Origin of the sequence: Nocardiopsis endophytica (assembly GCF_027706725.1) — a bacterium.
In the GTDB taxonomy this organism is placed as follows: Bacteria; Actinomycetota; Actinomycetes; order Streptosporangiales; family Streptosporangiaceae; genus Nocardiopsis_A; species Nocardiopsis_A endophytica.
This window is the reverse complement of sequence record NZ_JAQFWQ010000002.1, coordinates 114,901-159,792: the sequence shown is the minus strand read 5'-3', so window position 1 is coordinate 159,792 and position 44,892 is coordinate 114,901. Positions and strand designations below refer to the sequence as shown.

Sequence of the window (44,892 nt, the reverse complement as noted above, 5' to 3'; positions counted from 1 at the left end):
GGGCCCGCGGCGGGGGGGGGGGGCGGCCCCCCACGACCGTCACCCCGCCGAGCGCTCCCGGAACACCCTCCGGTAGGCCGCCGGGGACGTCCCCACCCCGCGCCGGAAATGCTGCCGCAGCCCCGCGCCCGTCCCCAGGCCGGTGCGGGCCGCGACCGCCTCGACCGGCAGGTCCGTCGTCTCCAGCAGCTCCCGTGCCCGTGCCAGGCGCTGCCCGTTCAGCCACTTCAGCGGCGTCGTCCCGACCTGCTCGGCGACGCGGCGCCCGAAGGTGCGCGTGCTCATCCCCGCCCGCGCCGCCAGGTCCGCGACGGTGAGCGGCTCCTCCAGGCGTCCGGCCGCCCACTCCAGCACCCCGGACAGGGGGTCGGCCGCCGACGGCGCCTCCGTCCGGGCCGGAACGAACTGCGACTGGCCGCCCTCCCGGTGCGGGGCCACGACCATCCGGCGCCCGACGTCGGCGGCGGCCGACGCCCCGAAGTCCGTGCGCACGATGTGCAGGCACAGGTCGATGGCGGCGGCCGTCCCCGCGCTGGTGAGCACCGACCCCTCGTCGACGTAGATCGACCCCTCGTCCACCCGCACGCGCGGGTGGCGCCGCCGCAGCTCATCGGCGTACATCCAGTGAGTGGTCGCCTCGCGGCCGTCGAGGAGCCCCGCCTCGGCCAGGACGAACGCGCCCGTGCACAGCCCCGCGACGCGCGCCCCGCGCCCGTGGGCGGCGCGGAGCGCCTCCAGCAGCGCGCGCGGCGGCCGGTAGGAGGGCATCACGCACGCCGGGACCACGACCAGGTCGGCGGACTCCATCGCCTCCAGCCCGTGGTCGGCCGAGAGCCGCAGCCCGCCCGAAGCGCGGTGCGGACCCGTCCCGGTGCCGCACAGCACCAGCTCGTACCACCGGGGGTCCAGGTCACGCCGGTCGGGGCCGAACACGCCGCTGGGCACGGCCAGCTCGAACAGCGGGCAGTCCTCCAGGACGGGGACGACCACTCGGATCCGCTCTTCGCTCATGGCGCGAATCTATCGAACCGTGACGTTTTCGCCAATGGCGCACCACCGCCCCGACGAGCAGGCTGACCAGGCGTGATTGCGAAGAACGCACGGACACGGCCGCGGACGGCGGCGGGAACGGGGGGACCGATGGCGGAGTGGAAGGTGGCGCTGGCCGGAGTGGCGACCATCGGCGTGGGGTTCGGGTTCGCCCGGTACGGCTACGGCCTGTTCCTCCCCGAGATCCGCGCCGAGTTCGGGCTGTCCGTCGCGGAGGTCGGCCTGGTCGGCAGCGCCACCTACGTCGGCTACCTCGCCGCCCTCGTCCTGGTCGGCCTGCTCGCCGGGGTGGTCGGCCCGCGGGTGCCCATCGTCGCCGCGGGCGCCTCGGCCGCCGTCGGCATGGGGGCGGTCGCGGTCGCCGAGCACCCCGCCGTCGCCGTGGCGGGCCTGGTCCTGGCGGGCACCAGCTCCGGGTGGGCGTGGGCGCCGTACTCCGACGCCGTGCAGCTCCTCGCCCCGGAGGAGCGCCGCGCCGGCCTGCTGGCGCTGCTGCCCACCGGGACCGCCTTCGGCACCGCCGTCGCGGGCGTGCTCGCCCTGGCCGCGCGCGGGTCGGACTGGCGCCATGCGTGGCTCGCGTTCGCCGCGGTGGCGGTGGCGGTGACGCTGTACAACGCCCGCCTGATCCCCGGTACCCCGGTGCGTCCCGCCGACGGTGAGCGGAGTGCGCGCTCGGGCCCACGCGCCTTCCTCCGCCCGGATGCGGTGCCGCTGATGGCCACGGCCCTGTCCTACGGGCTGATCGGGTCGGTGTACTGGACCTTTGCGGTCGAGGCGGTCACCGCATCGGGGACGGGGGCCGACGCGGCACCGCTCTTCTGGACGCTGATGGGCGTCGCCGGGATCGGCGGCCTGGCCTCCGGGCGCCTGTTCGGCCGGCTCGGCCTGCGCCGCTCGCACACCGTGCTGTTCGCTGCCCTGGCGGCGGCCGTCGGCCTGCTGGCGGCCGTGCCCGGACCGCTCCCGGCGGCGGTCCCGGCGGCGGTCTCGGCCGTGCTCTACGGACCGGCGTTCATGGCGGTGTCCGGCCTGCTCGCGGTGGCGAGCCTGCGCCTGTTCCCCGAGCGCCCCGCCGCCGGGTTCAGCGGCGTCGTCTTCTTCCTCGGGGTGGGCACCGTCGTCGGACCGGCGGCGCTGGGCGCGGTGGCCGACGCCTACGGCCTCCGGGCGGCGTTCCTCGCCACCGCCGGGACCGCCCTGCTCACCCTGCCGATGCGCGGGGCGCGCCGTCCTGCCCGGCCCGCTTGCTCTCCTCGTAGTAACGCGCCATCTGTGCCCAATAGACCATGGTCAGGCCCATCATGACCGCGGTCCCCGCAGCCGCCGGGACCGCCTTGCGGCGCCACGCCGAGACCGCCGCGACCGTGTTGGCCGCCGACGCGACGGCCTGCACCGCGAGCGCGGCGTCCTTGGGGCGCTCGGTGATCCACAATTCCTCGCCGAGCATGGCCCTGGTCGCCCAGTCGGAGTCGTCCTCGGGCTCGGGGAACAGCACCGGGTTCACCGCGAACCAGGCCCCTACGGCGACGGCGTGCTTCCAGTTCCGCGTCCACAACGGGACGAGGATGAGCGGTGTGGTGGCCCAGCGGGTCCAGGCGCTCCAGGGGTTGCAGTGCCGCGCGAACACCGCCCGTCGGGCGCGCGCGATGACTCCCGTGCCTTCGCGGTCCTCGTCGGGGGAGGAGTGGTCCGCCATGGTGGGCCTCCGATCTTCCGGCCTCGGGCGGGTGGCGCGGGGACGGCCGTCCCCGCGCCACGCACCATCAGCCCTTGGTGACGCTGTAGACGTTGGTCTGCATCGATCCGGAGCCGCGGAAGACCTCCAGGCCCGACTGGACGCTGGACAGGTGCTGGTTCCAGCCGAGCTCGCCCCGGTTGGCCAGGTGGTCCGTGAACGCGGTCAGGTCCCCACTGTAGGAGTCGGTCCCGCTCGTGTGCACGAACGAGTGGACGTCCCAGAGGAGGTTCCCGTTCTCGTCCCTGATCTCGCCGCGGTACAGGTCCCACTGCTGGCCGCCGACGTTCACCGTGTCGACCTTCTGGCCCAGCGGTCCCGCGCCGTGGTGCGCGGACAGCCAGACCATCACCTCGTCGCTGGGGTCGTCCTGCCAGGTCGGGTCGGAGACGTCGTGGACCCACATGTCGTAGGCGACCGACACGGGGCCGTCGGTATTGATGTCGTAGTCCCACGTGGTGTTCAGGGACTCGTCGGTCCACAGCGGGACCGGGAGCCCCGTGTTGTCCGCGTTCCAGCCCCAGTGCCATCCGAGCACCGAACTGACGTAGGACTTCACCTCGTAGGGCTCGCCCTCCCACTGCCACTCGGTGCGCCACCCGATGGTGTCGCCGCTCTGGTACAGGTCCTCGACGCACTGGGAGCCGGATCCGGCGTCCTGCCCCCATACGTTGTTGTTGAGCCAGTACTTGCCCATGGGGATCGTGCCGAACGGTTCGCAGACGGTGGCGGCGGCGCTCGCGTCGTCGGCGGCCGCGGCGCTCGCGCCGGAGGTGAGCGCGGCGGTGGTCAGGAGCAGGGCCGCCGCCGCTCCGCCGAGGCGGGCAGGGGTGCGGGGGGTCGTGGCCATGGCGGGACTCTCCTTGTTCCTAGAGCGGGGGGAGATAGGGAGGGAGAGGCGGGACGCCTGAGGGGAAGCGTTTTCCCCCGCCAGGGGGCGCCCCGGGAAGGCCGACCTTAAGGTGTGACACCGCGTTCGGCAATCGCCTCAGGGGGCCCTATTTCACCCGGCGGAACGGGTGGGGCGGCGGGCGCGCCGGGGACGTTTCATCACTTGGAGTAAAGGAGCGATGATTCTCGGTTAGAGTCACCGTTCGGGTGGCCGTCCCGCCGGTCCGCCCGCCCCCGACGTCCTCCCGACCGCGCCAGGAGACCGATGCGCTCCCGACTCCTTCCCCTCTTCCCGATCGCCGCCATGGCCGTTCTCCTCGGCCCCGTGGCCCCGTCCGCGGACGCCGCCGACGGCTTGGGCCCCGTACGCCCGGCGTTCCCCGACAGCACCGACGACGTGTTCCTGAGCGAGGCGGTCGAAGCCGCCAACGCCCACCGCGCGCGGCACGGTGCGCCCCCGCTCGAACTCGACGGAGAGCTCAACGCCCACGCGCTGAAGCGCGCCCGCGAGTTCTCCGAATACGAGGGGCTGGAGGAGGGGAGCCGGGGGCGGGAGCCGGGGCGCGGTGAGACCGTCTACCGGTCCGCATCGACCGACCCCGGCGCCGTGCCGGGCGGCGGGGACGCCGTCGACCACTGGTACGCCGGGAGCGGGGGGTACGACTACGGCGACCCCGGTTTCTCCCCGGGGACCGGGGCCTTCACCCAGCTCGTGTGGAAGGCGACGACCAAGGTCGGCGCGGCGCGCGTCAGCGAGCCGGCGTCGCCGCAGGACACCTGGCGCGAGCACTACGTCGTCCTCGTCTACACGCCGCCCGGCAACATGCAGGGCGAGTACGGGGAGAACGTGCTGCCGCCGGAGGGGTGAGCGGGAGGGGGATCACTCCAGGGCGGCGACGGCGCGCTCGGCGACCGCGACCAGCGTCTCCTCGTCCTCGGAGAACCCGGCCTCGCCGGACCCGCCCCGCGCGTCACCGGCCTCGTTGGCGGTGACCCGCACCAGCACCTCGTCCACGCGCACCAGGACCTCGCTCGACGCCTTCAGGTCGTCGGAGTCGCCCCAACGGTAGTGGACCACCAGCGCCTCGTCGCCGAGGTCGGGCTCGTGCGAGTCGATGACCTCGGAGGTCCAGTACTCGTCGTCGGACTCTTCGAGGAGGTCCTCCGACTTCGACGCGAAATCCTCCTCGGCCGCGCGCGTCCCGCGGTCGAGCTCGCCATCGTCGTCGGTCGGCAGGCCGTAGGAGACGCGCAGCCACCCCAGGGTCCCGTCGGAGAACTCGCTGTACCAGGAGCAGTCCGAGCTGTTCTCGTCGACCGACGCGTTCGGCAACTGGGCGCCGACCTCGTCGAGCTGGGCGCGGGTCGGGACGCCGCACGGGGGCTCGGGCAGGTCCTCGTTGCGGGGCGAGGCCCCCTCCGGTGCGGACGGCCCGCCGAGGGCGAGCACGGCCCCGGTGGTCCCGGCGACCACGGCGTAGGCCCCGAGGGTGACCGCCGCCGTGATCGCCACGGTGCGCCCGGTCCGGCCGCGCCGCGGCGGCGGGGGCTGAGGCGGGGCCTGGGGGACGTTCGGTGGGCCTGTGTACACGCCCGTACTCCTTCCGGTTCCGGGTCAGCCGCCGAACGCCGCCGCGGCGGCGTCGCCGAGGAGGTCCTCGGCTTCGTCGATGTCCACCGGCTCGGCGTCGTCGGGGAAGGCGAGGACGAGCGTGCCCACCACGTCCCCGTCGCGGACGATGACGGTCGCGCGCTGCTCCGAGCCGTCGGTGTAGTCGAAGCCGTCGTCGATGTCGGCGAGGATGAGCACGCTCTCCTCGCCCAGGCCGAGGTCCCGTTCCTCGGTCTCGGCCTCCGCCTCCTCCGGCGCGTACGGGTCGGGCTCCGAGGCCTGCTCGATCCGCTGCTCGTAGGCGGCGTCGGCGTCCCGGGGCGCCTCTTCGTCCCCGTACCGCTCCGTGAGCTCGGAGTCGGACTCGGTGTAGGGGACGAGCCAGCGGGCGGTCAGGTCGGCCTCTCGCCCGTCGACCTCGGCCTTCCACGAGCACAGGGTCTCGTAGCGCATCGTGCTCTGGGACTCCGGCTCGGCGTCGAGGCCGCGGAGGACGTCCTCCCCGATGGCCCCGCAGGGGTCGGCCGGGAGGCCGGGGGCGGTCCGCGGCCCGGAGGTGGAGAGGCGGTCGTAGGCGTAGACGCCCGCCGCGGTGAGCGAGCCGGCGACGACCAGTGTCACGGCGACGGTGATGCCGACGACCACCCCGGTGCGGGCGGGCGGGGGCATCGGCGGCGCCGGGGGACCGGGTGGGCCGGGTGGGCCGTACGGGGGCGGGGGAGGCGGATGCGTCATGGGGATGGTCCTAGCCGGGGAGAGGGGGCGGGACTCCCCCCAATCGTTGCATACGGTGATCGGGTGATTCGTGCGGGGTAGCCGGGACCCCTGTGTGTGAGCGTTCACAATGCGTAACGGTTAGGAAACTATCCAGTTCTCCCGGATTGCCCCCGTCGGCGCCCCGTCCGACACTCGGGTCTCGTGCCTCCCATGTGGGAGCGCTCCCAAGAAACCGAGGAAAGGCCGACCATGGCACGTACCCGCGAAAGACGGCGTGTCCTCCGCGTCCCCCGCCTCAGGCCCGTCCCCGCGGCCGCCGCCGCGCTCGTGATCGGCGCCGCCGGCCTCGTGGCGGCCGACGCGCTGCGGGACCCCTCCGGGGCCGCCCCGGCGTCCGCCGACTCCGCCGTCGTCCCCGTGGGCGCCGGGAGCTACACCGACGTGCGCCCCGAAGGCGAGCCGGGGCCGAGCGACCAGAACGGCGACGCCGTCGAACCCAAGGTGACGGACGGCTTCACCGGCCCCGCACCGACCAACGAGTGGTGGTCGTCGCTCATCTACCAGCGCTATCCCGACAACCCCTACGGCGAGAACCTCTTCGCCCACCCGTTCAGCTTCCGCCCGCACTCGGGCGGGCTGGAGGTGGGCTACCCGCAGGAGCACCAGCTGGTCGGCGACGGGCTGAAGTACGAGTACCCCCACACCGCCGACCTCACCATGGGCGCCACCGGGCTGGACGCCCCGCGCACCGAGGTCGCCGACAGCGGGGACTGGACCGTCACCGCCCAGTGGGAGGGCGGCGGCACCCTGCGCACCACCATCGGCCAGGGCCTGCCCTTCGCCTACGCCGAGACCGAGGGGGCCGACCCCGAGGTCGCCTTCGAAGGCGCGCCAGAGGTGTGGCAGTCCGAGGGCGGCGTGGTCGGTGCCAGCGTCGGCGGGCGGCACTACGCGCTGTTCGCCCCCTCCGGGGCCGAGTGGGCCCGCTCCGGCGACACCTTCACCGCGGCCGGCGCCGACCACTACTCGGTCGCCGTGCTGCCCGACCCCGGCGACCTGGACGCGTTCGCGCCCTACGCCCACTCCTTCGTGACCGATTCGCGCGTGGAGTACTCCTACGACGAGGCGGCAGCCGAGCTCACCACCACCTACCGGCTCACCACCGAGCCGAAGGAGGGCACCGAGGACGGCACGCTCATGGCGCTCTACCCGCACCAGTGGGAGAACGCCGACGACCCGCTCACCGACCTGGCCTACGCCTCGCCGCGCGGGGAGATGCGCGTCGTCGACGGGCCGGAGTTCACCACCTCGCTCACCACGCAGGGCCTGATGCCGAGCCTGCCCACGGCCGAGGGCGCCGACGAGGAGCGCATGCGGGCCCTCATCGACGAGGAGCTGAACCACGAGGACCCGTTCCGCGGAGGCGACGACACCTACTGGAACGGCAAGGCGCTGGGACGGCTGGCCCAGCTCGTGCCCATCGCCGACTCCATCGGCTACACCGAGGGCCGGGACGGGCTGCTGGAGCTGGTCAAGGGCCGCCTGGAGGACTGGCTGACCGCCGGAGAGGGCGGGCGGCAGTTCCACTACGACTCCACCTGGGGCACCGTGCTCGGCTACCCGGACTCGTTCGGGGCGGCCGACCAGATCAACGACCACGACTTCCACTACGGCTACTTCGTGCAGGCCGCAGCCGTCGTCGCCCGCTACGACCGCGACTGGGCCGCCGAGGACGCCTGGGGAGGCATGGTCCGCATGCTCATCCGGGACGTCGCCGAGACCGACCCGGAGTCGGACATGTTCCCGCGGCTGCGCTCCTTCTCGCCCTACGCCGGGCACGGCTGGGCGTCCGGGCACGCCGGCTTCGCCGCGGGCAACAACCAGGAGTCGTCGTCGGAGGGCATGCACTTCGCCGCCGCCACGGCCCACTTCGGCGCGGCCACCGGCGACGAGGAGCTGCGCGACCTGGGGGTCTTCCTGCACACGACGCAGGCCTCGACGGTGACCCGGTACTGGCAGGACGCCGGGGGCGGGACGTTCCCCGACGACTTCGGGCACGACGTCGTCGGCATGGTGTGGGGCGACGGCGGCGACTACCGGATCTGGTGGGACGGCGGCGACGAGGAGCACTACGGCATCAACTACCTGCCGATCACCGCGTCCTCGCTGTACCTGGGGTACGACCCCGAGCACGCCGCCGCCATGCACGCCTCCCTGGAGGAGAGGCTGGGCGGGCAGCCGGAGATCTGGCGGGACGTCCACTGGGAGCACCAGGCGCTCTCCGACGGGCCGGGAGCGCTGGCCAGGTTCGAGGAGCAGTGGTCCTCCTACGAGCCCGAGGCGGGCGAGTCCAAGGCGCACACCTACCAGTGGGTGTCGACGCTGGCCGGCGCCGGAACGGTGGACACCTCGGTGACCGCGGACACCGCGCACTACGCCGTGTTCGACGACGGCGGGACGAAGACCTACACGGCCTTCAACCCCGGCACGGCGCCGCTGGAGGTCGCCTTCTCCGACGGGACCACCATGGGCCTGGAGCCGGGCGAACTGGGGACCACCACCTCCTGAGCGCCGCCGGAACCGGCCGTCTTCACCCCGGTTTAATGTCCCCGACATAGGGTGGACGGGTGACATGTCCCAAGTGCCAAGGCCGCATGCAGACCTTCGACCGGCAGGGGATCCACATCGAGCAGTGCCAGGGCTGCCGTGGGATCTTCCTCGACCGCGGTGAGCTGGAGCAGATCATCCGGGCGGAGGAGAGCCACTACGGCGCTCCCCCGCCCTACCCCGGCCAGCAGCCGCACCACGGCGGACCGGCCTACCCGGTTCCGCCGGACTCGCCGCGGGGGTACCGCGGCCGTCCCGACTCGCCGCGCCCTTACGGGCACGGGGGATACGGCTACAAGGACTCCCCGAAGCCGTACGGGGGCGGGTACGGGTACAAGGACTCGCCGCGCCCCTACGGGCGGAGGAAGAACAAGAGCTTCCTGGAACAGCTCTTCGATTGAACCCGCTCATCTGCCCCGAGTGCGGGGAGCTCGACGAGGCGCCCGCCGCCGGACCGTCGGGGGAGGGGCTGCGCTGCCGCTTCTGCGGACACGCGCGGCCCCTCCTTCGCATGCCCCTGTTCTGTGTGACCGGACCGAGCGGGACCGGCAAGTCGACCGTCGGGCGGCTGCTGGTCGAGGCGCTGTCGGACCGGTACGTCGTCCTCGAACAGGACGTGCTGTGGGTCGAAGGGCTGCGCGACGACTCCTACGACCACCGGCCGTTCCGCTCGACCTGGCTGCGCACGGCCGCGATGATCCAGCAGAGCGGGAGGCCGGTGGTGCTCTTCGGGACGGTGGTGCCGCCCGAGTTCGAGCCGCTGCCCGAGCGCGTCCTGTTCTCGCGCATCCACTACCTCGCGCTGACGTGCGACCCGGAGGTGCTCGCCGCCCGGCTGCGCGCGCGGCCGTCCTGGCGGGAGTGGGACGAGGAGCGGATCGCGGAGATGCTGGAGTACGCGCGGTGGGTGGAGGACACCGCCGCGGAGATGGACCCGCCCGTCGACCTTCTGGACACGACCACCTCGCCCCCTGAGGAGACGGCCAAGGCCGTCCAGAGGTGGGTGGAACGGGTGTCCCAGGGCGCCTGAATCCCCGGCCGTCGGGGCGGAACCGGCCGAGCCCCGGTCTCGTCGTAGTGGTCCCCATCCGCCGGGCTCTCCGGCGCCGTGATTCCTCACCGCTAGGAAAACAACACCGCTATGACCGACTTCCCGGGCCTGGACGACGTCGACTGGGGTTCGATGGGGCACGCCTACGGCACCGCCGAGGACGTGCCGGACATGCTGCGACGGATGGCCTCCGGCGACCCCGGCGAGCGCGGCAAGGCGTTCTCCGAGTTCTACGGGGCCGTCCACCACCAGGGCGACGTGTACGAGAGCACCGTCGCCGCGGTGCCGTTCCTGATCCATGCCCTGCGCGATCCTGCGGCGCGGGACAAGGACGATCTGATGGCGCTGCTGGCGAGCGTCGGCGGGGTCGATATCGAAGACCTCCACATGGTGCACGACAACGTCGGCTACTACGAGCAGGTCCTTGAAGGCTCGGACCCGCTGACCGGCGGTGGCGACGTCGCCCGCGTCGTTCCTCCCGCGGAGGTCCTCGCAGGTGAGGACGGCGACCGCCCCGGGTTCGCGGAGATCATCGAGCGGAACCTCCAGAACGGCAACACCTACGCGCGCGCCGCGATCGCAGTGGCCGAGGGGCGGCCGGAGTACGTGCGCCTGCTCGCTGACCCCGACCCCGCCATCCGGGAGACCGCCTGCATGGCGGCGGTGGCGGGCGTCCCGGACGCGGAGACCACCGCCGCCCTGCTGGAGCGCCTCCACGAGGACGAGCATCCCGTGGTCGCGGAGTCCGCGGCCACGCTCCTGGGGATCGTCGCCGTCCGCTCCCGGCCGGAGGAGACCGCCCCCATCGCGGACGGGCTGGCGGAGGCCGCCGTGCGCAACGCGAGCCCGTCGGTGCGGATGCGCGCTTTCACCGAGCTGATGCGGCGCTTCCCCGGCCGCCCGTCCCCGCTCGACACGGACGCGATCCTGGACCTGGTGGCCGGGGTCCGGGCCGAGGAGGTGCCGCCCCTCCAGGGCGACGGGGACCGGTCGTACTACCACCGGGTGCTGCTCACCCTGGTCGACTACGCGCTGGACGGCCGGATCGATGAGCGGTGGGCCCTTCTGGAGCGGCTCTTGGAGCGGCCCGACCTGGAGAGCGCCGTCAGGACGCTCACCATGGTGCGGGAACTGGTCGAGGGCTGGCGCGGCGACCACTGTGCGCTGATCGCACGCGCCCTCGACTTCCTCGGGGCCGAGGACGACGACGAGGAGGCCGTGAAGGTCGCCGTCGAGGCGGCGCGGGTCGTGATCACGGCGGGCCCGGTGGCCGCCCCGCTCGCCGACGCCATCGGGGACGTGCTGGAGTCCTCCGACGGAGGCGCGGTGCTCGAAGCCGCCACCGACCTGTGGGCCGAGATCGGCGACCCGCGGGCGCCGGAGATCATCGAGGAGATGCTCGACGTCGAGCACTGGGCCGAGTTCGCGCTGATGAAGGCGCAGAGCATGGGGGCCGCCGGTGTGGACCTGGGCCCCGCCCTGCAGGAGTTCCTCGCCGCCCGGCTGGCCGAGGAGGAGCCGGAGTACGAGGCCGTCAAGGACGCCGTCCGGGCGGTGACGGCGGTCGGCGCCGACGCGAGTGCCGCGGTGCCCTTCCTGCTGGCCCAGGAGCCCGGCCGGGAGGTCTTCGAGCTCTTCGGGCTCATCGGGGCGGGTGCGCGGGAGGCGGCCCCCGTCCTCGCGGGCCACATGGCCGACGGTGAGCTGCCCGCGTGGGGGCCGCCGCTGGCGGCGAACGCGTACTGGCTGATCACCGGGGACCCCGAGCCGGTGCTGCAGGTCCTGGCGAGGGTCATCGCGGAGCGCGGCGCCTGCCTGGACGACGCTCTGGAGACGGCGCAGCTCATGGGAGCCGCGGCCGCCCCCTTGGCGGACCTCGTCCGTGCGTGCGTCGAGAACCCGGCGGAGGTCCGGTGGCGCAGCTGGGCGGTCGAGAACCGGAGCCGTGCGGCGCAGGCCCTGTGGGCGGTGACGGGCGATACGGAGGCCGGGCTCGCCGCGCTCCTGGCCGCGTGGAACGAGCAGCCGTCGGCGGACATCGCGGAGGCGTTCGAGCAGATGGGGACCGCCGCGGCCCCCGCCGCTCCGCTGCTGCGCCGGGAGCTCGCCCAGTGGCGCCGCGCCAATCTGCGCCGCGGCGTCGCGATCCGGGTGGGCGACCGCCACCCCGACTTCCGGGCGGCCCGCACGGACGAGGAGCTGCGCGAGGCCTGCACCCGCGCGCTGGCGGCGATCGAGGGCTGACCGGTACGGGCGGCCCGGCCCTCAATCCTCGTCAGGGCGTGACCGGCGGACGGCCATGGCGGCGAGGACCGCCAGGCCGCCGATGCACGTCCAGGCGAAGGCGTCTCCGATGCGGGAGTACACCGTGGCCACCCCATCGGTCGGGACCTCTGCGATCAACGTGTGCCGCTCGGTCGTGTAGTAGTCGGCACCGGCGATCGGGCGGCCCAGTGGGTCCGCCGCGTTGGAGATGCCCCGGCTCGCCTGGCGGACGAGGGAGTATCCGTTCTCCACGGATCGCATCACCGAGGCCCGCGCGTGCAGCCTCTTGATCCCCGGCCAGGTGTTGGCGCTGTTGAGCATGATGTCGACCGACGCCGCCCCCGCCTGGCGCTGCAGTGCCGGGAAGTCGCCGTCGTAGCAGACGGCCCCGGACAGGCGGCCGAACGGGGTGTCGGCGGTCGGCAGCACACCGGGCCCCGGCTCGTACGGCTCCAGGACCGGGACGGGGCGGCTCTTGGCGTACTCCCACACCTGCTCCCCGTCCGGGCCGATGAGGATCTGCAGGTTGTCGATGTGCGGGGCCTCCTCGGTGTAGACGGACACCGCGGCGGCGACATGGACGCCCTGCTCCTCGGCGACCTCGGCGACGTCGCCGAGCAGCCGCTCCTTGTCCTCTTCGAGGGTGAACGCGGCGGACTCGGCCCACACCACGACCTCCGCGCCCGCGCGTGCCTCCCGTTCCGTGCTCTCCAGCAGGTCCTCGTTGGCGATGGCGAACCGCTCCCGCATCCACTCGGGGTCCGCGTCGAGGATGGCCTCCAGGGAGTCCAGCTCCCTGAACGTCGGGGCGAGCCCGTCCCAGGCCGCCTTGGAGGTGCTGATCCCCGCGACGCGGACGGTCTCCTGTGCGGGCGGGGTGAAGGCCAGGCGCGCGCCGCCGAGGAGCAGGACCGCCGTCAGCACGGTGCCGAAGACGACCGCGCCCCGGAGCGCGGGACGCGCCGCCGGCCCCCGCTCCCACAGGCCCACGGCCACCGGTGCCGCCCAGGCGACGAGGAAGCTCACCCCGTACACCCCCGTCACGGACGCGACCTGGACCAGCGGCAGGTTCGCCGCCTGCGTGGTCCCGAGCACGCCGTACAGCGTCCCGACCGGTGTGACGAGCGTGCCGGCCAGCTCGGCGCCGACCTTGGCGGCGGGGAAGACGAGCGTGGCCAGGACCGGGCTCCGGGTGCCCAGGCGGCGCGCCAGGTACCGGTCGGCGATGTAGGGGAGCGCCAGGAGGGGCGCGAGGGGAAGGGCGACGAGCAGGAGCGGGGGAGAGAACACCTCGGCGGAGACGAGCCAGGCCGCGGTCGTCGCGGCCGAGGAGAGGACGATCCCGGCGGCCGAGGACACTCCGCCCCCGGTCCGCGTGAACCGGAGCAGGAGGACGGGGTAGGCCCAGGCGAGCAGGGCGATGTCGAACCTGGCCTGCATGGCGAGGAACGACAGGCCCGTCCCCCCGGCGAGCCAGGCCCAGCGGTGCCATGAGGGGTGTTGCGTTCGGGGTCTCATGGGCCGGAACGCTACGGACGGGCCGGGGCCCGCGTCTGTAGAGCCGCCCGCACGATCGGGTGCGGGTTTCCGCACCTCACACGGCGGGGCCGCCGTGCCTGGTCGCGGCGGCGATGGCCGCGGCCAGGGCGGGCATGTCGCCCTCCTCCAGGGCCGACACCGTCACCCGCAGCGCCGGGCGCGCGCCGTTGCGGAACCGGGACCCCGGGGACACCGCCCACCCGCGTGCCAGCAGGCCCGCCACCGCGGCCCCCTCGTCCGGCACCGGGACCCACACGTTCACGCCCGACCGCCCGCGCGCCTCCAGGCCGTGCCCGGCCAGGTGGTCGATCAGGGCGGTCCTGCGCCCGGTGTAAGAGCGCCCCACCTCCTCGGCGGAGACCGCGCCCGCGCGCCACATCTCCACGAACGCCTCCTGGAGGGCGTGGCTCACCCACCCGGGCCCCGTCTGGATCAGGGCGCGCACCCGGTCGACGGTCACCATGTCCCCCGCGAGCATCGCCAGCCGCAGGTCCGGGCCGTACCCCTTGGCGACCGACCGGACGACCGCCCAGCGGTCCGTGGCGCCGAACACCCCGTGGCAGGGCAGCTCCACCCAGCCGAACCCGTGGTCGTCCTCGACGGTCAGCACCGCGGGGTGCTCGGACAGCACCCCGCGCAGGGCCCTGGCCCGTTCCGCGCTGAGCGCGGCCCCGGTGGGGTTCTGCGCCCGGTTGGTGACGACCACGGCGCGGGCGCCCGCGCGCAGGGCCGCGGACAGCTCGCCCGGCAGCGGCCCCTCGTCGTCGACCGCCATCGGCACGCTCTTGAGCCCGATCGCGGCGAGCAGGTCGTGCTCGCTGGGCCAGCCGGGGTCCTCCAGGGCCACCGTGTCGCCGGGGCGCAGCGCCGAGCGCAGCACCCGGTCGACGCCGTCCAGCGCGCCGGAGGTCACCGCGAGCGAGGCCGCCGGGACGCCGTCGGCCCCGAACACCTCCCCGGCCGCCTCGGCCATGGCGGGCAGCACCGGCGCGTCGCCGTACAGCGGGGGCGCGCCGGTGCTTCTGCGGCGGGCCACCGCCGCCAGGGCGGCGCCCAGGTCCGGCAGGAGCCGCGGGTCGGGATTGCCGGTGGCGGCGTCGACGGTCCCCGGCGGCACCGCGCCGGGGCCGGTCTCGCGCGGGGCGGCGGCGGGGCGCTGCCGCACCCGGGTGCCGCGCCGTCCGCCGGTCTCCACCAGTCCCCGGTCGCGCAGCAGGCGGTAGGCCGCCGCCACGGTGTTGGGGTTGACCCCCAGCTCCCCGGCGAGGTCGCGGATGGGGGGCAGGAGCGCCCCCGCCTGGAGTCCTCCGCCGACGATCTCCCGTTCCACGCTGTCGGCGATCTCGTGCGAGCCGCGTCCGGTGATGACCATGACCGCATTATCCAGCAGTGCGGCCCCGCCGGGCACACCGGCGCGGCGGGCCCCGGTGCGCCGAACGGCCGGCGCGCGGCGGCGCAAAGGGGCCGGCCCGGCGCGGCGGATGGACGAATACCGGTGGACCGCGATTCACTTCCATTTCCTCTTTATTTTTTATCGATTGTTCATTGCGTGCTGCGCAATGCGTTGCGTCCTGCGATTCTTCGGGGGTGGCGCGGAATGCGGCTCCGGCGGCTCCGCGGGCCCTCGCGAGGCCGTGCGCAGGGGGTTCGTCCAACGAATTTGTCCGCTCTGACCTGCGGTTAAGGCATCTTTACGGCTGTGCCCACTTGAAGAGGGGTGGGGGTCATGCCTTTCAATGGGGATACGCGAAGTTTCACCCTCGGCGTCGTGTGCCGGACGTGCGGGGAGTGTTCTAGTGTGAGGAGTCGACCTATTAAAGGGCAGGATCAGCAGCGATTTGGAGACGACCCGCTAGCCGTTCGCGACACCGACCACTACAAAGCCGAATACGTCACCGGGTTCGTCGACAAGTGGGACGAGCTGATCGACTGGAAGCGCCGCTACGAGAGCGAGGGGCGCTTCTTCGTGGATCAGCTCAAGGAGCGCGGTGTCCGCGAGGTCCTCGATGTCGCGACCGGGACCGGCTTCCACTCGGTGCGCTTGGTCGAAGAGGGGTTCGACACCGTCAGCGCTGACGGAAGCCCTGAGATGCTCGCCAAGGCCTTCGCCAACGGGATGGCCTACGGCGGGCACATCCTGCGCGTCGTCCAGGCCGACTGGCGCTGGCTCAACCGCGACGTGCACGGGACCTATGACGCGATCATCTGTCTGGGCAACTCGTTCACCCACCTGTTCTCCGAGCGGGACCGCCGCAAGGCGCTGGCCGAGTTCTACGCGATGCTCAAGCACGACGGCGTGCTGATCATCGACCAGCGCAACTACGACGCCCTGCTGGACGGCAAGTACGGGAACAAGCACACCTACTACTACTGCGGCGAGGAGGTGTCCGCCGAGCCGGAGCACGTCGACGAGGGCCTCGCGCGCTTCGTCTACCGGTTCCCGGACAAGTCCGAGTACCACCTCAACATGTTCCCGCTGCGCAAGAACTACACGCGGCGGCTCCTGCGCGAGGTGGGCTTCCAGAAGGTGGAGACCTTCGGCGACTTCCAGGAGACCCACCAGGGCGAGGAGCCGGACTTCTACATCCACATCGCCGAGAAGTCCTACCTGCAGGAGGACGACCTCTCCGAGGCCTACTCGGCGGCGGTGCGGACGGCCCGGGAGTACTACAACTCCACCGACGCCGACACCTTCTACCACACCATCTGGGGCGGCACCGACATCCACGTCGGGCTGTACGACTCCCCGGACGGCGACATCGCCGAGGCGAGCCGCCGCACCGTGGAGCGCATGGCGGCCAAGGTGGAGATCGGCCCGGACACCGAGGTCATCGACGTGGGCGCCGGCTACGGCGGCTCCGCGCGCTTCCTGGCCCGCCAGTTCGGGTGCAAGGTGACCTGCCTCAACCTCAGCGAGGTGGAGAACGAGCGCAACCGGGAGATGAACCGCGAGGCGGGCCTGGACCACCTGATCACGGTGGTCGACGGCTCCTTCGAGGACATCCCCTGCCAGGACAACGCCTTCGACGTCGTCTGGTCGCAGGACGCGTTCCTGCACAGCGGCGACCGGCCCCGGGTGCTGGAGGAGGTCTCCCGCGTGCTGCGCACCGGCGGGCACCTGATCTTCACCGACCCGATGGCCTCGGACACCGCGACCACGGAGGCCCTGCGGCCCATCCTGGACCGCCTGCACCTGGACAGCATGGGCACGCCGGGCTTCTACGACAAGCAGACGGCGCGCCTGGGCCTGTCCAAGGTGGAGTTCGACGACCTCACCGAGCAGCTCCCGCGCCACTACGGCCGCGTCCTCGCCGAGACCGAGGCGCGCGAGTCCGAGCTGAACGGCAAGATCAGCGAGGCGTACCTGACCCGGATGAAGACGGGGCTGCGCAACTGGGTGAACGGCGGCGAGTCCGGCTCGCTCGCCTGGGGGATCCTGCACTACAAGGCCTGATCCCGACCCTCCCGGGAACGGCGGGCGCGCCCTGGGCCCGCCGCCCCGGCCCGGCCCCCGGCTCGCGGGGGGCCGGGCCGGCGGTCCACCCGGGGGGCACCCCTTCCGAGGCTCGGGGGCGTGGCGTCGCGTCGGCCTGCCGCGCCCCCGTCAGCGCACGGGGGCCAGCTCCCGCTCCCACGTCTCGGCGACCAGGTCCCGCCCGAAGCTGTGATGCGGCTCCGACGCGGTCAGCGTGAACCCCGCCTTGCCGTAGATGTGCCGCGCGGCCGTCAGGACCGACTGCGTCCACAGCGTCATCCGCCGGTACCCGGCGGCGCGGGCGAAGGCGAGGCACTCGTCGGTCAGCAGCCGTCCGATGCCGTGTCCGCGCGCCCACGGCTCGACCAGGAGCAGCCGCAGCTTGGCGGTCTCCCCGCCGGCCGGGTCGGCGCGCATGCAGAAGACCGCCCCGGCGCGCTCGCCGTCCAGCTCGGCGATCCACGCGTTGTCCCGGGCCGGGTCGCGATCGCGCACGTACCCGGCGACGATCCCGGCCACCAGCGCCTCGAAGCCGCTGTCGAAGCCGTACTCCCGCCAGTACAGGTCTCCGTGGCGCTCGACGACCCACCCCAGGTCGCCGGGGCGCGGGCCGCGCAGCACCACGCGCCCCCCGCCGTCCGTGCCGTCCGCGCCGAGGACGCGCCGCACGGTCTCCATGGCCGACAGCAGCCGCTCCCGGTCGCCGCCGCCGATCCCCGACAGCAGGTCGCGGATCTGCAGGTCGGCGCGTCCGTCCATCATCGCCGCCGCGCGCTCTCCGGCCGCGGTCAGCTCCACGGTCTGCTTGCGCCCGTCGTCGGGCGAGGGGGCGCGGGACACCAGTCCGCCGTCCTCCATCCGGGCGAGCACCCGGCTGAGCTGCCCCGCGTCCATCTCCAGGAGGCCGCGCAGCGCCGAGGTCTCGGTGCGGCCGAGATGCAGCAGCTCGTACATGACCCGCACGTCCGTCAGCGACCAGGGCGAGCCCAGGTGGTCGGGGCGGACGATGCCCATCCGCCCGGTCAGGAACCGGTTGAACGCACGCACGCGCGCGACGTCCTCGGCGGGCACCTTCTCGGCGGGCACGTCGGCTGCCTGTGAAGTATCCATGACGACCTCAATGATTTCTTTGACTCTGTCAAAGAGTATGCGCCGTCGATCCCGTCAGGGCAAGAGGTGTGCCGAACAGGCGGCGGCGCAGCGGGGGGACCGCGGACACGGAACGCATGACCGCCTTGGCCGCCGCACGCCGCCCGAGGGAGTCGCCCACGAACATGTGCGCCTGCGCGAGCGAGCGGCGAACGGCCGCGAAGCCGTACCGCCGCATCTCCGCTTCGTAGGCGCCCACGGCGTCGATGAGCCCTGTCCGGCCCGCGCGCGCCCCGCCGAGATGCCGGGCCAGCAGCGCGGCGTCCCTCAGGGCGACGTTGGCGCCGATCCCCGCCATGGGGGTCATCGAGTGGATCGCGTCCCCGAGCAGCGTGACCGTCCCCGGCTCCCAGTGGCCGGGGTCGGTGGCGGTGCGGATCGCCAGACGCGAGACGCCGTCGTCCGGGGACCCGTCGATCATCCTGCGCAGGAGCGGGTGCCAGCCGCGGACGCGGTCGGCCACCAGCGCGCGCAGGGCCGCCCCGTCCGTCTCCGATGGGAGGCCGTGCTCCGCGGGCAGGGCGCGCTCGGGCCGGGCCGCGTAGGCCCACAGGACATAGCTGCCCATGTTGTCGAAGAGCGTCCCCGGGTTCAGGGCGTGTGCCGCGTCCTGCCCGCCGATGCCCGCGGGCAGGCCGGCCGCGGACTCTCCCAGCTCATGGGAGGTGAAGAACAGGCCGCCGTGCTCCCTGGGCAGGACCGACGTGGCCCCCTGCAGGAACGCGGGCGGGAGCCACGCCCGCGTCTCCTCGGTCAGCGGCAGCTTGCCCGCGACCGCGAAGATGCCGGTGTCGCGGCGCTCGGCGCCGGGGAGCAGGCGGCGCCTGACCCGCGAGCCCCCGCCGTCCGCGCCGACCACCAGGTCGGCACGGGCCTGGGAGCCGTCGGCGAACCGGCACACGACGCCCCCGTCCGCCGCGTGCTCGTAGCCCGTGAACTCCCGGTCGAACACGACGGTGTCCTCCAGCCCCCACAGGAGGGCCTGGCGCAGGGTGATGCGGCTGACGGAGTAGTGCTCCTCGGCGGGGGCGCCGGGGCGGGGCCCGAACGCGGCGACCGTGCGCAGCCGTTCGTCGGCCATCCGGAAGACCGGAGCCGAGACGCCGGAGGCGGCCATCAGCACCTCCCGGTTCGCCTCGGGCAGGCAGGCGCGCAGCGCGGCGGCGCCGTCGGGGTCGATGTGCAGGCGGTACCCCTGGAGGCGTTCGTCGCGGGTGCGGTCGCGCTCGTACACGGTCACCGGGACGCCGGCGCCGCGCAGGCCGTGCGCCAGGCACAGGCCGCCGAGGCCGCCGCCGATGACGGCGACCGAGAACTCGCTGCCGGACATTGGGGCCCTCCTTCGTGTCGGGACGGACGGGGCCCCGCCGGGCGGCGGCCCCGCCTCCACTTTCATCCGCACGGATGATTGAATCAACCCTGAAGATGAAAGACCGGGACACCCTTAGGGGGCGGTATGGGCACGGAGGCGGGCGGGGAACGGCGCGCGCGCAGGGCGCCGCGGGCGGAGGAGCGCAGGCGGGACCCCGAGCGGACACGGCGCCGCATCCTGGACGCCGCGGCCGCGGAGTTCGCACGGAAGGGCTACGACGCGGCGCGCGTCGCCGACATCGCCGGGCGGGCCGGGGTCAACAAGCAGCTGATCTCCTACTACTTCGACGGCAAGGCCGGGCTGATGCGGGCCCTGCGGGAGCGGTGGGAGGAGATGGAGGACGAGGGGCACCGCCCGGACCGGTCACTGGCCGAACTCGCGGCCGGCTACGCCCTGGCCAACTGGGAGCACCGGGACATGGCGCGGGTGCGGCTGTGGAGCGCCCTGGCCGGGGGCGGCGGGGGTGAGGACCGCGCGCGGGACGACCTGGCCGACCTGGAACGCAGGAAGCGGGACGGGGAGATCCCCGGGGACATCGACCCGCGCCACCTGCTGCTCGCGCTGTTCGGGGCGGCATCGGCGGTGCACGTCGCCCCCGAGGTGGTGCGGGCCCTGTTCGGCGCCGAGCATGACGCCGAACAGGTCAACCGCGACTACGCCGAGCAGCTCAGCCGGATCGTGGCGCATCTGACCGGGTCAGGCCGGCCGCCCGGCCCTTAGCGGAGACGACCAGGGCCATCTTCCGCGACGCCTCGTCCAGCATCTCGCCGTCGAGGGTGACCGCGCCCCGGCGCTCCACGGAGGTGGCGTGCTCGTAGGCGTCGAGGATGCGCTCGGCGCGGTCGAACTCCTCCTGGCTGGGGGAGTAGATCTCGTTGGCGGCCTCGACCTGCGAGGGGTGCACCGTCCACTTGCCGTCGTAGCCCAGTGCCGCGGTTCGCCCGGCCGAGGCGCGGAACGCCTCGGGGTCGCGGACCTTGAGCTCGGGCCCGTCGACCGCTTGGAGGCCGTTGGCGCGCGCCGCCGTCAGGATGCGGAACAGGACGTAGTGGTAGGCGTCCCCGACGTCGTAGCCGGGCGGCTGCGCGCCGACCTCCAGGCTGCGCATGTTCATCGACGCCATGAAGTCGGCGGGGCCGTAGACCAGCGTCTCCAGGCGCGGGGAGGCGGCGGCGATCGCGTCGACGGCGGACAGCCCGCGCGCGTCCTCGATCTGCGCCTCGATGCCGATGCGCCCCGCCTCCAGGCCGCAGGCGCGCTCCACCTGGGTGAGCAGCAGGTCGAGCCACTGCACGTGGACCGGGTCGGTGACCTTCGGCAGGACCAGGCAGTCCAGGTCGGCCCCGGCCCGTTCGACGACGGTCGCGACGTCGCGGTAGGTCCACGGGGTGTCCAGCGCGTTCACCCGGACGGTGCGCACCCGCGCCCCCCATCCGCCCTCGGTGAGCGCCGCGGCCGCGGCGTCGCGGGCGCGCTCCTTCTCCGACGGCGCCACCGCGTCCTCCAGGTCGAGGAAGAACGCGTCGGAGGCGATGCCCCGGGCCTTCTCCACGAAACGCGGGTTGGAGGCCGGGACCGCGAGGACCGAGCGTCGCGACCGGAAGGGCGCCATGTTCCACTCCTGCCGTTGAGGGGCGTGCGAGGCCGGTGCCGGCCGCCGTGGGATGGGACTCTATCCGGTGCCCGAAACGCACATTAGGGTGCATTCCAGGCGTCCGCGTGCGTAAGCCGCCGCGCCACGGGGGAACCACACCATGGGGGAAAGGGGAGCGATGGGCACCGAGGCGTATCCGACCAGCTCGCACTGGGGCACCTACGAGGTGCTCGTCCGGGACGGCCGGGTGGTGGACACCCGCCCCGACCCCGGCGACCCGGACCCGTCCCCGCTCATCGCCAACGCCCCCGCCGCCCAGCACCACCCCACCCGCGTCGCCCGCCCGGCCGTGCGGCGCCGCTGGCTGGAGAACGGCCCCGGCCCCGACCCCGAGCGCGGCGCCCCCGGCGACGCCTACGTCGAGGTGGACTGGGACACCGCCGCCGAGCTGGTCGCCGGGGAGCTCAAACGGGTCCACCGCGAGCACGGGGCCGAGGCCGTCTTCGGCGGCTCCTACGGGTGGGGCAGCGCCGGCCGCTTCCACCACTCGCAGAGCCAGCTCCACCGCTTCCTCAACACCACGGGCGGCTACACCCGCAGCCGGGCCACCTACAGCCACGCGGCGGTGGAGGTGCTCTTCCCGCACCTGGTCGGCGAGCAGGGCGCGCACGCGCTACTGGAGCGCGCCCCCACCTGGGAGGCGATCGCCGAGCACACCGACCTCATCGTCAGCTTCGGCGGCCTGCGCCTGTCGAACACCTGGATCGCCTCGGGCGGGCGCGCCGCGCACACCGCCGCCCTGGGCATGCGGGAGGCGGCCGCGCGCGGCCTGCGCACCGTGTCGGTCAGCCCGCTCAGGGACGACACCATCGAGGAGATGGGCGCCGAGTGGCTGCCCGCGGCGCCCGGCACCGACACCGCGGCCATGCTCGCCCTGATCAACGTCCTCATCGAGGAGGACCTGGCCGACCGCGACTTCCTCGACCGGTACACCGTCGGCGCCGACGTGGTGCGCCGCTACGCCACCGGTGAGACCGACGGTGTGGCCAAGACCCCCGAGTGGGCCGAGCCCATCTGCGAGCTGCCCGCCGACACGCTGCGCTCCCTGGCGCGCCGCATGGCCGCCGGGCGCACCCTGGTCAACGTCGGCTGGTCGGTGCAGCGCACGCGCTACGGCGAGCAGCCGCTGTGGGCGGGCCTGGCGCTGGCCGCGTGCCTGGGCCAGATCGGCCTGCCCGGCGGCGGGTTCGCCACCGGGTACGGGTCGATGGGCCGCTACGGCGGCGGCGCCACCCCCGGCGGCCTGCCGCGCTTCCCCAAGGGTGCCAACCCGGTCGACCGCCGCATCCCGGTCTCCCACACCTCGGAGATGCTGCTGCGCCCGGGGGAGGAGTTCGACTTCGACGGCGAGCGCCTCACCTACCCCGACATCCGGCTGGTCGCCTGGTCCGGGGGCAACCCGTTCCACCACCACCAGGACCTGTCCCGGCTCACCCGCGCCTTCGGCCGCCCGGACACCGTGCTGGTCGTGGAGACCCACTGGACGGCGACCGCGCGCCACGCCGACATCGTGCTGCCCTCCACCACCACGCTGGAGCGCGAGGACATGGCCGCCAGCCAGGGCGACCTGCGGCTGAACGTGATGCGCCGGGCGGTCGCCCCCTACGGTGAGGCGCGCGACGAGTTCGACATCTACCGCGCCGTCACCGCACGCATGGGCCTGGAGAAGGAGTTCACCGAGGGCCGTACCGCCGAGGAGTGGATGCGGCACCTGTACGAGCAGTGGCGCGAACGGCAGCGGGACATGTTCGGGGCGGACCTGCCCTCCTACGACGCCTTCCGCGAGGCCGGGGGCGTGGACCTGCCCGGACGGGTGAACGACGAGGCCATGGCGGCCTTCGCCGAGTTCCGCGAGGACCCGGTGGCGCACCCGCTGCAGACGCCGAGCGGGCGCATCGAGCTGTTCTCGGCGACCATCGCGGGCTTCGGCTACGCCGACTGCCCCGGGTACCCGATCTGGCTGCCCGGCGAGGAGCGGCTCGGGTCGGCCCGGTCCCGGCGGTGGCCGCTGCTCCTGCTGGCCAACCAGCCCAAGGGGCGCCTGCACAGCCAGCAGGACATGGGCGCCTACAGCGCATCGCAGAAGGTGGACGGGCGCGCGCCGGTGCGCATGCACCCCGACGACGCCGCGGCGCGCGGCCTCGCCGACGGCGACCTGGTGCGCGTGCACAACGACCGGGGCAGCCTGCTCGCCGGGGTCCGCGTCAGCGACGCCCTGCGCCCCGGCGTGGCGCAGCTGTCCACGGGCGCCTGGTACGACCCGTCGTCCACCGAGGTGACCTGCGCGCACGGCAACCCGAACGTGCTGACCGACGTCGCCGGGACCTCGCGCCTGGCCCAGGGGTGCACCGGCCAGCACGTGCTGGTGGAGATCGAGGCCTTCCGGGGCGAGGCGCCCCCGGTGAGGGCCTTCACCCCGCCGGTGCCGGTGCCCCCTTCCTCCTGATCTGGAGCATAGGTTAGCCTCTACTAAGTTCCTGACGCCGACGCCGGCCCCCCGGCGTCGGCGTGCCCGTGGCGCCCCGCCGCGCCCGGAACAGGACCGGAACGAAGGTCGGAGGAAGACGAGTGCCCTTGGAGACGGCGGCGCCCGACCGCGCCGCGGCGGACCGGGAGGAGGCCGCGCAGGCGCTCGACAAGCGCACGCGGGCCCGCGCCCGGGTGCACACCGCCAGGGCGCTGGGGCTGCTCATCGCCTTGGGCGTGCTGGTGCTGTGCGCGGGACTCAGCGTCTCGGTGGGGGCCAAGTCCATCCCCCTGGGCACCGTGTGGGACGCGCTGGTCAGCAACGACGGCTCCTATGACCACAGCGTCATCATCGAGCTGCGCATCCCCCGCGCGGTCCTCGGCGTGTTCGTCGGCGCCGCCCTGGGGCTGTCCGGGGCGCTGATGCAGGGCCTGACCCGCAACCCGCTGGCCGAGCCGGGCATCCTCGGCGTCAACTCCGGCGCCGCGGCCGCCGTCGTGGTCGCCATCTACGTCTTCGGCCTCACCAGCCCGAACGCCTACGTTTGGTTCGCCTTCCTCGGCGCCGCCGCGGCCTCGGCGGCCGTCTACGCCCTCGGCAGCCGCGGCCGCACCCAGGCCACCCCGGTGCGCCTGGCGCTGGCCGGCACCGCCGTCGCCGCGGTGCTGCAGGGCCTGGTCTACGCGGTCATCGTGCTGGACGACTTCGTGTTCGACCGGATCCGCTTCTGGCAGGTCGGCTCCCTGGTCGGCCGCGACCTGGAGCTGTTCTCCCGCATCTGGCCGTTCCTGGCGGCCGGGGTGGTCATCGCCCTTCTGCTGGCGCCCGCGCTGAACACCGTCGCCCTCGGCGACGACCTGGCCGCGGCGCTGGGCGCCCGGATCAACCGCACCCGCCTGCTGGCGGCCGTGGCGATCGTGCTCATGTGCGGGGCGGCCACCGCCACCGCCGGGCCCATCTGGTTCGTGGGGCTGACCGTGCCGCACGTGGCGCGCGCGATCACCGGCCCCGACCAGCGCTGGCTGCTGCCCTACTCGGCGGTGCTCGCCGCGATCCTGCTGACCGCGGCCGACACCCTGGGCCGCGTGGTGCTGCCCAACGGCGAGCTGGAGGTCGGCATCATCACCGCGCTCGTGGGGGCGCCGGTGTTCATCGCACTGGTCCGGCGCAAGAGGATGGCCCAGCTATGACGGCGACGACCCCGCGGAGCCGCCGGCCGGTGCGCCTGGGCCGCGTGTCCTTCCTGCTCCGGCCGCGCACCGCCGTGGTGTTCGGCGCGCTCGTGGCGGCCATCGCCGCCGTCTTCGCGGCGCTGCTGATGCTCGGCGAGTACGAGATCTCCCTGCCCAGGGTGGCCGCCGCCCTGGCGGGGACCGGCGAGCGGCTGGACCTGTTCTTCGTGCGCGACGTGCGCCTGCCCCGCGCCTGGGCGGCGGTGCTCGTCGGCGCCTCCCTCGGGGTGGCGGGCGCGGTCTTCCAGAGCCTGTCCCGCAACCCCCTGGGCAGCCCGGACATCATCGGCTTCACCGGCGGCGCCGCCACCGGCGCGGTGCTGACGATCCTGGTCCTGGGCGGGTCGATGCTGCAGGTGTCGCTGGGCGCGGTCATCGGCGGCGTCGCCACCGCCGGGCTGGTGTACCTGCTGGCCATGCGCAACGGCGTGCAGGGCTACCGGCTGATCCTCGTCGGCATCGGCATCAACGCCATGCTCGTCTCCGTGCGGGACTACCTCATCACCCGCGCCGACCTCACCGAGGCCAAGGCCGCCCAGGTGTGGATGATCGGCAGCCTCAACGCGCGCGGGTGGAGCGAGGTCATCGCGGTCGCCGTGTGCATGGCGCTGCTGCTGCCGCCGCTCCTGGCGCTGGGCCCCCGGCTGCGGCTGATGGAGATGGGCGACCAGACCGCGCAGGCGCTCGGCGTCCCGGTGCAGCGCACCCAGGCCGTCGCGCTGCTGGCGGCCAGCGCGCTGACCGGCGCGGCGATCGCCGTCGCCGGGCCGATCTCGTTCATCGCCCTGGCCGCCCCCCAGCTCGCCCGACGGCTGCTGCGCTCCGACGGCACCACGCTGTTCGGCGCGGCGCTGATGGGCGCGCTCCTGCTCACCGCCGCCGACCTGGCCGCCCAGCACGCCCTGGGGGAGGGCCGCCTCCCGGTGGGCGCGGTGACCGCGATCATCGGCGGAAGCTACCTCGTCTGGCTCCTCTACCGTGAATGGCGGACCGGACGTGCCTGACCGGCGGCCCCGACCCGACAAGCGCCCCCGACACGACGCACACACAGGAGAAAGCGCGATGCCCGAACCGTCCCGGCTGTGGGGGGAGAACCTGACGCTCGCCTACGACCAGAGCGTCATCTCCCGAGACCTGGGGATCAGCATCCCGGACAACTCCTTCACGGTCATCGTCGGCCCCAACGCCTGCGGCAAGTCCACGCTGCTGCGCGCGCTGTCGCGGATGCTCAAGCCGCAGTCGGGGGCCGTGCACCTGGACGGGAGGCTCATCTCGTCCTACCCCTCCAAGGAGGTGGCGCGGCGGCTGGGCCTGCTGCCGCAGTCGTCGGTGGCCCCCGACGGCATCACCGTGGCCGACCTGGTGGCGCGCGGCCGCTACCCGCACCAGAAGCTGCTGCGCCAGTGGTCCCGCTCCGACGAGTCGGTGATCACCGAGTCCATGGAGGCCACCGGCGTCGCCGAGCTGGCCGACCGGATGGTGGACGAGCTGTCCGGCGGGCAGCGCCAGCGGGTGTGGCTGGCCATGGTGCTCGCCCAGCAGACGCCGCTGCTGCTGCTGGACGAGCCCACCACCTACCTGGACATCGCCCACCAGATGGACGTGCTCGACCTGTGTGCGGAGCTGCACCACGAGCGCGAGTACACGCTGGTGGCGGTGCTGCACGACCTGAACCAGGCGTGCCGCTACGCCACGCACCTCATCGTCATGAAGGACGGCGCGGTGGTCGCCGAGGGGGAGCCGTCGGAGATCGTCACCGCCGAGCTGGTGGAGAAGGTGTTCGGGCTGCCGGTGCGGGTGGTGCCCGACCCGGAGACCGGGACCCCGATGATCGTCGCGGTGGACCGGCGGGGGACCATCGCCCGCCGGTCGCGCGGGGGCGCGGCCGGGGACGCCTCGGACCAGGACGGGGCGCTCCTGGAGAAGCGCTCGGCCTGAGCCCCCTCAGGGCCCCGCCTCCCAGATCCGCTGGGCCTCGGCGAGCAGGTACGGTGCCGCGGCCGTCTCGGCTCCCGCCAGGGCCGCCAGCGTCGCCGACGCCGAGGCGCGGTCGGGAGCGGCCCCCGCGAGCCGTGCGCCCGAGACCGTGATGAACCGGAGGGCGGCGACCCCGTCCTGGTGGTCGCCGAGCACCTCCTGGAGCGCGGCCGACCAGCGGCGCAGCCGGGTGGCGCGCTTGCCCAGCACGGGTTCGGCGGCCGTGGCCGTGTACCGGACCCGCTTGGCGGCCTTGCGCACCTCGTGCCACGCCTCGCCCCGGGGCGGCCCCTCCTCGGCCGCCAGCGCGCGCCCATGGGCGGTGCGCATGCGCTCCACCGCGTCGCCGAGCTCGGCGTCCAGCACGTCCCCGGCCGGGCCGCGGGCGCGGCGCCCGGCCAGCGGGGTGGAGCGCAGCCGGTCCAGCTCGTCGAGCAGGTCCAGGTACTCCTGGCCGTCCAGCGCGCGCACCGCCTTGCGCCGGGCCTCCTCCAAGCGCCGGTCGAAGGCGTCGAGCCAGTCGGCCGTCAACGCCACACCCCCGGCGCGGGACGGGAGCTCCGCCAAGCGCGCGGCGAACCGCTCCCGCAGCACTTCGAGGTCGCGGGCGGTCCCCAGGGACGCGGCCAGCTCCCGCAGCGCCGCCGCCGTGCCCCGGACCGCCTTGCGGTCGACGACCGTGGGGAACCCCCGCAGGACCGTGCGGATGCGGCGCGTGGCCACCCGCATCTGGTGCACCGCGTCCTCCTCGCCGAGCCTCACCCGGGGGTCCAGTTCGAGGACGCGCTCCACCTGGTCGAACAGGTAGCCGCGGACGGCGGCGTCGGCGGTGTCCCCCGAGGGGCGCTCGGGCGGTGCGGGCACCCGGTCGCCCAGCAGCGTCAGCAGCTTGGAGCCGATGCGCGAGGGGCGCGCCCCCGCCTCCAGCAGGCGGCGGCCGATCGTGTCCAGGAGGGCGCGGTCGCCCGAGCCCAGCTCGGCCTCCACCTCCCGCCAGCGGATCTCCCGGCCCCCGTCCTCGTCCAGGACCTCGCCGTGCACCCGGTCGTCGGCGATGAGCGCCAGCGGCGGCCCGCCCTCCTCGGGGAGCAGGGCCAGCTCCGTGCGCTCGGTGGTGATGCGGGCGACGGGGGCCGGCGGCGCCCCGCGCGTGGCGGACGCCGCCAGGCGGACCAGGCGGGCGGGGATCCGGGCGGCGTGCGACCCCTGGGGCGCGTGGAACTCCCGCTTGCCGTCGCGCCCCCAGGGGATCTTCAGGTGCCATCCGGCGTCCGGGCCGCCGAGGCGGCGGCGCAGCGTGATCCCCCGCGCGGCGAGCCGGAGGTCGCCGGTGTCGAAGTAGGTGGCGGTGAGCCGGTGCTCGCGCTCCTCCACGCCCCCGGGGGCGAGATCGGCCGGCCGGGGGAGGCGGAAGTCGGCACCGACCTCGAACGTCGTCTCGATCTCCAACTGATCGACCATCGCGGTCTCCAATGGTCTCCGGTGCTCCCGTACCTCCCCCGGCCGGGAGATCGTCAACCGAGCGGGGCGGGCAGCGGTCGCGCGTGCACCACGTGCAGGCGGCTGACCGCGCGGGTGAGGACCACGTAGAGGCGGTTGAGCCCGCGCTCCTCGGCCTCGGCGATGTCCGCGGGCTCCACGGCGACGACGGTGTCGAACTCCAAGCCCTTGGCCAGGGAGGCGGGGACGCAGACGACCCGGCAGGCCTCCAGCGCCTCCGGTTCCCGGCCCAGGTGCCCGGCCTCGATCCCGCGCTCCCGCAGGGCGGTGCGGAGCCCGTCGATGCGGCCGTCGGACGCGATGACGCCGATGGAGCCCTCCTCGTCCAGCGCGCGCTTGCAGGCGTCGAGCACGGCGCCGGTGAGCCGGCCGCCGGACACGCCCTCGATGCGCAGGGCCCCGGGCGCCTGCCGGGCCGCGCTCGGGGCGGGTAGGTCGGGGGCGATCTCCGGGAGCAGCCGGGCCGCGAAGTCGATGATCTGCGCGGGCACACGGTAGCCGCGGCTGAGGACCTGCAGCCGGGCGCCGTCCTTGCCGAGGTGGCGCAGCAGGTCCGCCCACGTCCGGGCCGCGGCGGGGGCGGTGCCCTGGGCGATGTCGCCGAGCACCGTCACCGACCCGGCCCGGACGCGGCGCGCCACCGCACGGCACTGCATCGGGCTCAGGTCCTGCGCCTCGTCCAGGACGATGTGGCCGAGCGACGGGGGGCGCTCGACCAGGCACGCGGCCTCGTCGATCAGCACCAGGTCGGCCGGAGACCAGGGGGCCGACCTCGGCGAGCGCGGGCGCCCGGGGAACCGGACGGCCTCCTGCTCCCCGGGGTCCAGGAGGCCGTCGGCCGCGCGGGCCAGCAGGCCGGGGTCGGTGAGCAGGCCGAAGACCAGCTTGACCGGGTCGGCCTTGGGCCACATGGCGGTGACGGCCGCCTTCACCTCGCGGGAGCGGGCCAGGCGGCCGCGGGTGCCCGCGTCGGCGGTGCCGCCCGAGGCCTCCATGAGGTTCTGCACCGCGCCGCCCAGGCGCTGCGCCAGCAGGTCCCGTCCGGCGCCGTAGGAGGCCCGCTGGCGGCGGATGCCGTCGACGATCTCCGCGATGTCCTCCGGCGGCACCCGGTACTTGCGCGAACCGACCGTCACCACCAGCGTCTCCTCGGACGGGCGGACCTGCGCCCACAGGGCCCGGGAGACGACCTCGGCCATGCGGGCGTCGCTCTTGAGGCGCGCGGCCTCGGGGGAGTCGGCCCCCTTGGGCGCGCCCCGGTCGGCCAGCTCCTCCAGGGTGAGCTGGCCCGCCTCGGCCTCGCCCAGAGCGGGCAGGACGTTGCGGATGTAGGAGAGGAAGGAGCTGCTGGGGCCGACGATGGCCACGCCGCCCTCCCGGCGCAGGCGCTCGCGCTCGGCGTAGAGCAGGAAGGCGATGCGGTGCAGGCCCACGGCCGTCTTGCCGGTGCCGGGGGCGCCCTGCACGCACAGGCTCGTGTCGAGGGAGGCGCGGACCAGGTCGTCCTGGTCGGGCTGGATGGTGGCGACGATGTCGCGCATGGGGCCGGTGCGGGGGCGCTCGATCTCCGCGGCCAGGAGCGCCGCGGCGGCCTCGCCCGAGGACGGTTCGGGGGCGGTGAGGTCCTCGTCCTCGAACGCGGTCAGTTCGCCCCCGGCGCCGAACCCGTAGCGGCGGCGGGAGAGGACGCCCATGGGGGATTGCGGCCCGGCGCGGTAAAAGGCCGCGGAGACGGGCGCCCGCCAATCCAGGACCATCGATGCGCCCGACCTGTCGCGCACATTCCTCCGGCCGATATAGGCGAGGTCGGCGTCGGGGGTGCGGGTGGGGGTGAAGGGGGCGCCGGGTTCCGCCTCATAAAGGTCGCCGGGCGGGTAGGTGAGGCGCCCGAAGAAGAGGGGCGCGTCCGGGAGTTCGGCCAGCGCTTCGGCGCGGCGTTCGCGTGCGCGCTGCAGAACCGCGTTGGTGTATTTGTCGACGACGGCTTCGCCGAGGGCCGTTTCGGTGTTGAGGACCTCTTCGCGCATTTCGCGCAGCGCATCACGCGAGGAGGCGAGGTGGCGGCGTTCCGCGCGGAGCTCGGCGGCACCGTCGTCGGGGGCGCCGGAGGCATCGGCGGAATCGGGCATGCGTGCTGGAGGCGTGCACGAGGACACGGAGGACTCCCCGGGATCGGTCGGGCTGGTCGTCGGGGCGGCGGATGCGCGGGTCCCGCCCCGGCGGGTCGTCAGCCGGTTCGTTCCGATCCTCTGCGCGTCGGTGTGCCGTGGTGCACTTCCGCCGCGAAGAAGCGATGATACCCGCGGGGAAGGGGGCTGGCAATCCTCCTTTCTCCGCTTTCCCGACCGGGGAAACGGTGCGGCCCGCGACCAGCGGTAACGATGGGATAAACCGGCGGGCAAGCGCGCTTCCCGGGATGGTGATCACGGGCCGGAAGGGGTATCCGTCCGGTATTTCCACCGGTGCGATCGGAGGCGACGGTGACTACGACGACGATCTTCTTCGGGGAGCTGTTCGGAACGGCGATCCTCGTCCTGTTCGGCTGCGGCGTGGTCGCCGCCCACGTCCTGAACAAGTCCAAGGCGCACGGCGAGGGCTGGATCCTGATCACCTTCGGGTGGGGCTTCGGCGTCATGGCGGGGGCCTACTTCGCGCTGCCGCTGTCCGGCGGGCACATCAACCCCGCGGTCACCTTCGGCCTGGCCGCCGCGAACGGCGACTGGTCCACCGTCCCGGTGTACGTCCTGGGCCAGATGCTCGGCGCGATCATCGGCGCCACCCTGACGTGGCTGGTCTACCTCAGCCAGTTCAAGCACTCCGACGGCCCGTTCCTGGGGATCTTCTCCACCGAGCCGGAGGTGCGCAGCACCGGGGCGAACTTCCTCACCGAGTTCATCGCCACCGCCGCCCTGCTGTTCATCGTCACCGCCACCGGGCAGAGCGAGGCGCTGGCGCTGTCCGGGCTGGGCGTGCTCATCGTCGCCCTGGGCGTGGTCGGCATCGGCATGAGCCTCGGCGCGCCCACCGGGTACGCCATCAACCCGGCGCGCGACCTGGGGCCCCGCATCGTCCACCAGCTCCTGCCCCTGAAGGGCAAGGGCGGCTCGGACTGGAGCTACTCGTGGATCCCCGTCGCCGGGCCGCTGGCCGGCGGCCTCGTCGGCGGCCTCCTCGGCGGGTGGGTGTACGGCCTGATGTAGGGCCGGCGGCACCGGGACACCAGAGGCGGGCGGGGGCGACCCCGCCCGTTTCCTGTTCGGCCCCCCGCCGAGGCCCCGGTTCGGATCCCGGCGCGGGCGTACTACGGTATGTAGTAGCGGGAACTGCGGAAACAGGGGAGCGGACGTGGTCGAGGGGCTGACGAGCACCATCCAGCTGGTGTCGCTGGCGATGGCGGTCTGGTGCATGGTCTCGGCCTTCCGCGACCGGCCCATGGTCGTCCCGCACCTGGTCGGCATGGCGGTGCTGTGGCTGCTCACCATCGCCCAGGCCGTGGTGTCCACGGTGGTCTGGGCGGGCGGCGACCCGCCCGCCGAACCGGCGACGCTCGTCGGGTACCTCGCCACCGTGGTGCTGCTGCCCCCGGCGTGCGCCGTGTGGGGGTTCATGGAGCGCAGCCGGTGGGGGCCCGCGGTCATCTCCGTCGCCTGCTTCATCCTCCCGGTCCTCATGGTCCGGCTCGAACAGATCTGGAACCCGCCCGTTGTCTGAGAGCACCGCGTCCGCGAACGCCGCCAGCCGCTCCGGGCCCGGCCGTGTCCTGGTCGCGCTCTACGCCCTGTTCGCCCTCGCCGCCACCGCGCGCGCGGGCGTGCAGATCGCGACGAGGTTCCAGGAGGCGCCGCTCGCCTACCTGCTGTCGCTGGCGGCGGGGATCATCTACATCGTCGCGACCGTGGGGATCGCCCGGAGCGGGCGCACCTCCCACCGGGTCGCCATGGTCTCCTGCGCGATCGAGCTGTGCGGGGTGCTGGCCGTGGGCACGCTCAGCATGCTCGACCCGGCGGCCTTCCCCGACGACACCGTGTGGTCGCGCTTCGGCAGCGGCTACCTGTTCATCCCGCTCGTCCTGCCGGTGCTGGGCATGCTCTGGCTGCGGCACGTGGAGAAGGGCCGGACGGGGGAGCGGGCACAGGCGGCCTGACGGACGCCGTCCTAGGGTGGGCTCATGAGCGAACCGCGCAACGACCAGCCTTCCGTTCCGCCCGTCGTCTCGCCCGCGCGCTTGGCCGAACGCCTGCGCGAGGGCGGGGACCTGGCCGTCGTCGACGTGCGGTGGTACCTCGACGGCAGGGACGGGCACGCCGCCTACCTGGCCGGACACCTGCCCGGGGCGGTCTGGGCCGACGTCGATGAGGACCTTGCGTCCGAACCGACCCGGGAGGGCGGGCGCCACCCGCTGCCGACGCCGGAGGCCTTCGCCGAGGCGCTGGGGCGGCTCGGCATCGGTGACGGCACGGAGGTCGTCGCCTACGACGACGCCGGCGGGTCCATCGCGGCGCGGCTGGTGTGGATGCTGCGCGCGCTGGGGTCCCCGGCCTCCGTGCTCGATGGCGGGATCCAGGCGTGGGACGGCCCGCTGGAGACGGGCGAGGTGCGCCGCGAGCCGCGCACGCGCACGGCCGTCCCGTGGCCGGCCGAGCGGATCGCCACCACCGAGGAGCTGAAGGACCTGAAGGCGCGCCCGTACGGCCGACTGCTCCTGGACGCCCGCGCGCGGGGCCGCTACACGGGCGAGGAGCCCGCGCCCGTCGACGCCCGCGCCGGGCACATCCCCGGGGCGCGCAGCGCGGAGTGGCAGGGGAACCTCGGCCCGGACGGCCGGTTCGCCTCCCCGGAGCGCCTGCGCGAGCGCTTCGCCACGCTGGGCGTCGAGGGGGCCGAGTCGGTCACCGCCTACTGCGGCTCGGGGGTGACCGCGTGCCACGACCTCATCGCGCTGGAGCACGCCGGGTTCACCGGGGCGCGCCTGTACCCGGGCTCCTGGAGCGCGTGGGGGGCCGACGCGTCGCTCCCGGTGGAGACCGGTGATGCTGAGGGCGGGGACTGACGGCGGACCGCGCGAGCGGCGTACCGTCGGGACTGCACCGCGTGGCCTTCGGACATCTCGGGTTGGCAGGCGGCCACGCGGTGGACCTCGTGAGGGAGGCAATGACCATGTTCCGTCACGATGGGGCCCGAATGCGGACGACGCGCCGATCCGACCTCGAAACCGCACCTAGGCGCCGTCTCACCGGGCTCTAACCCCCGGCGCCGATACTCATCGCAACAGGGACGAGAAGCCGGAGGAGTCGGATGAGCGCGGAGGACAGGCGAGAGGGACCGGGCGAGGAGCCCCGGACCGACGAGACCCCGGAGGCCCCCGAGACCGGCGGCGTGTCCGAGACCGCGGCGGACGGTGCTCCGGAGACCACCCCGGAAGGTGGGCCCGCCCCGGAGGCCGAAACGCCCGCCGAGGCCGGACCGTGGTCCCCGCCCGGCGCCGGTGCGTGGAGCATGCGCGCCCAGGGCGGGCACGGGCACTTCACGAGCGCGGGGGCCTTCGGTGCGCCCGCGGGCGGGAATCCGGCCCCGCAGTACCCCGGCGGCCACCACACGGGCCAGCCCTACCCCGGCGGCCACACCGCCCCGCAGCCGGGGATCGGCGGCGCGGGCGCGGCCCCGCCGAACTGGCCCGGCGCGGTTCCGCCGGCCGGGGGCGGTCCGGGCGGTCCCGAGGGGGGCGGCGGCAAGCGCAAGCGCCCCGGGCCGGTGGCGATCGCCGCCGCGACCGCGCTGGTCACCAGCCTCATCGTGGGGCCCGCGGCGGCCGTGGCCACCACGTACCTCACCGGGGGGTCGAGTTCCCCGGTCAGCTCCCTGACCGGGGGCACCGCGGGATCGGTGTCGTCCGGGAACGTCAGCGAGGTGGCCGAGAAGGTGCTGCCGAGCGTGGTGTCGATCGAGACCGAGAGCGGAAGCGGAAGCGGGGTGGTGATCAGCTCCGACGGGCAGATCCTCACCAACGCCCACGTGGTGGCGGGGGCGCGCGGCGACTCCGTGCGGGTGCGGTTCAACGACGGTTCGGACGCCGAGGCGCGCGTGGTCGGCACGGACGAGGTCTCCGACATCGCGGTGATCGAGGCCAAGGGGGTGAGCGGGCTGACCCCCGCGACCCTCGGCGACTCCGACAAGGTCGAGGTCGGTGCGGACGTGGTCGCGATCGGGTCGCCGCTGGGGCTGTCCGGGACGGTCACCTCCGGCGTGGTCAGCGCCGTGGACCGGCCGGTGAACACCGGCACCGTCGACGGCGGGCAGGAGCGGGAGCAGGACCCCTTCGGCATGGGCGCCCCGCAGCAGGAGCAGGGCGGGGTGCAGACCTCGACGGTGATCAACGCGATCCAGACCGACGCCCCGATCAACCCGGGCAACTCCGGCGGGCCGCTGATCAACATGAACGGCGAGGTGATCGGGATCAACACGGCGATCGCCGGGACCTCGTCCGGCGGGCAAGGGGAGGCCGGGTCGATCGGGCTGGGCTTCTCGATCCCGATCAACCAGGCCAAGCCGATCGCCGAGCAGCTCATCGACCAGGGCAGCGCGGACTACGCGGCGATCGACGCCACGGTGGCGGCCGACAAGGACGGCGTGCGCATCGTGGACACGTCCAAGGGCGGGGCGGCGGCGGAGGCCGGCCTGAAGGGCGGCGACGTGGTGACCTCCGTCGACGGTGACGCGGTGGACAGCCCGGACGCGCTGATCGCGAAGATCCGCTCGAAGCAGCCGGGGGACACGGTGAAACTGGGCATCACCCGCGACGGCAAGGAGCAGGAGGTCGACGTGAAGCTCGCGGCCCAGTCGGCCGACAGCATCGGCGGCTGAGCCGAGCGGACCACAGCGCCCGCGGCGGACCGGGAGCGAGCCCCCGGTCCGCCCCGGGCGCCTTCCGGTCCGTGGGTGCCGACCCAACGGCGAATGACGAAAGTGCGAGCGGAAAACGAAGATTCGGCCGATCCGTCGACCCCGGTGAAACTTTTCCCCCCTGGCGTGCGTTTGACCTCTCCGAAGGGGGCGATAACCCCTCCCACGGGGGTACGGCCGGATTCGGCCGTCGGCGGCGACCTGCGGATTCCTTCCTCATCCGCAGTCGCCGCCCACTGTTTTCCACGGGTTCGCCGTGAATGCCCGCGGGCACGGGTAAACACTCGGCAACATGGACGCCGAACCGGGGCCGCGGGGCCGGCCGCCCGGAGTATCGTCCCCGGGACCACCCGGGTTCCGGCCGTCCTGGCGGCCAGGGGCCCGGCTCGTCCGGCTTGCGCGCCCGCGCACACCCCAGGAGGGCCGAGATGGCCGCACTCGCATCCGCCACCCGCGAGCAGCCGCCCGAACCGCGTTCCGACCAGCGTTCCGAGCGCCTGCGCGTGCTCATCGGCACCGACACCTATCCGCCCGACGTCAACGGCGCCGCCTACTTCACCGCCCGCCTCGCCCGCGGCCTGGCCGCGCGCGGGCACGACGTGCACATGGTGTGCCAGTCCCCGGACGGCCCACCGCGCACCGCCCGCGTGGACGGGGTCGTGGAGCACCGGCTGCGCTCGATGCCCTCACTGGTCCACGAGACCGTGCGGCTGGCGCTGCCGCCGGGCGCGCCCGGCCACCTCGACCGGCTGATCCGGCGGGTGCGCCCGCACGCGGTGCACGTCCAGAACCACTTCCTCGTCGGCCGCCTGCTCATCGCCGCCGCCCGGCGCCACCGGGTGCCGGTCGTGGCCACCAACCACTTCATGCCGGAGAACCTGTTCAACTACCTGTTCGTGCCCGAGGCGCTGCGGGGCGCCGTCGGCCGCATGGCCTGGCGCGACTTCTGCCGGGCGCTGCAGGGGGCCGAGCACGTGACCACGCCCACCCCCATCGCCGCCCGGCTCCTCCTCGACCAGGGGTTCGCCCGCCCGGTCGAGGCCGTCTCCTGCGGCATCGACCTGCGCCGCTTCCACCCGCCGGGCGACGCGGCGCCGCGCGCGGCCCTGCGGGAGCGGCTCGGCGTGCCCGACCGCCCCACCTTCGCCTTCGTCGGCCGCCTCGACGAGGAGAAGCGCATCGGCGACCTGGTCCGCGCGGTGCGGCGGACCACCGTCGACGGGGCGCAGCTCGTCCTGGCCGGGACGGGCGCCCAGCGCGGCGCCCTGGAGCGCCTGGCCGAGGAGGAGGGCGTGGCCGACCGGGTGTGCTTCCTCGGCTTCGTGCCGCACGCGGACCTGCCGCTGGTGTACCGGGCGGCGGACGTGTTCGCGATCGCCGGGATCGCCGAGCTCCAGTCGATCGCCACCCTGGAGGCGATGGCCAGCGGGCTGCCGGTGGTGGCGGCCGACGCGATGGCCCTGCCGCACCTGGTGGAGCAGGGGCGCAACGGCTACCTCTACGAGCCGGGCAGCCCCGACGACCTCGCCAAGTACTTGAGCGCCATCCTCGCCTCCCCCGAGGAGCGGGCCCGGATGGGCGCGGAGAGCCGCGCGATGGCCGCCCGCCACGACCACGAGCGCTCGCTGGACCGCTTCGAGCGGATCTACGCCGACGTCGCGCTCAGGTCGTCGCTGCGCGGCGGCTGACCGGTCCGCGCGGGCCGCTGCGGGCCGGAGGCGCGGGCCAGGGTCACCACCCCCACGGCGCCCAGCACCGCCGCCCCGGCCGCGACCGCGGCGTGCGCGGGGTCGGTGGGCAGGCGCTCGCCGAAGTAGGCCACGCCGATGAAGGTGGCCGCGATCGGGTCGCTGAGCATCAGGGTGGCGTAGGCCAGGGTGAAGTGGTCGGTGCGGTAGGCGTTCTGCATGATCAGGCCGCCGGTGAGGCCGATGCCGACGGCGACCATGGTCATCGGCTGCAGCGCGGCGAAGGGGTCGGACAGCGCGGCGATGCCGATCACCCGGCCGAAGGCCGAGGTGGCGGCGTAGGCGATGCCGCTGGCCAGCGCGAAGGAGCCGGCCCGCAGGGCGCCGCGCCGGGTCCGCCCCACCGCGACGCACAGCGCCATGGCGGTGCCCGCGATGACGGCGATCTCGGTCAGGCCCATCGCGTCGGGGGCGCGGCCCTGCGCGTGCGGGACGGTGGTGAGGAGCCCGGCCAGGGCGATGCTGACCGCCAGGGAGCCCAGCACCTGCGCGGGACTGGGGCGGCGCCGCCGGAAGACGGCGGAGAGCACGACGGCGAACAGCAGGCCGGTGATGCCGATCGGCTGGATCACCACCAGGGGCGCCTGGGTGAGCGCCCACAGGTGGGCGATGATGCCGCCCATCGTCAGCAGGGTGCCGAGCCACCACACGGGCATGCGCATCAGCGCGCGCAGCAGGGCGAGCTGCCCGATTCCGCGGATGGGGGCGGTCAACAGCGCCCGGTCGTGCACGGCGGCGCCGGCGGCCACGGAGAACGCGCCGGCCAGCGCCGCGGCGACGGCCCACGTCATCGATCCCGCCCTTCGTGTCGGGTGCCCGCCTGGCGCGGCGCCCGCCCGAATCGGGCGGACCCCCGTCGCGGGGCTGCGTCACATCGCCTTGTCACCGCCCCCGCCGCCGGGAGGACCTGGGAGGTCTGGGCGGGGGAACGCGCGCAGACGGGGGCGTGTCGAGGTTACTGCAGAGCACGGACCCGCGTGTGCGCGAAGGGGACGAATCACGCCTCGGCGCGGTGCGCGCCTCCGCCGCTCCCTACGGGGTTATCGGCCGGAGACGACCGACCGGTTCCGAAGACGCCGGGATCGCTCCGAGAGGGGGATGGGAAGTGAGATGTGCCACCTTCCCGGGGGTGAGTATAGGCGTGCGGCCGTCTAGCGCTCCACGGTCGGCAGGGTGAACCCGATGATCGCCCCGCCGCCCTCGCGGTTGGCGGCGAACACCGTCCCCCCGTGGGCGTGCACGATCTCCTTGACCATGGACAGGCCCAGCCCCGACCCCGGCAGCGCGCGGGCGGCGTCCGACCGGTAGAAGCGCTCGAACACGTGCTCCACCTCCTCCGGGGCGATCCCCGGACCCCGGTCGCGCACCTCCACCCGGCCCTCCCGGACCACGATCTCGATGGGCCCGCCGCTCTCCGTGTCGAACTTCGCCGCGTTCTCCACCGGGTTGGACAGCGCGCGCTCCAGCGCCGTCGGGCGCCCGTGCACCGTGCTCCCGTCGGCGTCGACCACCACCTCCCGGCCCGTACGCCGCCGCGCCCGGTCGGCCACGCGCTCGGCCAGCGGCCCCAGCTCCACGTCCGCGCCCGCCTCGTCCTCGCGGGTCCCGGTCGCCAGCTGCACCAGCTCGTCGACGAGCTTGGACAGCTCCCGCGTCTCCCCTTGGAGGTCGTCGACGAGCCGCTGCTGGGCGTCGGGCCCCAGCCGGTCGAAGGAGCGCATCACACTGACGTTGGTGCGCAGGCTGGTCAGCGGTGTGCGCAGCTCGTGCGAGGCGTTCTGCACCAGGCGCCGCTGCTCGGCCTCGGCGCCCGCCAGCCGGGTCAGCATCGCGTTGAACGCCCGCCCGAGCCGGCCGACCTCGTCCGGGGACGCGCCGCCCTCCGGCGCCACCAGGTCCAGGCGCCCGGTCGTGCGCACCTGCTCGGCGGTGTCGGTCAGGCGCACCAGCCGCTTGGTGACCCGCCGCGCCAGCAGCCACCCGGCCCCGGCGGCGACCACCAGCACGCCCGCCCCCACCACGGTGATCTGCAGGGCGAGCACGTCCAGCATGCGCTCCATCGGGGAGAGCCGCTGGCCGATCTGGATCGCGCCGCGCCCGCCGCCCAGGGACACCGTCGCGATCCGGTAGTCCTCACCGTTCGCACTGTCCTCGCGGGTGTGCACCAGCCCGGCCTCCGTCTCCGCCGCCACCGCCCGGTCGTCGGCGCGCACCGGCAGGACCTCGATCGACCGGTCGGCCCCGACCGGGACCGCCACCGACCCGCTGGAGGTCACCCCCGGGTAGGTGAAGTCGTCCGAGTGCAGGAAGGTGAGCGTCTGCCCCGCGTCCAGCTCGGCCGCGGGGCGGCTGACGTCGGCGGCCAGGCGCTCGGCGGTGGCCTGGAACTGCTCCCGGGCGTCGGTGCGGATCAGCACCGACGCCGTGCTGTAGGCCAGGGTGCCGGTGAGCAGGCTGGCGGCGGCGGCGACCACGGCGAAGGCCGCCGCGAACTTGGTGCCCAGCCGCCACCGCTCCGGCGACGCCGCGTACCGGGCGAGCACCGCCGCGCGCCGCCGGAGCACCGCCAGCCGCCGGCGCATCCCTCAGCCCTCCTGGGGGCGCAGCGTGTAGCCGACGCCGCGCACGGTCTGGATCAGCGGCGGCGCGTCCGGTGCGTCCAGCTTGCGCCGCAGGTAGCTGATGTACACGGCGAGGTTCTTGGAGTCCGGGCCGAAGTCGTACCCCCAGATGCGGTCGTAGATGGTGGGGTGGTCGAGCACGATCCCCGCGTTGCGCGCCAGCAGCTCCAGCAGGTCGAACTCGGTCTTGGACAGCTCCACCTCGCGCCCGGCCCGCCAGACGCGCCGCGCCGCCGGGTCCAGCCGCAGGTCGCCGACCTGCAGCACCGGCTCGGGGCGCTCGCCGTCGTCGGCGGAGGCGGGGGCGGCGCGGCGCAGCAGCGCCCGGATGCGCGCCATCAGCTCGTCCAGCTCGAACGGCTTGGGCAGGTAGTCGTCGGCGCCCGCGTCGAGCCCGGCCACCCGGTCGGAGGTCTCCACCCGCGCGGTGAGCATGAGGATGGGCCGCCGGTCGCCCTCGGCCCGCAGCACCCGGGTCACGCCCAGGCCGTCGACGCCGGGCATCATCACGTCGAGCACCAGCAGGTCGACCGGTTCGGCGTGCGCGGCGGTGAGCGCCTGCACGCCGTCCTCGGCGGTCAGGACCTCGTAGCCCTCCAGCATGAGGGCGCGTTCCAGGGATTCGCGGATGGCGCGGTCGTCGTCGGCGAGGAGCACGCGACCGGCGGGGGCACTGGCGGACGTCATGGAGGACATGTTCGCCCATCCGGGTGAGACGACGGTAAGAGGACACGGCCGCCGCACCCCCGTGAGCAGGGAGGGTGATGGACGGGACAACCTTCGGCCCGGCTGCCCCGGGGGCCGCCGGGGTAGGTACCCGGTGGCCGCCCGCATCGGGGCGGGGCGGCCGTGCCGGACGACGGGGGACCCGACCGGGAGAGCGAGGCAGGCGATATGGACACCGGAGAGGACCCGCGCTGGGTGGTCGTCGGTGTGGACGGTTCCGACTCCAGCCGGTACGCGCTGGAATGGTCGGCCAATCAGGCGATGACCTACGGACTCGGCGTCCGCATCGTCACCGCCGTGTGGCCGCCGGACTCGGAGGGGCCGTTCGGTGAGCTGCTCCGCAGGAACGGGGACGGCGGCGACGGCGGCGACGGCGAGGAGTCGCCGCGGCAGCACGACGCCCGCGCGCTGCTGGCGTACGCGCGGGACTGGGTGCTGCGGCTGTTCCCGGAGCTGTCGGTGGAGACCCGCGAGGTCGGGGAGCGCCCGGCGCAGGCCCTGTTGGAGGCCGCGTCGGAGCCCGGCGTGGCCTGCGTGGTCGTGGGGTCGCGCGGGCTCGGCGGGCTCGCCTCGGCCTTCGTGGGGTCGGTGGGGGTGGAGCTGGCGGCCAAGTCGCCGGTGCCCACCGTGGTGCTGCCCAAGCACCACGAGACGGCCGAGGGGCGGCGCGGGCGGATCGTCGTGGGCGTGGACGGCTCCGAGACCGGTGGCCGGGCGCTGGCGTTCGCGTTCCGGCAGGCGGAGCGGAGCGGGTCGGAGGTCGTGGCGATCTGCGCCTGGCAGCCGATGGCGGCGTTCGCCTCGTCGGTGGGGCCGGTGCCGCCGGAGGCCTTCGACGACGAGGCGGTGGAGGCGGCGGCGCGGCGGACCGCCGAGGCCGCGATGGAGGACCTGCGCGCGCGGCACCCCAGGGTGGTGGTGGACGTGCGCACGGTGCGGGCGCACCCGGTGGTGGCGCTGCTGGAGGAGGCGACCCCGGCCGACCTGATCGTCGTGGGCTCGCGCGGCAGGGGAGGCTTCCGGGGCCTGCTGCTGGGGTCGGTGAGCCAGTCCGTCCTCCACGGGGCCCACGGCCCGGTCGTCGTGGTCCGCTGACCCCGCGCCCCTTGACCGCGGGGACGGGGGCGCGGTTCACTGGCCGTCGATGATTACCGACCGGTTGGTATCCCCTCATACGGCGGAGGCGGCAGTGAAGGCGTTGCGCGTACACGGTCCCGGCGAGCCCGCGGACGTCCTGCAGGTGGAGGACACCCCCCGCCCCGAGCCCGCGGAAGGGCAGGTCCTCGTCCGCGTCCGGTCCGCCGCCGTCAACTTCCCCGACGCCCTGCTGTGCCGCGGCACCTACCAGGTCAGGCCCGACCCGCCCTTCACCCCCGGCGTGGAGCTGTGCGGCGAGGTCGTCCAGGCGGGCCCCGGCACCGACGCCCCGCCGCCCGGCACCCGCGTCCTCGGCGGCGCCGCGCTCCCCGACGGGGCCTTCGCCGAGTACGCCCTCATGCCCGCAGACGCAGTCTTCCCCGCCCCCGCCTCCCTCGGCGACGACGAGGCCGCCTCCCTCTTCATCGGCTACCAGACCGGCTGGTTCGCCCTGCACCGCCGCGCCGCCCTGCAGCCCGGCGAGACCGTCCTGGTCCACGCCGCCGCCGGCGGCGTGGGCAGCGCCGCGGTCCAGCTCGCCAAGGCCGCGGGCGCCCGGGTCATCGGCGTGGCCGGAGGGCCCGACAAGGCCCGTGTCGCCGCCGACCTCGGCGCCGACGTCGTGGTCGACCGGCGCTCGGAGGACTTCGTCGAGGTCGTCAAGGCCGAGACCGGCGGACGCGGCGCCGACGTGGTCTTCGACCCGGTCGGCGGCGACTCCTTCGCCCGTTCCACCAAGTGCATCGCCTTCGAGGGCCGGATCGTGATCATCGGCTTCGCCTCGGGGACCATCCCCGAGCAGGCGCTCAACCACGTGCTGATCAAGAACTACTCGCTGCTGGGCCTGCACTGGGGGCTCTACCAGCGCCGCGCCCCCGAGCTGGTCCCCGAGGCCCACCGCCGCCTCACCGAGCTCGCCGACAAGGGCCTGGTCAAGCCGCTGGTGAGCGAGCGCGTCGGGTTCGGTGCCCTGGCCGACGGGGTACAGCGGCTCGCCGACGGGTCGACCGTCGGGCGGCTGGTCTTCGCCCCCTCCGCCTGAGCCCGGCCGCCCCCGCCCGCCACTCCCCGAGGAGCCCCCCGTGCCCGGACCCTTCTCCGTCCCCGGAACCAACGCGGTCGTCACCGGCGCCGCCGGAGGCATCGGCCGCGCCGTCGCCGCCCGGCTGATCGCCGACGGCGCGGCGCACGTCGTCATCGCCGACCGGGACGCCGACCGCGCCCGCGCGGCCGCCGGCGCACTCGGCCCACGCGCCTCCTGGGAGGCCTTCGACGTCACCGACGAGCGGGCCGTCGCCGCCGTCGTCGACCGCATCTGGGACCGGGTCGGGCCGATCGACCTGTGGTGCTCCAACGCCGGTGTCGGCGCGGGCGCGGGCCTGGGCGACGACGCCGACTGGGACCTGTCCTGGCGGGTGCACGTCATGGCGCACGTGTACGCGGCGCGCGCCCTGTTCCCGCGGATGGCGGGGCGCGGCGGCCACTTCATGGTGACCGCGTCCGCCGCGGGGCTGCTGACCAACCTCGACACCGCCCCCTACACGGTCACCAAGCACGGCGCGGTGGCACTGGCCGAATGGCTGGCCATCCGCCACGCCGACGACGGCATCGGGGTGTCGTGCCTGTGCCCGCAGGGGGTCAATACCGCCATGACCGCCGGGGACGGCGCCTCGGCCTCCACCCGCCTGGGCGGGGAGTACCTGGAGCCCGAGGACGTCGCCCGGGCCGTGGCGGCCGCGCTGCGCGACGGGCGCTTCCTGATCCTGCCGCACCCCGAGGCCGCCGACTACGAACTGCGCCGCGCCCAGGACCGGGACCGCTGGCTCAAGGGCATGCGCAAGGCCTGGGCCAGGCTCAGGGGGGCGTGAGCGTCGGCTCCCGGAAGCGGGGAATGACGGTCCCCGGAGGTGGTGTCCGTGATCGTCATCGGACTCTCGTCAGGGACCTCGGTGGACGGCATCGATGCCGCGGTGGCCGACCTTCGGCTGGAGGGCGGCGAGGTCCTCCTCGACCCGCTCGGCCACCTCACCGCCCCCTACCCGCCCGCCCTCCGGGACGAGGTGCTGGCCGCCCTCCCGCCCGCCGCGACCACGCTCGAACAGGTCTGCCGGATCGACACCGGCATCGGGCGCGCCTTCGCCGCCGCCGCCCGGACCGCCATGGCCGAGCTGTGCCCCGGCGGCACCGCCGACCTCGCCGTCTCGCACGGCCAGACGCTCTACCACTGGGTCGAGGACGGCGCCGTCAAGGGCTCGCTCCAGCTCGGCCAGCCCGCCTGGATCACCGAGGCCACCGGCCTGCCCGTCGTCTCCGACGTGCGCGCCGCCGACATCGCCGCGGGCGGCCAGGGCGCGCCGCTGGCCTCGGTCTTCGACGTCCTCTGGCTCTCCGGCCTGGGGACCCCCGCCGCCGCCGTGAACATCGGCGGCATCGCCAACCTGACCGTCGTCTCCCCGGACGCCCCGCCCACCGCCTTCGACACCGGCCCCGGCAACGCCCTCCTCGACGCCGCCGCCGAGCTGGCGCCCGGCACCGGGCGGATGGACGCCGGAGGGGAGCGCGCCCTGCGCGGGCAGGTGGTGCCCGAGCTGATGGAGCGCCTCCTCGCCGAGCCCTACTTCGCCCGCCCCGCCCCCAAGACCACCGGCAAGGAGCTGTTCAACACCGCCTACCTGGAGCGGGCCCTCGCCGGGGTGGACGCCTCCTGGGACGACGTGTTCGCCACGCTGACCGACCTGACCGCCGTCACCATCGCCGACGCCTGCAAGGCCCACGGCGTGGGCGAGGCGGTGGCCTCCGGGGGCGGCGTGCACAACCACGGCCTGATGCAGAGCCTGCGCGCGGCGCTGGCGCCCGTCCCGGTGCGCGGGTCGGAGGCGCTGGGCGTGGACCCGGACGCCAAGGAGGCCTACCTTTTCGCGCTGCTGGGATTCCTGACCTGGCACGGCATCCCGTCGACCGTCCCGGAGTGCACCGGGGCCGCGCACCCGGTGCTGTCGGGGCGGGTGGGGCGCCCGGAGTCCGACGCGCCGCTCCCGGCGCGGCTGCGGATCCGCGGCGACGCCCATTCGGACGTTTAGGTCCGGACGGTGCGAACGTGCCTTCGGTGCGGTTTCGTCCGATCGGTGTACCTGATCATGGTTCATCGGTGACCATGTCCCTGTGCGCGGATCCGCCGGACCCGGGGGCGGGGCGGGCGCGGACGGACCGGCGGCCGGCGGCCGCGGCGACGAGCTCGTCGCACTGCTCTACCGGGAGTTCCGCGCCCCCCTGCTGCGAAACGTGCGCCTGCTGACCGGCGGCGACGAGCAGTGGGCCGAGGACGTCTTCCAGGAGGCCGCGCTGCGCGCCTGGCGCCGCGCCGACGGCCTGAGCAGGGAGCGCGGCGAGCTGTGGGCGTGGATGATGACCGTGTCCCGCCGCATCGTCATCGACGACCGCCGCCAGCGCGGCACCCGCCCGGT

At 74.3% G+C, this 44,892-nt stretch carries 38 protein-coding genes (1 of these 38 only partly in view); 23 read left to right on the top strand and 15 right to left on the bottom strand.

From position 1 onward, the window contains the following. Positions 1 to 39 precede the first annotated feature (39 nt). Positions 40 to 1,011 carry a GlxA family transcriptional regulator gene (locus tag O4J56_RS01425; RefSeq protein WP_270683198.1) on the bottom strand — a complete coding sequence of 324 codons (972 nt, stop codon included), beginning with the start codon at positions 1,009 to 1,011 and terminating at the stop codon, positions 40 to 42. A 129-nt stretch (positions 1,012 to 1,140) separates the two neighbouring features. On the opposite strand from O4J56_RS01425, the gene O4J56_RS01420 reads away from it, so the two are divergent. Then, positions 1,141 to 2,358: a YbfB/YjiJ family MFS transporter gene (locus O4J56_RS01420; RefSeq protein ID WP_270683197.1), complete on the top strand. Its 1,218-nt coding sequence runs from the start codon at positions 1,141 to 1,143 to the stop codon at positions 2,356 to 2,358. On the opposite strand, the gene O4J56_RS01415 is transcribed toward O4J56_RS01420, so the two are convergent. Next, a complete protein-coding gene (locus O4J56_RS01415) occupies positions 2,255 to 2,749 on the bottom strand; it encodes a DUF6653 family protein (protein WP_270683196.1) in 495 nt (164 codons plus the stop codon). The two genes, O4J56_RS01420 and O4J56_RS01415, sit on opposite strands and share 104 nt — an antisense overlap. A 67-nt stretch (positions 2,750 to 2,816) precedes the next feature. Continuing rightward, positions 2,817 to 3,638 carry a GH12 family glycosyl hydrolase domain-containing protein gene (locus O4J56_RS01410; protein WP_270683195.1) on the bottom strand — a complete coding sequence of 274 codons (822 nt, stop codon included), beginning with the start codon at positions 3,636 to 3,638 and terminating at the stop codon, positions 2,817 to 2,819. Positions 3,639 to 3,944: 306 nt separating this feature from the next. On the opposite strand from O4J56_RS01410, the gene O4J56_RS01405 reads away from it, so the two are divergent. Next, positions 3,945 to 4,547, top strand: a complete 603-nt coding sequence (locus O4J56_RS01405; RefSeq protein WP_270683194.1) for a CAP family protein — start codon at positions 3,945 to 3,947, stop codon at positions 4,545 to 4,547. A 12-nt stretch (positions 4,548 to 4,559) separates the two neighbouring features. Here the strand turns inward: O4J56_RS01405 and O4J56_RS01400 are convergent, their stop codons facing one another. Then, entirely contained in the window at positions 4,560 to 5,270 is a 711-nt protein-coding gene (locus tag O4J56_RS01400; RefSeq protein ID WP_270683193.1) for a hypothetical protein, read from the bottom strand. Between the two features lie 24 nt (positions 5,271 to 5,294). Further along, positions 5,295 to 6,026: a hypothetical protein gene (locus O4J56_RS01395; RefSeq protein WP_270683192.1), complete on the bottom strand. Its 732-nt coding sequence runs from the start codon at positions 6,024 to 6,026 to the stop codon at positions 5,295 to 5,297. Positions 6,027 to 6,257: 231 nt separating this feature from the next. On the opposite strand from O4J56_RS01395, the gene O4J56_RS01390 reads away from it, so the two are divergent. From O4J56_RS01390 to O4J56_RS01375, 4 genes are all read left to right on the top strand, one after another. Then, entirely contained in the window at positions 6,258 to 8,576 is a 2,319-nt protein-coding gene (locus tag O4J56_RS01390) for a glycosyl hydrolase (RefSeq protein WP_270683191.1), read from the top strand. Between the two features lie 59 nt (positions 8,577 to 8,635). Further along, positions 8,636 to 9,016, top strand: coding sequence for a TFIIB-type zinc ribbon-containing protein (locus tag O4J56_RS01385; protein ID WP_270683190.1), 381 nt, complete (start codon positions 8,636 to 8,638; stop codon positions 9,014 to 9,016). Continuing rightward, complete coding sequence (locus tag O4J56_RS01380) at positions 9,013 to 9,645, top strand: AAA family ATPase (protein ID WP_270683189.1); 633 nt, start codon at positions 9,013 to 9,015, stop codon at positions 9,643 to 9,645. Before O4J56_RS01385 ends, O4J56_RS01380 begins: the two co-directional genes overlap by 4 nt. Before the next feature lie 111 nt (positions 9,646 to 9,756). Beyond that, the gene (locus tag O4J56_RS01375; protein WP_270683188.1) at positions 9,757 to 11,910 is read left to right on the top strand and encodes a hypothetical protein; all 2,154 of its coding nucleotides are present in this window, start codon (positions 9,757 to 9,759) and stop codon (positions 11,908 to 11,910) included. Between the two features lie 21 nt (positions 11,911 to 11,931). Here O4J56_RS01375 and O4J56_RS01370 read toward each other — a convergent pair whose 3' ends face one another. Beyond that, complete coding sequence (locus O4J56_RS01370; protein WP_270683187.1) at positions 11,932 to 13,449, bottom strand: nitrilase-related carbon-nitrogen hydrolase; 1,518 nt, start codon at positions 13,447 to 13,449, stop codon at positions 11,932 to 11,934. A gap of 76 nt (positions 13,450 to 13,525) precedes the next feature. Continuing rightward, on the bottom strand, positions 13,526 to 14,842 hold the full coding sequence (locus tag O4J56_RS01365; RefSeq protein WP_270683186.1) for an aminotransferase class I/II-fold pyridoxal phosphate-dependent enzyme: 1,317 nt from the start codon (positions 14,840 to 14,842) through the stop codon (positions 13,526 to 13,528). 426 nt (positions 14,843 to 15,268) lie between these two features. On the opposite strand from O4J56_RS01365, the gene O4J56_RS01360 reads away from it, so the two are divergent. Next, a complete protein-coding gene (locus O4J56_RS01360) occupies positions 15,269 to 16,924 on the top strand; it encodes a glycine/sarcosine N-methyltransferase (protein WP_270683185.1) in 1,656 nt (551 codons plus the stop codon). Positions 16,925 to 17,074: 150 nt separating this feature from the next. On the opposite strand, the gene O4J56_RS01355 is transcribed toward O4J56_RS01360, so the two are convergent. Together O4J56_RS01355 and O4J56_RS01350 are read right to left on the bottom strand one after the other, a co-directional pair. Beyond that, positions 17,075 to 18,055, bottom strand: a complete 981-nt coding sequence (locus tag O4J56_RS01355; RefSeq protein WP_270683184.1) for a bifunctional helix-turn-helix transcriptional regulator/GNAT family N-acetyltransferase — start codon at positions 18,053 to 18,055, stop codon at positions 17,075 to 17,077. 28 nt (positions 18,056 to 18,083) lie between these two features. Then, positions 18,084 to 19,424: an FAD-dependent oxidoreductase gene (locus tag O4J56_RS01350; protein ID WP_270683183.1), complete on the bottom strand. Its 1,341-nt coding sequence runs from the start codon at positions 19,422 to 19,424 to the stop codon at positions 18,084 to 18,086. Positions 19,425 to 19,550: 126 nt separating this feature from the next. Here O4J56_RS01350 and O4J56_RS01345 point away from each other — a divergent pair, with 126 nt between their 5' ends. Further along, positions 19,551 to 20,186 carry a TetR family transcriptional regulator gene (locus O4J56_RS01345; protein WP_270683182.1) on the top strand — a complete coding sequence of 212 codons (636 nt, stop codon included), beginning with the start codon at positions 19,551 to 19,553 and terminating at the stop codon, positions 20,184 to 20,186. Here O4J56_RS01345 and O4J56_RS01340 read toward each other — a convergent pair. Continuing rightward, positions 20,134 to 21,078 carry an HpcH/HpaI aldolase/citrate lyase family protein gene (locus O4J56_RS01340; protein ID WP_270683181.1) on the bottom strand — a complete coding sequence of 315 codons (945 nt, stop codon included), beginning with the start codon at positions 21,076 to 21,078 and terminating at the stop codon, positions 20,134 to 20,136. The genes O4J56_RS01345 and O4J56_RS01340 overlap by 53 nt on opposite strands. Positions 21,079 to 21,238: 160 nt before the next feature. Between O4J56_RS01340 and O4J56_RS01335 the strand changes: the two genes are divergently transcribed. The 4 genes from O4J56_RS01335 (at position 21,239) to O4J56_RS01320 (ending at position 26,757) form a co-directional block, all read left to right on the top strand. After that, positions 21,239 to 23,566 carry a molybdopterin-dependent oxidoreductase gene (locus tag O4J56_RS01335; protein WP_270683180.1) on the top strand — a complete coding sequence of 776 codons (2,328 nt, stop codon included), beginning with the start codon at positions 21,239 to 21,241 and terminating at the stop codon, positions 23,564 to 23,566. Positions 23,567 to 23,688: 122 nt separating this feature from the next. Further along, the gene (locus O4J56_RS01330) at positions 23,689 to 24,777 is read left to right on the top strand and encodes a FecCD family ABC transporter permease (protein WP_270683179.1); all 1,089 of its coding nucleotides are present in this window, start codon (positions 23,689 to 23,691) and stop codon (positions 24,775 to 24,777) included. Beyond that, positions 24,774 to 25,823, top strand: coding sequence for a FecCD family ABC transporter permease (locus O4J56_RS01325; RefSeq protein WP_270683178.1), 1,050 nt, complete (start codon positions 24,774 to 24,776; stop codon positions 25,821 to 25,823). The genes O4J56_RS01330 and O4J56_RS01325 overlap by 4 nt, the downstream gene beginning before the upstream one ends. A 58-nt stretch (positions 25,824 to 25,881) precedes the next feature. Continuing rightward, positions 25,882 to 26,757: an ABC transporter ATP-binding protein gene (locus O4J56_RS01320; protein WP_270683177.1), complete on the top strand. Its 876-nt coding sequence runs from the start codon at positions 25,882 to 25,884 to the stop codon at positions 26,755 to 26,757. A gap of 6 nt (positions 26,758 to 26,763) precedes the next feature. On the opposite strand, the gene O4J56_RS01315 is transcribed toward O4J56_RS01320, so the two are convergent. Both O4J56_RS01315 and O4J56_RS01310 read right to left on the bottom strand, forming a co-directional pair. Next, positions 26,764 to 28,257 (bottom strand): CYTH and CHAD domain-containing protein, encoded by a 1,494-nt coding sequence (locus O4J56_RS01315; protein WP_270683176.1) that lies wholly within the window; start codon positions 28,255 to 28,257, stop codon positions 26,764 to 26,766. A gap of 53 nt (positions 28,258 to 28,310) precedes the next feature. After that, a complete protein-coding gene (locus O4J56_RS01310) occupies positions 28,311 to 30,425 on the bottom strand; it encodes a HelD family protein (protein WP_270683175.1) in 2,115 nt (704 codons plus the stop codon). 351 nt (positions 30,426 to 30,776) lie between these two features. Between O4J56_RS01310 and O4J56_RS01305 the strand changes: the two genes are divergently transcribed. The 6 genes from O4J56_RS01305 to O4J56_RS01280 all read left to right on the top strand — a co-directional run bounded on the left by O4J56_RS01305 (position 30,777) and on the right by O4J56_RS01280 (position 36,884). Then, positions 30,777 to 31,496, top strand: a complete 720-nt coding sequence (locus O4J56_RS01305) for an MIP/aquaporin family protein (protein ID WP_270683174.1) — start codon at positions 30,777 to 30,779, stop codon at positions 31,494 to 31,496. Between the two features lie 145 nt (positions 31,497 to 31,641). Beyond that, complete coding sequence (locus tag O4J56_RS01300) at positions 31,642 to 32,007, top strand: hypothetical protein (RefSeq protein WP_270683173.1); 366 nt, start codon at positions 31,642 to 31,644, stop codon at positions 32,005 to 32,007. Then, a complete protein-coding gene (locus O4J56_RS01295) occupies positions 32,000 to 32,440 on the top strand; it encodes a hypothetical protein (RefSeq protein ID WP_270683172.1) in 441 nt (146 codons plus the stop codon). Before O4J56_RS01300 ends, O4J56_RS01295 begins: the two co-directional genes overlap by 8 nt. Positions 32,441 to 32,464: 24 nt before the next feature. Next, complete coding sequence (locus tag O4J56_RS01290; protein ID WP_270683171.1) at positions 32,465 to 33,346, top strand: sulfurtransferase; 882 nt, start codon at positions 32,465 to 32,467, stop codon at positions 33,344 to 33,346. Positions 33,347 to 33,591: 245 nt separating this feature from the next. After that, positions 33,592 to 35,157 (top strand): S1C family serine protease, encoded by a 1,566-nt coding sequence (locus tag O4J56_RS01285; protein WP_270683170.1) that lies wholly within the window; start codon positions 33,592 to 33,594, stop codon positions 35,155 to 35,157. 467 nt (positions 35,158 to 35,624) lie between these two features. Beyond that, positions 35,625 to 36,884, top strand: a complete 1,260-nt coding sequence (locus O4J56_RS01280; protein ID WP_270683169.1) for a glycosyltransferase — start codon at positions 35,625 to 35,627, stop codon at positions 36,882 to 36,884. Here the strand turns inward: O4J56_RS01280 and O4J56_RS01275 are convergent. The 3 genes from O4J56_RS01275 to O4J56_RS01265 all read right to left on the bottom strand — a co-directional run bounded on the left by O4J56_RS01275 (position 36,842) and on the right by O4J56_RS01265 (position 40,252). Next, entirely contained in the window at positions 36,842 to 37,735 is an 894-nt protein-coding gene (locus O4J56_RS01275) for a DMT family transporter (protein WP_270683168.1), read from the bottom strand. The genes O4J56_RS01280 and O4J56_RS01275 overlap by 43 nt on opposite strands. A gap of 360 nt (positions 37,736 to 38,095) precedes the next feature. After that, positions 38,096 to 39,526, bottom strand: a complete 1,431-nt coding sequence (locus O4J56_RS01270) for a sensor histidine kinase (RefSeq protein WP_270683167.1) — start codon at positions 39,524 to 39,526, stop codon at positions 38,096 to 38,098. A gap of 3 nt (positions 39,527 to 39,529) precedes the next feature. Then, a complete protein-coding gene (locus O4J56_RS01265) occupies positions 39,530 to 40,252 on the bottom strand; it encodes a response regulator transcription factor (protein WP_026123874.1) in 723 nt (240 codons plus the stop codon). 207 nt (positions 40,253 to 40,459) lie between these two features. Between O4J56_RS01265 and O4J56_RS01260 the strand changes: the two genes are divergently transcribed. The 5 genes from O4J56_RS01260 to O4J56_RS01240 all read left to right on the top strand — a co-directional run. After that, positions 40,460 to 41,386 (top strand): universal stress protein, encoded by a 927-nt coding sequence (locus tag O4J56_RS01260; protein WP_270683166.1) that lies wholly within the window; start codon positions 40,460 to 40,462, stop codon positions 41,384 to 41,386. A gap of 94 nt (positions 41,387 to 41,480) precedes the next feature. Then, positions 41,481 to 42,470 carry an NADPH:quinone oxidoreductase family protein gene (locus tag O4J56_RS01255; protein ID WP_270683165.1) on the top strand — a complete coding sequence of 330 codons (990 nt, stop codon included), beginning with the start codon at positions 41,481 to 41,483 and terminating at the stop codon, positions 42,468 to 42,470. 40 nt (positions 42,471 to 42,510) lie between these two features. Next, a complete protein-coding gene (locus O4J56_RS01250; RefSeq protein WP_270683164.1) occupies positions 42,511 to 43,296 on the top strand; it encodes an SDR family oxidoreductase in 786 nt (261 codons plus the stop codon). A 39-nt stretch (positions 43,297 to 43,335) separates the two neighbouring features. After that, positions 43,336 to 44,508 carry an anhydro-N-acetylmuramic acid kinase gene (locus O4J56_RS01245; RefSeq protein ID WP_270683163.1) on the top strand — a complete coding sequence of 391 codons (1,173 nt, stop codon included), beginning with the start codon at positions 43,336 to 43,338 and terminating at the stop codon, positions 44,506 to 44,508. Between the two features lie 82 nt (positions 44,509 to 44,590). After that, positions 44,591 to 44,892: the 5' portion of a sigma-70 family RNA polymerase sigma factor gene (locus tag O4J56_RS01240; protein ID WP_270683162.1), read on the top strand. 247 nt of this gene lie beyond the right edge of the window; the window shows 302 of its 549 coding nt (coding positions 1-302); the start codon lies at positions 44,591 to 44,593; its stop codon lies beyond the right edge, outside the window.

Coding starts and splice junctions, on each gene's coding strand:
- O4J56_RS01310 (WP_270683175.1), bottom strand. CDS start 30,425: ATGCCCGATTCCGCCGATGCCTCCGGCGCCCCCGACGACGGTGCCGCC.
- O4J56_RS01345 (WP_270683182.1), top strand. CDS start 19,551: ATGGGCACGGAGGCGGGCGGGGAACGGCGCGCGCGCAGGGCGCCGCGG.
- O4J56_RS01390 (WP_270683191.1), top strand. CDS start 6,258: ATGGCACGTACCCGCGAAAGACGGCGTGTCCTCCGCGTCCCCCGCCTC.
- O4J56_RS01340 (WP_270683181.1), bottom strand. CDS start 21,078: ATGGCGCCCTTCCGGTCGCGACGCTCGGTCCTCGCGGTCCCGGCCTCC.
- O4J56_RS01315 (WP_270683176.1), bottom strand. CDS start 28,257: ATGGTCGATCAGTTGGAGATCGAGACGACGTTCGAGGTCGGTGCCGAC.
- O4J56_RS01320 (WP_270683177.1), top strand. CDS start 25,882: ATGCCCGAACCGTCCCGGCTGTGGGGGGAGAACCTGACGCTCGCCTAC.
- O4J56_RS01265 (WP_026123874.1), bottom strand. CDS start 40,252: ATGACGTCCGCCAGTGCCCCCGCCGGTCGCGTGCTCCTCGCCGACGAC.
- O4J56_RS01395 (WP_270683192.1), bottom strand. CDS start 6,026: ATGACGCATCCGCCTCCCCCGCCCCCGTACGGCCCACCCGGCCCACCC.
- O4J56_RS01425 (WP_270683198.1), bottom strand. CDS start 1,011: ATGAGCGAAGAGCGGATCCGAGTGGTCGTCCCCGTCCTGGAGGACTGC.
- O4J56_RS01365 (WP_270683186.1), bottom strand. CDS start 14,842: ATGGTCATCACCGGACGCGGCTCGCACGAGATCGCCGACAGCGTGGAA.
- O4J56_RS01285 (WP_270683170.1), top strand. CDS start 33,592: ATGAGCGCGGAGGACAGGCGAGAGGGACCGGGCGAGGAGCCCCGGACC.
- O4J56_RS01275 (WP_270683168.1), bottom strand. CDS start 37,735: ATGACGTGGGCCGTCGCCGCGGCGCTGGCCGGCGCGTTCTCCGTGGCC.
- O4J56_RS01335 (WP_270683180.1), top strand. CDS start 21,239: ATGGGCACCGAGGCGTATCCGACCAGCTCGCACTGGGGCACCTACGAG.
- O4J56_RS01405 (WP_270683194.1), top strand. CDS start 3,945: ATGCGCTCCCGACTCCTTCCCCTCTTCCCGATCGCCGCCATGGCCGTT.
- O4J56_RS01290 (WP_270683171.1), top strand. CDS start 32,465: ATGAGCGAACCGCGCAACGACCAGCCTTCCGTTCCGCCCGTCGTCTCG.
- O4J56_RS01280 (WP_270683169.1), top strand. CDS start 35,625: ATGGCCGCACTCGCATCCGCCACCCGCGAGCAGCCGCCCGAACCGCGT.
- O4J56_RS01260 (WP_270683166.1), top strand. CDS start 40,460: ATGGACACCGGAGAGGACCCGCGCTGGGTGGTCGTCGGTGTGGACGGT.
- O4J56_RS01410 (WP_270683195.1), bottom strand. CDS start 3,638: ATGGCCACGACCCCCCGCACCCCTGCCCGCCTCGGCGGAGCGGCGGCG.
- O4J56_RS01375 (WP_270683188.1), top strand. CDS start 9,757: ATGACCGACTTCCCGGGCCTGGACGACGTCGACTGGGGTTCGATGGGG.
- O4J56_RS01325 (WP_270683178.1), top strand. CDS start 24,774: ATGACGGCGACGACCCCGCGGAGCCGCCGGCCGGTGCGCCTGGGCCGC.
- O4J56_RS01370 (WP_270683187.1), bottom strand. CDS start 13,449: ATGAGACCCCGAACGCAACACCCCTCATGGCACCGCTGGGCCTGGCTC.
- O4J56_RS01420 (WP_270683197.1), top strand. CDS start 1,141: ATGGCGGAGTGGAAGGTGGCGCTGGCCGGAGTGGCGACCATCGGCGTG.
- O4J56_RS01270 (WP_270683167.1), bottom strand. CDS start 39,526: ATGCGCCGGCGGCTGGCGGTGCTCCGGCGGCGCGCGGCGGTGCTCGCC.
- O4J56_RS01415 (WP_270683196.1), bottom strand. CDS start 2,749: ATGGCGGACCACTCCTCCCCCGACGAGGACCGCGAAGGCACGGGAGTC.
- O4J56_RS01350 (WP_270683183.1), bottom strand. CDS start 19,424: ATGTCCGGCAGCGAGTTCTCGGTCGCCGTCATCGGCGGCGGCCTCGGC.
- O4J56_RS01355 (WP_270683184.1), bottom strand. CDS start 18,055: ATGGATACTTCACAGGCAGCCGACGTGCCCGCCGAGAAGGTGCCCGCC.